Here is a 55722-nt window from a genome sequence, read left to right on the forward strand (position 1 = left end):
TGGACATGGTGCAGCTGTCGCATCTGGCCACCCGCTATCCCAGCCAGCTGTCCGGCGGCCAGCGCCAACGCGTGGCCCTGGCGCGTGCGCTGGCCATCGAGCCCAAGGTGCTGCTGCTGGATGAACCGTTCGGCGCCCTGGACGCCAAGGTGCGCAAGGATTTGCGCAAATGGCTGCGCCATCTGCACGACGACATGAACATCACCTCCATCTTCGTGACCCACGACCAGGAGGAGGCGCTGGAACTGGCCGACCGGGTCGTGGTCATGAACCATGGCCAGATCATCCAGGTGGGCACCCCGACCGAGGTGTATGACACCCCGGCCGACAGCTTCGTCTTCGACTTCCTGGGCGGGGTGAACCGCCTGAACGGTATCGTCGACAAGGGCGTGGCCCGGCTGGACGGCCACCCCGTGCGGGTGGATGGCGAGGTGGGACCCGAAGGCCCCGCCCTCATCTATGTCCGCCCTCACCAGGTGGAACTGGGCGTGGCGCCGGCCGATGGCGTGCCCGAGGGCAAGTGGAGCGCGCGGGTCAGCATGGTGCATGCCGCCGGCCCCGTGGCTCGGGTGGAACTGGACCTGTCCGGCCGCGCGCTGGAAGCGCAGCTGTCCCGCGACCGCCTGAGCGATCTGGCGCTGCAGGTCGGTAGCTGGTGTACTGTGGACTTCCGCCATGCCCGGGTGTTTCCCGCCAGGGCCTGACGGTTCACACGAAAGACTTCAGGGCGTTCGGATCATGGATGGGCAGACGGTTGATCTCTCGGCGGTGATGCGCGACATCGGGCAGCGGGCACGTGTCGCCAGCGCCAGTCTCGCCGTGACCACGCCGGAGCAGCGCGTCGCCGGACTGCGCGCCGCGGCCAGCGCCTTGCGCGCGGACGCCGCCACCATCCTGGACGCCAACGCCCGCGACATGGCGGCCGGCCAGGCCAAGGGACTGACCCCCGCGCTGCTGGACCGCCTGCGCCTGGACGAGGGCCGGCTGGAGGCCATCGCCAAGGGGCTGGAGGATGTGGCCGACCTGCCCGATCCCCTGGGCGCGGTCATGGCCGACTGGACCCGGCCCAACGCCCTGCGCATCCAGCGGGTGCGGGTGCCCCTGGGTGTCATCGGCATCATCTATGAAAGCCGGCCTAATGTGACGGCCGACGCCGGCGGCCTGTGCGTCAAGTCCGGCAACGCCGCCATCCTGCGCGGCGGATCGGAAAGCCTGCATTCCTCCACCACCATCGTGGCCGCCATCCGCCGCGGACTGGTGGAGGGCGGCCTGCCTGCCGACGCCGTGCAGTTGGTTCCCACCACCGACCGTGCCGCCGTGGGCATCCTGCTGACCATGACGGATCATGTCGACGTCATCATCCCCCGGGGCGGCAAGTCGCTGACCGCCCGGGTCGCGGCGGAATCGCGCGTGCCGGTGATCAAGCACCTGGACGGCATCTGTCACGTCTACATCGACCGGGCCGCCGACGCCGCCAAGGCCCGCGCCATCGCCCTGAACGCCAAGATGCGGCGCACCGGCATCTGCGGCGCCATGGAGACGCTGCTGGTCCACCGCGACGTGGCGGGCAGCCAGTTGCCCCCCCTGATCGAGGATCTGATCGGCGCCGGCTGTGAGGTCCGGGGCGACGCCACCGTGCAGAATCTCGACGCGCGCGTCCTGCCGGCCGACGATTCCGATTGGGACACCGAATATCTGGACGCCATCCTGTCGATCAAGGTGGTGGAGGGCGTCGATGAGGCCATCGCGCATATCGAGCGCCATGGCAGCCACCACACCGACAGCATCGTGACCGAGGACTCAGGCACGGCTGAGCGCTTCCTGGCCCGCGTCGACAGCGGCATCGTGCTGTGGAACGCCTCCACCCAGTTCGCCGATGGCGGGGAGTTCGGCTTTGGGGCGGAGATCGGCATTTCCACCGGCAAGCTGCACGCCCGCGGCCCCGTGGGCGCCGAACAGCTGACCAGCTACAAGTACGTCGTGCGCGGCGACGGCCAGACGCGGCCCTAAGCGACCGCCCCTCCCATGCCCACCTCCCCCCATGGCCGCTATTGGATCAGGCCACGGCCGCTGACGGGTTCCTCCTGGGCCGGGCGGCGCGTCGGCATCCTGGGCGGATCCTTCAACCCAGCCCATGCCGGCCACCGCCACGTCAGCCAATGGATGCTGCGCCGCCTGAAGCTTGACCAGGTCTGGTGGCTGGTCAGCCCGCAGAACCCCCTGAAGCAGGCGCGCGGCATGGCCACGCTGGACGCCCGGCTGGATGCCGCCCGCGCCGCGGCCCGGGATCCCCGCATCCTGGTGACCGACATCGAGACGCAGTTGGGCACCCGCTACACCGTCGACACCCTGGCGGCCCTGCGCCGCCGCTATCCCCGCACCCGCTTCGTCTGGATCATGGGCGCGGACAATCTGCAGCAGATTCCGCGCTGGCGGGGATGGACCCAAATCCTCGGTCGCGTTCCGGTTGCCGTGTTTCCGCGCCGCCCCTATTCCTTAAAGGCGCTTGTCGGCAAGGCCGCGCGGCGGTATTCCCGCTACCGGGTTCCTCCGCGGGACGCGGGTGGGCTGCCGGCACGGTCGGCGCCGGCCTGGACCTTCCTGGACGGGCCGCTGCATCCCGCCTCCGCCACTGAAATCCGGCGGAAGGGGTGGTGGGGCGGCCGGTGACAGGGAAGACGGACTGTAAGGACTAATCCCGTAGGTGACGCCGCCCCAGGCGGCTTGCCCGCGGGGGCCATCGGACTATCATCAGGGTGCGGGCCGGCTTTCCGGTCCTGAGCGCCCTTTTTTGCTTAGAGGTAACGATCATTTCCACCATCGCCCATTTCCCGACGCCGACCGCTGGGCGGACGGCGCCCCAGCCGCTTCCGGACATGGCGGCCCCCGATTTCCCCGAACAGCTGCGCGACCTGATCGTCGCCAGCGTGGAGGATGACAAAGCCGAAGGCACCGTGGTGCTCGACCTCAAGGGCAAATCCAGCCTGGCCGACTACATCATCATCACCTCGGGCCGCTCCGCCCGCCAGGTGGACGCCATGGCCGGCCATCTGCTGTCCAAGCTGAAGGAAGTGGGCCTGATCGGCCTGGACGCCGAAGGCACGCCCCAGTGCGACTGGGTACTGATCGACGCCGGCGACGTGCTGGTCCATCTGTTCCGGCCCGAGGTCCGTGCCTTCTACAACCTGGAAAAGATGTGGGGCGTGGAACTGCCGCCCGACTTCGCTGGGTTCGGCGCGCCGGCCGGCGACTTCCTGTCGGTTTAAGTAAGAGCGGCGGCGGGACCGGGCCCATGCGCGTTTGCCTCGTGGCCGTCGGCCGCAGCCGCCCTGGCCCCGCCCGCGATCTGTTCGAGGAGTACAAGGGCCGCATCACCTGGCCCTTCACCCTGCGTGAGGTCGAGTGCCGCAAGCGAGTGGAGGGCGATGAGCTGAAGCGGCTGGAAGCCCAGCTGTTGCTGGAAGCCATCCCCCCCCGGCGCCACCCTGGTGGCGCTGGACGAACGCGGCAAGGCCCTGCCCAGCGAGGCCTTCGCCCGCCAGGTGGGCGCGTGGCGCGACGGCGGTGTCGCCGATCTGGCCTTCGTCATCGGCGGCGCCGACGGCCTGGCCGAGGAAGTGCGCCGCCGCGCCAGCCTGCTCATCGCCTTCGGCCCCATGACCTGGCCGCACATGATGGTGCGCGGCATGCTGGCCGAACAGCTCTACCGCGCCCAGCAGATCCTGGCGGGACACCCCTACCACCGGGTGTGAGGCCCCTCTTCGCGGTGCGTCCCCCTTGCGGTGCGTCAATGCGCGCCCGGTTTCCGCCTGCCATCCTCATCCCGGACACTCGCGTGTGGACGGGGATGGAGGGGACCCATGGCCGTGCTGATCGCCTACTACTCGCTGACCGGGACGACGCGGACCGTGGCCTTGGAGTTGGCCCGCCACCTGGATGCCGATGCCGAAGAAATCCGTTGTGACCGTTATGCCGTCACCTTCAGGGGCTGGTGGCGCGCGGCCGCCGACAGTTGGCGCGGCCGGTTCCCGGGAATCGCCCCGGCCGTCCACGATGTCCGGGATTACGACCTGGTGGTGCTGGCCGGCCCGATTTGGGCCTGGCACCCCTGCCCCCCGCTACGCGCCTATGTGCGGCGGGAGCGGGACGCCCTGCCGAACACCGCCCTGCTGCTGACCCATGGCGGGTCGGCCGGGCAGCCGTCGTTGGACGCGCTGCAGACGCAGTTGGGCCGCCCGCCCCGGGCGCGGCTCACCATCACCGCCGCCGAGATGAAAAGCGGCGTCTATGCCGAGGCCGTGGCCCATTTCGCCCAAACCATAGGCCGGGCGGCCCATCCCGATGCGGACCGGCCCCGCGCCGTTCATGCCGGAGCCTTGTCATGAGCGCCAAGACCCGGATCGTCGATCTGCTGGGGGAACGGGCGCTGGTGGTCCCGGCCCTGATCGCCACCGCGCTGACTGCCAATGAACAGGCGAAATACCTCCTGGCCCTGCTGCAGATGGCGGCGGCCCAGGCGGAAAACCCCCAGATCCCGGCCCCGACGCTGAAGGCGGAACGCGAGGCCTGCGGCATGGAGGACGCCGGCCTGGACCGCGCCATCGCCCTGACGGAAAACGATGGCGGCGGCCAGTATCATATCCCCGGCGCGGCCCGCATCGTGAAGCGGCTGGGCGAGCTGCTGACCACCATGGTCGCGCCCCTGGAAAAGGCGGAACAACCAAACGCCATCGAGTATGCCCAGCGCCTGGCCCGGCTGATCGACACCCTGCCGTCCGGCGAAGGCGACATGCTGGATGCGCCGTCGATCGCCGCGATGACGTCCGGCCAACCCAGGGCCGGTGACGGACTGCATGTGCTGGTGATGGATTTGCACCGGGACATCAACCGCTTGCAGGCCGCCATCGCCAACGAGGACGTGGCGGGCGCCAAGGCCTATGGCCTGGATGATGCCGATCGGGCCATCGTCGCGGCCTTCATGGCCGGCCTGAACCGGACGGCCGCCCTGAAGTTCGATCATCCGGGCCTGGACACGGTGGCGGCCCGCCATGGCGATACGCTGCTGATCCAGAACGACATCGGCACCACCGAGGCCCATGTCCTGGTGGTCAAAGTCACCGGCCACACGGTGGCCGTGACCTACACCGACGTCCACCTGTCCCGCCTGCGCTTCCTGCAGGCGTTGTGCGACGGCACCGACCTGGCCTGGCAGGAGGTGCGAACCCGCGAGGCGGCGGCGCTGGGGGACGACGACCTGTTCTACATGACGCTGGGCACCGCCACGGCGGCCGATGTCCCGGGCGTGTGCGCGCTGCTGCAGCGTCTGGCCTCGCGCATCGTCTTCCTGATCGACTGGAACAAGGCGCGCAAGCGCCTGGGCCTGCTGGTTCCCAACGATACCGCCGTGGATATCCTCACCTGGGCCGCCGCCTATGATTTCGGCCACCGCGCCTTCCTGGCCCTGGGGGGCGAGCGCCTGGTCTATGACGCCCTGGAACAGGCGGTGAAGACCCCGCTGCGCTACGGTGAACCCCTTCATGAGATGATCGGCAAGGACGTGGCGCGCGACTATCTGCGCTTCGTGCTGCAGACGACGTCCACCGGCCTGCTCCAGGGGCAATCCGCCGCCCTGATCCGCGACCGGGTGCGGGCGGAGCTGTTCACCCATTTCCGCACCGCCGATCAGCGGCTGCTGGGCATCTGTGCTGATCATGCCGCGGCGGTGGTGCGCTTGGCCTCGGGCCTGAAAGCGGCGCTGCGCGCGGCCGCCGGGGACAAGGCGGTGATGCTGGAACGGAACGCCATCCACGCGAAGTTATGGGAGAGCCAGGCGGACGAGGCGGTGAAGACCCTCCGAGCCACCGTGCGCCGCCTCACCGGAACGGAGGTGTTCCGCCAGGTGATCGAGCAAGCGGACGACGCCGCCGACCATCTGGAAGAGGCCGCCTTCCAGGCCCGGCTGCTGTTCGACGCCGTGCCGCCCGAAACTCTGCCGGAACCGCTGCTGGACCTGACCGACCTGGCCGTCGAGAGCGCCCAGGCCTATCGCCAGGCGGTGGATCTGGCCCCGCACGTCCAGCGCGGCAACGCCCAGGAGTCGGTGGAGCGCTTCCTTGAGGCGACCGACCGCATCGTCACGGCGGAGCATCAAACGGATGAGCGCCACCGCGCCGTGACCGCCCTGTTGATGGCGACGCCGGACGATTATCGCCGGACGCATCTGCTGAACGGTCTGTCGCAGAGTCTGGAACGGGCCACCGACGCCCTGCAGCGGGCGGGCCTGATCCTGCGCGATCACGTCCTGGCGGACGTGACCTTCGCTTAAGGCGAACCGGTGGAGAAGGAGGGTGCCTGTTGCCACCTTTGCGCTGCGTCAATGCGGCGGGTGAACGGTTAGGCTCGACTGACCTGCCCTCAACCGCCGCCAGGTACCGCCTTCATGGACTCCACAGCACTGCTCAGCCGCTTGGCCGTCGCCCTTGCCATTGGCTTGCTGGTGGGGCTGGAACGGGGATGGCATAGCCGTAGCGGCCAGGAATACCAGCGGGCCGCGGGTCTGCGCACCTTCGCCCTGTCCGGCCTGCTGGGTGGCGTGGCCGGCGCGCTGGCGGGCGCGGGGCAGCCGCAGTTCCTGGGACTGGTGTTCCTGGGCTACGCCGCCACCTTCACCGCCTTCCATTGGCTGGAGACCAAGACCGACACCGCCCCCAACCCGGAGCGCGACCTGGGCGTCACCTCGGTGGTGGCGGGCCTGGTCACCTTCCTGCTGGGGGGCCTGGCCGTGCTGGGGGATGTGCGCGCCGCCATCGCCGCCGGCGTGGCCATGACCGGCCTGCTGGCCCTGCGCGATCCCCTGCACCGCTGGGTGGCGGCGCTGAGCTGGCCGGAGGTGCGGGCCATGCTGACGCTGCTGGCCATGTCCTTCCTGCTGCTGCCCATCCTGCCAGACCGGCCGGTGGACCCATGGGGGGCGCTGAACCCCCATTCCATCTGGCTGCTGGCGGTGATGATCGCCGCCATCTCCTTCGGCGGCTACGTCGCCGTGCGGGCGCTGGGGGATCGTCTGGGAGTGCTGATGGCGGCGGTGGCCGGCGGCCTCGCCTCCTCCACCGCCACCACGCTGACCCTGGCGCGGCTGAGCCGGGCGCATCCGGCGTCGTGCCGCCTGCTGGGTGCCGGCATCCTGCTGGCGGGCACGGTGATGATGGCGCGCGTGGGCACGTTGGTGATGGTGCTGAACCCGGACCTTCTGCGCCCGCTGGGGCCCGCGCTGGCCTGTGCCACCCTGGGGCAGGTGCTGGGGGCCGCCGCCCTGATCGTGCGCAACCGCCAGCATCACATGCCGCACCTGGACATCGCCAACCCGCTGGAGGTGGGCATGGCCCTGAAACTGGCGGCCTTCATCGCCGCCGTGGCCCTGGCCACCCAACTGCTGAGCCGCACCCTGGGCGATACTGGTGTCCTGGTCCTGGCGGCATTGTCGGGCGTGGCCGACGTCGACGCCGTCACCCTGTCCATGGCCCATCTGGGTGGCCATGGCCTCAGCCTGACCATCGCGGCGCAAGGGGTGCTGGTCGTCACCGCCGTCAACACCGTGACCAAGGCCGTCATGGCCGGCTGGGTGGGCACGCCCCGCCTAGGCCTGATCGTCGGCGGCATCAGCGCCCTGGCCCTGGGCGCCGGTGCCCTGGCGATGGGGTGGGCTTGATGGCTGACGGATGGCGCTCGCATTGCGTGCATTCCCGCAGGCCTGTAATCTGACGGGCACGGCCGGTCCATGGCCGCACGCTTGCCTGGGGACCCGATGAAGAAAAAACTGATGGCGCTTGCCGTCCTCGCCGCCGGCATGTGCCCTCCGGCCTGGGGCCAGCAATCAACAGATGACGCCATCCGGGAGGCGAACCAAGCGGGCCACCCTGTTCGGTCCATCAGCCCGATTTTCAGCCAGTTGGTCCTGTTCACCATCCCGGCTGGGTTCAAGACCGTCACCGAGGCCACCAACCAAGGCGCACGCTACATTCGAGAAATGGTCCTGGACGGCGAAACCGTCGACCAATGGTCCCAGATGATCACCATCACCGGCGCCAAGGGCTTGGCCGCGTCACCCAACGTGACCCCGCAGGTGCTCGCCAACCTGATCGCCGGCGGCTTCAAGCGCGCCTGCCCCGACACCTTCGCCACACAGGAATTGGGGGCCTTGACCATCAGTGGCCAGCCGGCCTTCGTCGTCTGGGCCAGTTGCGGGACGGCACCGGCCACCCCCGGCGCGGCGCCCCACAGCGAGGCCGCCGTGATCTTTGGTATCAAGGGCACGGACGACTACTACACGATTCAGTGGGCGGAGCGGGAAGCGGCGTCAAGTCAGCCGCTGGCCTTCGACGGCACCAAGTGGACAGGCCGCGTCGCCAAACTGAACCCGGTGAAGCTGTGCCCCATCGTGCCGGGAGAACGGCCCCCGTATGTCAGTTGCGTGGAGGGAAAATAAGCGCCCGGTTGGCGCCAAGGAATGCCTGGCTTCATCCGGCAGCAATGGACCGTTGAAGAGCCGACTTTCCATGGTCGGCGGCGCCAACAGCGCCGCGTCCACCTCTCCATAGACGGGCCACCAACGCTTTGGAGCAACACCTATGAAGGCAAACTCAAGGACCAGTACAGTCGTCGCGCCATATCCCAAGCGAAGAAGCCAGGTGAGCCAGCGCGTCTGATGTTTTCCAGTTCCTGCCATGTAAGCCCCCACCCGAAAACCGTCTTAGCACCACCGCCCCGCTATTTGCTCCCCCATCACCGGGAGGCGAACAGCGTTCACGAACGTCCATGACGCCAGAGCCCGCCCGCCTAGACAAGGGCGGTGGCCGATGCCATGTTTTGCGGGACCGAGGTGCCCTTATGGGGACGAAAGCGATGACGGTACTGCCCTTTGACCATCTGACCGTCGCGGAGCGTCTAACGCTGATCGACGAGCTTTGGGAGAGCCTTGACCCGCAGGATATTCCCCTGACGGACGCGCAGAAGGCCGAAGTCGACCTGCGCTTGGCAACAGTTGATGAAGACATCAAGCACGGCATTCCGGCGGACGAATTGCTCGCCAAGCTGAAGCAACGTTACGCTTGACATTCACCATAATCTTCACGCCCAAGGCTTCCGAAGAAGTCGACATCACGTCGGACTGGTACCAGGAGGAGGCCCCTCGTGCCAGAGCCCGTTTCGTTGAGGAATTGACAGCGATATTGGAGCGACTGGCCTACGCCCCGCGCCAGTTCCCCATCGTCCACAAGGACGTTCGGCGGGCGGTATTTGATCGCTTTCCCTACTTTTTGGTTTTTCGCATCATGGATGCGGAAGTGCATGTCCTGGCCTGCTTGCACAGCCGTCGCAACCCCAGGCATTGGCGGCGGCGCAGTTGATCCCTACGCCTCCTCCTCGAACACCGGATAGGTCCCGAAGTCGCGGATGGGGCGCAGGACGACGTTGCTGACGACGCGGGCGACCCCCATCTCGGCGTCGTCGATCCAGCTGTCGGTCAGTTCCTGGTAGGCCTCCAGATCCCGGCAGACCAGCTTGGCGATGTAGTCGTAGGGGCCGCTGACCTCGAAGCACTCGATGACCTCCGGCGCCTCGCGCACCCGGCGTTCGAAGGCGCTGGTGCGCTGGCGTCCCTGCTTTTCCAGAGAGATCTGGGCCAAGACGAAGACGCAGGACTGGATGCGGCGCACATCCACCTGGGCCTGGTAGCGGACGATGATGCCCTCGCGCTCCAGCCGGCGCACCCGTTCCAGGCAGGGGCGGGCGGACAGGCCCACCCGTTCTGACAGGGCCTGGTTGGTGACGCGGCCGTCGGCCTGCAACTCCGTCAGGATCTTGATGTCGATGGCGTCGAGCTTGCGCGGCTTCAAGGCGGGGTCCGGTAGGGCGGAGGTGATGGCGCCAGCTTAAGCGCCATCACCTCCACGCCCAAGGGCTTTACTTGGAACTTCTATCCAGCTTGAGAATCAGACAGAAGGCGGAGCCGCCGGACAGGCCGAAGTCGCTGATCGGCGTCTCATGCACGGTATAGCCGCGTTCCGTCAGCATGCCGCGCAGCGCCGGGCTGGCGGTGGCCAGCACGATGTCGCGGCCGATATTCACGGCGTTGACGGCCAGGGTGCAGGCGTCGGGCTCCGGCGCCACGATCAGGTTCTGCGCCCCGAAACGCTCGCGGATGCGGGCGTTGCCCTCGGCCGAGAAGGCGCCGGGGTAGTACAGTACCTCACCCCCGTTCAGCGGGCAGAGGCAGGTGTCCATGTGATAGAAGCGCGGGTCGACCAGCTGCAAAGCCTCGACCTCGACACCGAACAGGTCGCGCACCACGGCGGCGGCGGCCTGGTCGGAGCGCTGGCCGTAGCCCAGCCAGAAGGTGCGACGCACGGGGTCCCAGACGCAGTCGCCCGCCCCTTCCAGCACCACGCCCTCGGGCATGTCATGCACCCCGGCCAGCAGGCCCCGTTCCTTCAGGGCGTCGAAGGTGCGGCGGAACACCGCCGTCTCCCCCTGGCGCTGGGGATGGCGGAAGGTGGCGACCAGGGCCTTGCCGTCCAGCACCACGGCGGCGTTGGCGGTGAACACCATGTCGGGCAGGCCGGCATGGGGCACGGCGAACTCCAGCTCCACGCCCAGGCCGCGCAGGGTGGCCGCCAGCCGTTCCCAGCCGCTGGTCGACCGGGCGCCGAGCACGCCCCCCTCCTCCTTCCACCGGTCGGGGCGCATCCAGGGATTGATGGCGTAGCTGACCTCGAAATGGTCGGGGGCGCACATCAGGATGCGGCCACCGGTGGGGCTGTCGGTGGCGACAGCGGCGGCCAATTGGGTGTCGGGCATGGATGGGGTTCCCCGGATGTTGTTATGGGATGTCAGGCGAACACCGCCAGGGTCTGGGCCAGGCGGTCCACCGCCCAGTCCAGATCCTCCGGCGCGATCATCAGCGGCGGCGCCAGGCGCACCACCGTGTCATGGGTTTCCTTGGACAGCACGCCGCGGCGCATCCACTCCTCCACCACCTGGCGGGCGGTGGCGCGGGCGGGGTCGATCTCCAGCCCCACCCACAGGCCCAGGCCGCGGACGTCGCGGATGAGGGGGCTGCGCAGGGCGTGCAGGCGGTCCATCAGGTGGGTGCCCAGCTCGGCGCTGCGCTGGACCAATCCCTCCTCCTCGATCACCGCCAAGGCTTCCAGGCCCACGGCGGCGGCCAGCGGGTTGCCGCCGAAGGTGGAGCCGTGGCTGCCGGGGTCGAAGACATCGATGACGTCCTGGCGGGCGACGAAGGCGGACACGGGCAGCACGCCGCCGCCCAGCGCCTTGCCCAGGCACAGGCCGTCGGGGCGGATGCCCTCATGCTGATGCGCGAACCAGCGGCCGGTGCGGCCCAGGCCGGACTGGATCTCGTCCAGGATCATCAGGATGCCGGCGCGGTCGCAGGCGGCACGCACACCCTTCAGATATCCGGCCGGCGGCAGGACGATGCCGGCCTCACCCTGGATGGGTTCCAGCAGCACAGCCGCCGTGTTGGGGCCGATGGCGGCGGTCAGGGCGTCCAAGTCGCCGAAGGGCACGATGCGAAAGCCGGGCGTGTAGGGGCCGAATCCCTCGCGGTAGGCCTCTTCGGAGGAGAAGCTGATGATGGTGGTGGTGCGGCCGTGGAAGTTGCCGGCGGCCACGATGATTTCCGCCCGGTTCGGCTCGACGCCCCGGTGGCGATAGGCCCAGCGGCGGGCGGCCTTCACCGCCGTCTCCACCGCCTCCGCCCCGCTGTTCATCGGGCAGGCGCCGTCCAGGCCGGTCAACGCGCACAGCCGTTCCAGGAAGGGGCCCAGCTTTTCGGTGTGGAAGGCGCGGGAGACGACGGCCACCTTGGCCGCCTGCTCGGTCAGCGCCTTCAGGATGCGGGGATGGCCGTGCCCGACATTGACGGCGGAATAGGCGCTCATCATGTCGAGATAGCGCCGGCCGGAATCGTCATGGACCCAGGCGCCCTGGGCGCGGGTGATCACCACGGGCAAAGGCTTGTAGGTGTGGGCGCACCAGCGGTCTTCCAGGGCGATGGCCCGGTTGCCCATTTCGCCGCTCACCTGCTGGTCCATGATCGCCCTCCGCCTCGTTGATCCCGATGGTGGCATGGCGGCGGCAGCCGAAACGGTCGAAGTTGAACGGTATGGCGACAGAACCGGTTGGCCCCGTCCGGTTCCGGCATACCGTTTCTGTTCCCGTGCCCTGCACATCAGGCATGGGGACAGGGACGACGGGTGAACCGTTGCCGACTTATAACGGTTTATCATGGGCGAAATTCGGATGCGCCGCTTGCCTTCGGGCGCGGAAGTCCCGATTTTCAGGGAGTTCGCATCTCCTCCCCCATCAGGATCAGGGAACAGACAGCCATGGCCGCCACCAACAATCTCCCCCCCCGCCCCGTGGTGCTGTGCATCCTGGACGGCTGGGGCTACCGGGAAGAGGTGGCCGACAACGCCGTGGCCCAGGGCGACACCCCCAACTTCAACCGCCTGTGGCAGGACGCCCCCCATGGCCTGCTGTCAGCCAGCGAGGAGGATGTGGGCCTGCCCGCCGGCCAGATGGGCAATTCCGAGGTCGGGCACATGAACCTGGGCGCCGGCCGCGTCGTGTTCCAAGACCTGCCCATGATCGACCGCGCCATCGCCCAGGGCGAGTTCGAGACCAATGAGGCGCTGACCGCGTTCAAGGCCGCGCTGAAGCAGTCCGGCGGCACCGCCCACATCCTGGGCCTGGCCTCACCCGGCGGCGTGCACAGCCACCAGGACCATATGGTGGCCCTGGCCAAGACCCTGGCCAAGGCCGGCATCCCCGTGGCCCTGCACGCCTTCACCGACGGCCGCGACGTGCCGCCGCAGAGCGCCCTGGAGCAGCTGGCCACCATCGAGGCCGGGCTGAAGGATGCCCCCGGCGCCCGCATCGCCACCGTGGACGGCCGCTACTACGCCATGGACCGCGACAAGCGCTGGGACCGGGTGGAGAAGGCCTACCGCGCCCTGGTGTCGGCCGAGGGTGAGACGGCCGCCAGCGCCGAGGCGGCGGTGACGCAGAGCTATGATACCGGCAAGCACGACGAGTTCATCCTGCCCACCGTCATCGGCGGCTACGCCGGCATGAAGGACGGCGACGGCGTGCTGATGGCCAATTTCCGCGCCGACCGCGCGCGGGAGATCCTGGCGGCCCTGGTCGATCCGGAGTTCACGGGGTTCGAGCGCGGCGCGCCCGTGAAGTTCGCCGCCCAACTGGGCATGGTGGAGTATTCCTCCGCCCTGGCCAAGTTCCTGCCGGCCATCTTCCCGCCCAAGGAAATCCGCCACACCCTGGGCGAGATCGTCTCCCAGAAGGGCTTGAAGCAGTTGCGCATCGCCGAGACGGAGAAGTATCCGCACGTCACCTTCTTCTTCAACGGCGGCGAGGAGAAGGTCTATGAGGGGGAGGAGCGCATCCTCATCCCGTCCCCCAAGGTGGCGACCTACGACTTGCAGCCGGAGATGTCGGCCGATGAGCTGACCGACAAGCTGGTGGACGCCGTGGACAGCGGCAAGTTCGACCTGGTGGTGGTCAACTACGCCAACCCGGACATGGTGGGCCATTCCGGCATCCTGGCCGCCGCCATCAAGGCGGTGGAGGCCGTGGACCGCAGCATCGGCCGGCTGGAGGCCGCGGTGAAGCGCCAGAGCGGCACCCTGCTGATCACCGCCGACCACGGCAATTGCGAGCTGATGAAGGATCCGGAGACGGGTGGCCCGCACACCGCCCACACGCTGGACCTGGTGCCAGCCATCCTGGTGAACGCGCCCGCCGACGTGGTGCGCCTGGACCGGGGCAAGCTGGCCGACGTGGCGCCGACGCTGCTGGAGCTGATGGGCCTGGCCCAGCCGGAGGAGATGACCGGCCGCTCCCTGCTGGTCCGTGACGCGGCGCGCGCGGCGGCCGAGTAAACGCAACCCTGGTGATCGCAACCCGAGTGAGCCTCCACAGGGCCCCTTTTGGTGTTTTGACCCTGGCGCTGGTCCTGCTGGCGCCGGGCTGGGCGGCGGCTGAGCACGCCCCGCCCACCGTGCTGACGCCGGTGGCGCAAGCAGGTCAACCGGGCGCGGCGGGCAAGCCCGACCCGCAACGCCAACTGGACAAGGTGGAACGGGACCTGAAGGCCGACCAGGCCCGCAAGGCCGAGCTGGATGCCAAGAACGACGCGCTGGAGCGGGAGCTGGCCGATCTTCGCGCCAAGTCCGTGGCGGTGGCGGAGGATCAGCGCCGCCAGGACGACGCCCTGCGCGTCATCGAGCAGTCCCTGGCCGGGCTGGCGGTGGACGAGAAGGACCAGATGGCCCGCATCGACTCCGACCGTGCCGCCCTGTCGGAGTTGCTGGGCGCTTTGCAACGCCTGTCGCGCCTGCCGCCGGAGGCCATGGTGGCCAGGCCGGAGGCGCCGGGAGAGATGGTGAAAAGCGCCCTGCTGCTGCGGGAAGCCATCCCCCAGCTGAAAAAGCGGGCGGACGCGCTGGCGGCCCAGCTGCGCGACCTGGCCACCCTGCGCCAGAAACTGGCGGACAAGCGGGCCCAGTCCCTGGCCGCCAAGAGCGACCTGGAGAAGCGGGAGGCGGAGCTGCGCGACCTGGTGTCGCGGCGCGAGACCTTGTCCCGGGCCAATGACGCCGAGTTGCAGGACGTGGCCGGCCATATGGCCGTGCTGACGGCCCAGGCCGGCGACCTGCGGGACCTGATGGAAAAGCTGGAGGCCGAGCGCAAGGCCGCCGCCGAGCGCGCCCGCCAGGCGGAGGCGCAGAAGCGCCAGCTGGCGGAGGACGCGCGGCAGAAAAAGGCGCAGGAGCGGCTGGCCGCCATGGGCCGCACGCCCAAGGACGTGCCGGGCGGCCCGGCGCTGGGGGGCATGACCTTACCGGTGGCGGGTCCCGTGGCCCAGCGCTATGGTGAGCAGGACACCGTGGGCACCACCAGCCGCGGCATCCGCATCAGCGCCCGCGCCGGATCGCCGGTGGTGGCGCCGTATGAGGGATCGGTGGTGTTCGCCGGCCCCTTCAAGGGGTACGGGCTCATCTTGATCGTCGAGCACCCCAATGGGTATCATAGCCTCATCGCGGGATTGGGTCGGATCGATACGCGGGTGGGACAACGTGTGTTGACCGGCGAGCCCATGGGCGCCATGGCCAGCGACGGAACCCCCACATTGTATTTCGAGCTGCGACGGGGCGGTCAGCCGATCAATCCCCTGCGCGGCTTCGCGGGCACCGAGGGTAAAGGACAAGGGTGAGATGAAGAAACTGCTGACCTCCGTGGCCGTGGTGGCCCTGGTCTACCTGGCAAGCCCCCTGTCCCGGCCGCTGGACGCCAAGCCGCCGATCAAGGCGGAAACCTACAAGCAGTTGGAACTGTTCACCGAAGCGTTTGAGCGGGTGAAGTCCGACTACGTGGAGGAGGTGCCGGACGACCAGTTGGTCGAGGCCGCGATCAACGGCATGCTGGCCTCGCTGGACCCGCACTCGAACTTCATGAACAAGAAGAATTGGGAGGACATGCAGGTCCAGACCAAGGGCGAGTTCGGCGGCCTGGGCCTGGAGGTCACGGAAGAGAACGGCGTGGTCAAGGTGATCTCGCCCATCGACGACACGCCGGCAAGCCGGGCTGGCGTTCAGCCGGGCGACTACATCACCCACCTGAACGACGAGGCCATCGTCGGCCTGGGCCTGAACGAGGCGGTGGAGAAGATGCGCGGCGCCCCCGGCAGCGACATCAAGGTGACCATCCACCGCAACAACGTGCCGCAGCCCATCAACCTGACCCTGACCCGCGCCGTCATCAAGGTGCAGTCGGTGCGTTGGCGGGTCGAGGGCAATGTCGGCTACATCCGCCTGTCGGGCTTCACCGAGCAGACCCAGGTGGGCCTGGACAAGGCCTTGGCCGGCATCCAGAAGGAACTGGGCGACAAGGTCATCGGCTATGTCCTGGACCTGCGCAACAACCCCGGCGGTCTGCTGGACCAGGCCATCTCGGTCAGCGACACCTTCCTGGAGCGGGGCGAGATCGTCTCCACCCGCGGTCGCCGCCCCGACCAGGGCGAGCGCTATAACGCCAAGGCGGGCGACGCCATCCATGGCCTGCCGCTGGTGGTGCTGATCAACAGCGGTTCGGCCTCCGCGTCCGAAATCGTGGCCGGCGCCCTGCAGGACCACAAGCGCGCCATCCTCATGGGCACGCAGAGCTTCGGCAAGGGGTCGGTCCAGACCATCATGCCCATGCCCGGCGGCAACGCCATGAAACTGACCACCGCGCGTTACTACACCCCTTCCGGCCGCTCCATCCAACAGCTGGGCATCACCCCGGACATCGAGGTGCAGCAGGCCAAGGTGGAAGAGGTGGGCACGCCCGCCGGCATCATCCGCCGGCGCGAGGCCGACCTGCCGCATGCCCTGCGCAACACCGATCCCAACGCCAAGCCGCCGGCCAAGCCCGACGACAAGGGCGATGCCAAGGACAAGACCTCGGACGGCAAGACGCCCGATGCCAAGGGGGCCGACGCCAAGGGTGCCGACAAGGCCAAGGCCGACACCAAGAGCCCAGACCCGAAGGCTGGCGGGAAGGGCCAGGACACGCCCGGCACGCAAGCGCCGCCGGCCGCCACCGGTGAGGCCACGCCCCAGGACTATCAGCTGACGCGGGCGCTGGACCTGCTGCGGGGGCTGTCGCTGTTGCAACAGTCCAAGGCCACCAACTGATGCCCAGAGACTGAGGGGATCCCTTGGCAGCCCTTCCCACCCGCCTGAAGGCCCTTGCCGCGCGCAAGGATAAGCCGGCGAAGGCGGCAAAGAAAAAAACACGGCTGAAGGGCGGCGATGACGACGCCTTCGAGGCGCTGCTGGCCGGCGCGGACGAGGACGCGTCCGCCGACGTGCTGGCGGCACGCCTGGGCGTGCCCAAGCGCGCCGGCCGCGCGGCCGCGGCCAGCCCCATCGGCTCCAGCGACGACGACGGCGACAAGCCCCGCCGCCGGCCGGGCCTGTTCGCCGTGGCGGTGGCCGTGGTGGTGCTGGGCGTGGCCGGCACGGTGGCCTGGCTGGCCGCGACCGCCGATGAGACCGCCGCCGCCCGGCGCAAGGCGGCCACCCTGGCGGAAATTCCCGTGACCCTGCCCCAGGGCGGCGCCCGTCCGGTGGACGCCCCACCGGCAACGGGTGACGGCGCGCCGGCCAAGGCGCCGGACGCCCCGCGTGAGGCCGACCCGGTGGACCTCGCCGTCAAGCTGGCGCCCAGCCGCAATGACGCCTTGCTGGAAAAGACCCGCGCCGGCTATCTGCCGCGCATGCCGGCCAAGGGCCCCGCCCCCTGGCAGGCCTATAGCCGCCCCTTCCCCCAGGACGACAAGCGGCCGCGCATCGCCCTGGTGATGGCCGACCTGGGCTGGTCGCCCAGCGCCCTGGAAAAGGTGCTGGCCCGCATGCCCGCCGCCGTCACCCTGGCCTTCGCCGCCGGCGCCCCCAACCTGCAGGCCGCCGTCGACCAGGCCCGCGCCGACGGGCATGAGGTATTGCTGCAGGTGCCGATGGAGCCGCAGGGCTTCCCCCAGAACGACCCCGGCCCCGGCACCCTGCTGACCAGCCTGTCGGACGACAAGAACCAGGAGCGGCTGGAAACCGCCATGGCCAGCGCCACCGGCTATGTCGGCCTGACCAACCTGACGGGCACCAAGTTCCTGGCCGCCCATGACAGCCTGCAATCCGTGCTGCGCCAGGTGCAGCGCCGGGGCCTGATCTATGTCGACAGCTGGCCCACCGTCGCCAGCCAGGCCACCCGCATCGCCACCCAGCTGGGCCTGCCCCGCGCCCTGTCGGACGCGCAGGTCGACCGGGCGCCCAGTGACGCCGGCGTGGCGGCGCAGCTGGCGGAACTGGAGCGCCTGGCCACGACCAACGGCGTCGCCGTGGGCTTCGCCCAGCCCTATCCCGTGACGCTGGAAGCCATCGCCCGGTGGGCCGTGGGCCTGCGCGATCGCGGCATCGTGCTGGCGCCGGTCACGGCGGTGGTGAACCGGCAGGCGGATCGGTGAGGACCGGGGCGTGAAGAAAGGGGCGCCACCACCCTACGAAGCCTTGAATGCTGCCGTTTTCGGCATATCGACCTTAGTCCTCTGGGGGTTCACCGCCATTGTCGTGGTAGGCCTGAGCGAGCAATGGCAACGCCACCTCGTTGGTGATGGCGTCTATTTCTGCGTGTCACCACCTCTTATCGCCAAATTTTTGCTGCTCATCTCCGTGATGAGCTCCCTGGCGGCTTCCGTCTTGGTCGCCTACTTCCTGTTCCCCTTCCTGCATGGCGACCGGCTGGCTGTACTGCGTCACCGGTTCACCATACGGCTGCTAGGGGCACTGCTCATTGCGTCGGCCCTTTCCACTTTCATGATGGGGTCAGCCACATGCTTAGTTGATGGCGGCTTCCTGTACCGCCGGAGCTTTCTCACACCACAACGGAAATACGCGGTCACGCAGATCACGCACCTCACCCCGGTTTGCGCCACCGCCAGTGGGACGGCATATTTGACCCTGGAAGCGGTGGACGGCGAAACGCTCACCTTGCAGCCCCAACCACTGAGCGGCCTCCCGAGCCATCCATTGCTGAAAGACGCGCGCCTCAGCGGACTAAACTCCGTCCCCGTCGATTGGTCGCGCGTGGCACCTGATTGTCCGGACTGGGCACTTTGGGACTATTTCCCGACGGACGCGCTCACCAAACCGGTGCGCGGCCTCCGTATTCCGCAACAAACCGAGCCATCTACCTCCTTGAGCCAATAGGCGTTTCTATCTGTCATCGGCATCCTGTCCCAGCCCCGACCGGCCATGACGGAGAAAACGATGACCGCCAAGCGCATCCTGATGATCGTCGGCGATTTCGCCGAGGACTATGAGACCATGGTGCCCTTCCAAGCCTTGTCCATGGTGGGCTACCAGGTCGACGCCGTGTCGCCCGGCAAGCGGCCCGGCGACAAGGTCGCGACCGCCATCCACGACTTCGAGGGTCACCAGACCTACACCGAGAAGCGCGGCCACGACTTCACCCTGAACGCCGATTTCGAGGGCGTGAAGGCCGACGACTATGTCGCGCTGGTCATCCCCGGCGGCCGCGCGCCGGAGTTCCTGCGGCTGGACGCCCGGGTGCTGGCGCTGGTGCGCGCCTTCGCGGCGCAGGACAAGGCCATCGCCGCTGTCTGCCACGGCCCGCAGATCCTGGCCGCCGCCGGGGTGCTGTCGGGCCGCAAGGTCTCGGCCTACCCCGCCTGCCGGCCGGAGGTGACGCTGGTGGGGGCTGAGTACGCCGACATCCCGGTGGATGGCGCCGTCACCGATGGCAAGCTGGTGACCGCCCCCGCCTGGCCCGCCCACCCCGCCTGGCTGGCGCAGTTGCTGACGGTGCTGGGTGCTGAAATCAGGATTTGAGCAAAGCGAAGCCCCCGCGCGGCAATCAGCGGCGCGGGGGCTCACCTGGAACGGAACGGGGAAGGCCTTACAGCTTCACCAGCGCCTTGCCCAGGTTCTTGCCCTGCAGCATGCCCAGGAAGGCGGGCACGGCGTTTTCCAGGCCCTCGGTCACGTCCTCGCGGTACCGCACCCGGCCTTCCTTCACCAGGGCGCCCACCTCTTGCAGGAAGGCGTCGTTGCGATGCCAGTGGTCGGAGACGATGAAGCCCTGCACGTGCAGGCGGCGGGTCAGGATGGCCGACAGCAGGGCCGGCACCCGGTCCGGTCCGGCCGGCGGCGCGGTGTCGTTGATGTTGCCGATGCGGCCGCACAGGGGCACGCGGGCGAAGGTGTTCAGCAGGTCGAACACCGCGTCGGTGACCCGGCCGCCGACATTGTCGAAATAGACATCGACGCCGTGGTCGCAAGCGGCGGCCAATTTCTCCTTGAAATCCGCGGCCTTGTAATCGACGCAGGCGTCGAAGCCCAGCTCATCCACCACGAAGGCGCACTTCTCCGCCCCGCCGGCGATACCCACCGCCCGGGCGCCCTTCAGCTTGGCCAACTGGCCGACGACGGAGCCCACGGCACCGGCGGCGGCCGAGACCACCACCGTCTCACCGGCCTTGGGCTGGCCGATGTCATTGAGGCCGACATAGGCCGTCAGGCCCGGCATGCCCAGCACGCCCAGGGCCGTCGTCAGGGGCAGGCCGTCGGTCTCCAGCTTGTGGACCGACTTGGGGCCGGCGACGGCATATTCCTGCCAGCCGGAATTGGACAGAACCAGATCGCCGGCCTGGAAACCGGGAACGTTGCTTTCCACCACCTCGGCGATGGTGCCACCGACCATCAGGCCACCCACCTCGATGGGCGGGGTGTAGGATTTGGCGGCGCTCATGCGGGCGCGCATGTAGGGGTCGAGAGACAGCCACCGCGTCTTCAACAGCATCTGGCCGGGCCCCGCCACGGGAATGGACGATTGCTCCATCCCGAAGTTCTGTTCCGTCGGGAGCCCCTCGGGGCGCGAGGCCAGAACAATCCTGCGGTTCAGCGGCATGTCTTTCCTCATTCCTTCAGAAGGGGCATCACCCTCTGCCGGGCGGCCCCGTTATCGATTCGTGCTCGGAGGTCTGGTCCGGGGCGCAAACCTTAGCCCAGGGCCCAGCGCGCCGTGAAATGCCGTTGGCGCAACCCCCGACCCCACAACCGGACGCGCGGCGTCGCAATCCGCGGCTGTCCTCGCGGGGGCCAAGACGGGATGGGCAGGGCCACGGACGCACAAAAAAGCCCGGCCGCGTCGGGGCGGACCGGGGCTTCTTCATGCCTGCGGAAACACATCCAAGCGGATGAGGATCAGTCCGGCTTGCGGGTCAGGGTGGTGAGGGAGACCAGCTGCTGCTGCAGTTCGTCCAGCCGCTTTTGCAGCTCATCGAACTGGCCACCGCCGGAGGCCGCCGGCCTGGTCTTGGGCGCCTCGCCCGCGTCCGCCTTGGCGGCGTCGGCCCCAGCCAGGGGCGAGAACATCCGCATGGCCCGTTCGAACATGGCCATGTTCTGCTTGCCCACTTCCTCCAGGGAGCCGAACGGGAAAATCCCGCCCAGGGTCCCCTGGAAGTAATCCCGCATCTTCTCGTGATTACGGGTGAACGACTGCATGCTGTATTCCAGGTACTTCGGCACCATCCACTGCATGTTGTCGCCATAGAGGCTGATCAACTGCCGCAGGAAACCGATGGGCAGAAGATTCTGCCCGCCCTTGGACTCTTCTTCCACGATGATCTGGGTCAGCACCGACCGCGTGATATCGTCACCCGTCTTGGCGTCGTAGACGACGAAGTCGGTCCCGTCCTTCACCATCTGGCACAGATGGTCGAGGGTCACGTACGAGCTGGTCGCGGTGTTGTAAAGACGCCGATTGGCGTACTTCTTGATCGTGATCGGCGCGGGCTTGGTATCTTCTTTGTCGACCATAGGCGGCGATTCCCGGCGATGTTTATCACCCATGAGGAGGGTGCACCGCACATAGCTAATCCATGCAGTGCGGAACGCGCAAGCATCCTGCCAAGGACCAATGCCGGTAATGTGATCCGTCACCGCTTTGCCACCCCGTAGCAGGGGGTGTAGATTGGCCGCCATGCCCCGCAAATCCAACGCGCCACCGCCTGATTCCGACAGCCCCGCCGACGCGGCCGCCCCGCCACCCGGCGATCCGCCCAGCCTGGACACGTTGGCCCGCCGCTATCTGGATCTCTGGCAGGACCAATGGGCCGCGGTGGCCGCCGACCCCGATATGACCGGCGCCTTCGCCCGCCTGGTCCGCGCGCTGGGCCAAACCGCCTGGCCATCCGGCAACCCGTTCGCCGCCGGAACGGGTGGCACCACCGCGAGCGGCGTGAATCCTGGGGTCGCGGCCTGGATGGGCGCCCCCTTCTTCTCGCCCGCCACCTTCCCCTGGGGGCCCTATGCCAACACGCAAACCAGCACCGGAGGCGGCGCCCCGGCAACCGGACCCGGCGCCGACACCGCCCCGGAAACGCCGCCAGGGTCCCCGGCCGCTGGCGACCCACCTGACGGCGGCGATGGCCGTCTTGCTGAACTCGCGGGCCGGATTGCCGCTCTTGAACGGCAGCTCGCCGATCTGGCGCAAGGAATTGGAACCCAGGCGCAGCCAACTGCACGCCGACCTCGCGGGCGTCGACCCGGAAGCCCTGGCCGCGGCGGTGGATCGTGAAACCCGGCGCCGACTCGACACGCTGCTGACCGGCCTGGAACGCTACCGCCACAGTCCCTACCAGCGCGACGTCACCGACCCGCCGCCGCTATGGACCGAGGGCGGCAGCCGCCTGCTGGATTATGGCTTGCCGGGCGCGAAAGGCCCGGTGCTGCTATTCGTGCCCTCACTGGTCAATCGCGGCTATGTGCTGGACCTGTCGGCGCGCAAGAGCCTGGTGCGCTGGCTGGCGACGAAGGGGTTCCGGCCCTTCCTGCTGGATTGGGGCACGGTGGGGGCGGTGGAACGCGGCTATGGCCTGACCGACTACGTCGCCGGGCGCCTGGCCCGCGCGGTGGACGCGGTGCATGCCCTTAGCGGCCATGCCCCCGCCCTGGTGGGCTATTGCATGGGCGGCACGCTGGCCGCCGCCGCCGCCGTGCTGCGGCCCGAGGCGCTCTCCGCCCTGGTGCTGCTGGCCGCACCCTGGGATTTCCATGTGGACGACCCGGCCGCCGCCCTGCGCACCGCCGCCGTCCTGCCCCTGATGGAACCGGCGCTGACCTGGCTGGGTGAGCTGCCGGTGGACATGATCCAGTTCCTGTTCGCCGGCCTGGACCCGCTGCTGGCCTTGCGCAAGTTCAGCCGCTATGCCGGCCTGGACCCGCAGAGCCAGGACGCGCAGGACTTCGTGGCGCTGGAGGACTGGCTGAACGACGGCGTGCCCCTGGCCGCCGGCGTGGCGCGCGAATGCCTGGGTGGATGGTACGGCCGCAACGACCCCGCCGCCGGGACCTGGCGGGTGGATGGCCGGATCATGGCCCCCGCCACCCTGCGCCTGCCCGCCCTGGCCATCATCCCGGCCCGCGACCGCATCGTGCCGCCCGGTGCCGCCCGCGCCCTGATCGACGCCATCCCCGGGGGCGACCGGCTGGAACCGCGCCTTGGCCATATCGGCATGGTGGTCAGCGCCGGCGCCCCGCAGGAGGTGTGGACGCCCCTGGCCGACTGGCTGACGGCCCGCCTGGCCTAAGCGTCCTTACGGTGGTCGTAACGATAGGGTCCGCCCTTCTCCACGGCCGCGCGATAGGCGGGGCGGGCCTGGATGCGGGTCAGGAACCCGGCCAGGTGGGGGAAGCTCTGGCGGGCCTCCGGCGCCATCAGCGCCGCTTCCACCGGAAAGCTCATCTGGATGTCGGCGGCGGTGAAGGTGTCGCCCAGGAACCAGGGGGCCTTGGCCAGTTCCGCGTCCATGTAGCCGAAATGATTGGCCGTCTCGCTGGCGATCCGGGGCTTCAGGGGCGCTGCGGCGTCGCCCAGCCGGCTGGTGTAGAGCCCCAGCAGCAGGGGCAGCATGGCGGAGCCCTCGGCATAGTGCAGCCAATGCAGATAGCGCGCCTCCGCCACCCGGTCGCCCGCCGGCGGGGCCAGCCGGCCCTGCCCGTAGGTCCGCACCAGATACTCGATGATGGCGCCCGATTCCGCCAGCACCAGCCCGCCATCCTCGACCACTGGCGACTTGCCCAGGGGATGGATGGCCCGCAGCGTCGGCGGCGCCAGCTGGGTGGCGGGGTCGCGCTCATAGCGCAGGACCTGGTAGGGCAGCTCCAACTCCTCCAGCGCCCACAGCACGCGCTGGGAACGGGAGTTGTTCAGGTGATGGACGATGATCATGGGGGCGCCCTCCGGCTTTTCTCGAATTTTGGCCTAGACTTCAGTACGGCGATGTCAGAGCGCCAGATCAGTGGCCAGCCTCACCGCCAGGGCCTCCGCCTCCCCGGCGCCGTAGGCCCGCTCATGCCCCGAGCCCCAGATGGGCCCGGGCCAGGCGGCGTCGCCCTGGGTGCGGGCCACGATGTGGACATGCAGTTGCGGCACCAGGTTGCCGATGGCGGCCACGTTCAGCTTGTGGGGCGCGAACGCCGCCTCCAGAACGCGGGACGCCTGGCTGATCTCCACCATCAGCTGTGCCTGGTCGGCCGCCTCCAGCCGGTGGATCTCGACCGCGCCGGCACGACGCGGCACCAGGATCAGCCAGGGCCAGCAGGCGTTCCTCGACAGCAGGGCCCGGCAGAGCGGCAGGTCGCCCACGACGACGGTGTCGGCGGCCAGGCGCGGGTGCAGCACGAATTCAGCGGCACTTGTCATCTTGGGGAAATCCGTCCTATGGCAATGCGTTGGCTCGGGGGACGCCGGTGTCCGCAATACCGCTGGACGCCGCCGTTGGGATGGCTATGTACTACTGCCCGGTACCGCCCGTCCAAGCGGATCGATCCGATCGGTCCCTGGGTTCGAGCGGGGGGGGGGGCCGAGCGGGGGCCTGGGCGGGGGGCCCAAGGCGGCAGCCGTTGGGGGAAGCGGCGCCACCGCCTCCATAAAATTGCCCCATAGTCATGGCACTGGGTTCTTGCCGGTGGCGTGATTCGTTTGGTTCAAGGGGGTTTCCCCGGGGCGGGGAACATCCTTGGTTGGTTGTTCGTTCCGGTTCGCTTTTCGTCTTCACCGTTACCGTTATCCCATCCAGGGGCAGGGGCCGTTCACGATGCGTAAGATTTTGAGGATGCAGAAATCCGCCGTGGCGGTCCTGCTTCTTCTGGTGCTGGGCAACATCGGCGCCTGGGCGATCGTCAATCGCCCGGCCAGCGAACGCCCCTGGGCCGGCACCATCGCCGGGGTGGCCTTCGCGCCCTTCCAGGCCAACCAGAGCCCGCAGAACGGCGATTCCCCCTCGGCCGACGACATCCGCCGCGACCTGGACGTGGTGGCGCCGCATGTGCAGTCCATCCGGACGTACCAGGTGGGCAACGGCATTGACCAAGTGGCCCCCATCGCCCTGGAGCGCTATCCCAACCTGACCGTCACCCAGGGCGCCTATCTGTCGAAGGACATGGCCGCCAATGAAACGGAACTGGCGGGCCTGGTGCGCGTCGCCCGCGCCAACGCCAACGTGAAGCGGGTCATGGTCGGCAACGAGGTGCTGTTCCGCGACGATTTCAGCGTCACCCAGCTGATCGACTACATCCAGCGGGTGAAGCGCCAGGTGAACGTGCCGGTGTCGACGGCCGAGCCGTCCTACGTCTGGATCGACCATCCGGAACTGGCGGACGCCTGCGACTTCATCACCATCCACCTGCTGCCCTACTGGAACAAGGTGTCGGTGGACCGCGCGGTGGAGGACGCCATGGCGGCCTACCGCCAGGTGCAGGAGCGCTTCCCCAACAAGCACATCCTGATCGGCGAGACCGGCTGGCCGTCCGACGGCGCCTATCGCGGCGCGGCCGAGGCCGGCCTGGTGAACGAGGCCAAGTACATCCGCAGCTTCCTGAACATCGCGGGCCAGCAGCGCCTGGACTTCTACATCATGGAAGCCTTCGACCAGCCGTGGAAGCGGTCGCTGGGCGGCACGGCGGAAACCAGCTGGGGCATCTGGGACGCCCACCGCGACCAGAAGTTCCCCATGGTGGGCGGCATCCTGGAGGTGCCGTCGTGGCGGGTGCTGTGCGCCATCGCCACCGGCCTGGCCTTCCTCCCCATGTTCTTCTTCGTGCTGAGCCGCGACGACCTGAAATGGCGCGGCCAACTGTTCTACGGCTTCCTGATCCAGACCGTGGCCTCGGTCCTGGTGTGGACGGGCACGCAGGCCCTGACCGTGGGCATGGGCACCCTGTCCTTCACCGCCTTCATGGTGCTGATCTTCGCCCAGTTGATCCTGTTCGCCGTCATGCTGATCGACGGGCTGGAACTGACCGAAGTGGTGTGGACCCAGCGCTGGAAGCGGCGCTACACCCCGGTGCGCGAGCCGCTGGGCGACTACACCCCCAAGGTCTCCATCCACGTGCCTTGCTACAACGAACCGGCGCACATGGTGATCGAGACGCTGGATGCGCTGGCGGCCATGGACTACCCCAATTTCGAAGTCCTGGTGATCGACAACAACACCAAGGATGAGGCGGTGTGGCGCCCGCTGGAGGAATACTGCGCCAAGCTGGGGCCGCGGTTCCGCTTTTTCCACCTGCCGCGCTGGCCCGGCTTCAAGGGCGGCGCCCTGAATTTCGGCCTGTGCGTCACCGCCCCGGATGTGGAGGTGGTGGGCGTCATCGACAGCGACTACCAGGTCACGCCGGACTGGCTGTCGGCCACCATTCCCTATTTCAAGCGACCCGAAGTCGGCTTCGTCCAGTCGCCGCAGGACTACCGCGACTGGTCGGACGACGCCTTCAAGTCGATGATCAACTGGGAATACCAGGGCTTTTTCCACATCGGCATGATCCAGCGGAACGAACGCAACGCCATCATCCAGCACGGCACCATGACCCTGGTGCGCAAGAGCGCGCTGGATGGCGTGGGCCGCTGGGCCGAATGGTGCATCTGCGAGGATTCGGAGCTGGGCCTGCGCCTGTTCGAGGAGAAGCTGGAGGCGGTCTACATGCCTGACAGCTTCGGCCAGGGCCTGGTCCCGGACAGCTTCGCCGGCTACAAGACCCAGCGCTTCCGCTGGGCCTATGGCGCCGTGCAGATCCTGAAGCGCCACTGGCGGGAGATGATGCCGGGCGGCACCAAGCTGACCGCCGGCCAGAAATACCACTTCGTCACCGGCTGGCTGCCCTGGTTCGCCGATGCCGCCCACATGGGCTTCGTCATCGGCGGCATCATCTGGTCGCTGGGCCTGCTGCTGCTGCCGCAGTGGATCGAGTTCCCGCCCACCGTCTTCATCCTGCCCACCCTCAGCGTCTTCTTCTTCAAGGTGCTGTGCGGCCTGTGGCTGTATGGCGAGCGGGTGAGGTGCCGCTTCATCGACAAGCTGGGCGCCGCCGTCGCCGGCATGGCGCTGACCCACACCGTGGGCCGCGCCGTGTGGGTGGGTCTGTTCACCAGCGGCCGCCCCTTCGTGCGCACGCCGAAGTGCGAGGACCAGCCCGCCCTGATCCAGGGCTTCCTGCACGCGCGGGAGGAGGTGGGGCTGATGCTGGGCCTGTGGCTGGCGGCCGGCGCCATCGCCCTGCTGAAGGGCGGCGACAACCGCGACGCCTATGTCTGGGCGACCATGCTGGTGGTCCAGTCCTTCCCCTACATCGCGGCCCTGTTCATCAGCACCCTGAACGCCCTGCCCAAGAGCGGCGGGACGGAAGCGTCGACCGCTCCGGCGGAATGAGCGGTCCCGCTTTGGGCCTATGACCGGCCCCCCTGGGGCCAGACCCGGCTTGGCGAGGGAAATGGCGGACCCGCCGGATGCGGGTCCGCTGTTTTCACTGGACCAGGGTCACGGCTTTTGCACCATCAACTCGCATAAACTGGCCACGGATGGGTCCACATTGTCGACGTACAGCACGCTCGGCCAAAGCTTCTTATTTTTCTCCATGATACGGCCCACCGCTTCCCCCAGATGGCCGTTGGCTTCACGTGCCAGATCCAAAATGCTTTGAGGCAGATGGGTGGCACTGAGCGCCGCCTGCCCATCACTCTGCGTCAATGTCCAGGATAAGACATACATGTCGCCACCGTGATTGGCCGGGTCGTCCATCTTGGCGAACTGGTCGGCCTCCATTTTCCAATATTCATTGGTGCTTGAGTACTCATCATATACACACAGGTCGACATTAGGGGATATGAAGTCGGGATCATATTTGTCATATGGGTAGTCATGATATCGGAATATTCCGGTTTCCGGACTGCGAATGTCTGAAGGTAATCCATCTATTACTACCAATATTTTTGCTTTGTCCTTATTTCCGCAAGCCATGATCTCATCATATCTAAATGTGCCAATCCTCCTATCGCTTCTATTAGTCACCAACAGATCTCCAAGATTATTTCTCAGGAAATCTGCAAATTTTCTTTTATCTGCCGGGTCCCAACCAAATCCTGTTACCGTTGAAGGAGAATTATTATGGCGCTTTGCCTTGGCATAGTGTGAGAACTTCAATATAATCAGCTCGTTCCTGTGATTCTTATCATTGGAAAATTTTTGTATATCGTGAATTATACTATTCATGTCCTGGCCGAAACACCCTTGAATGCCGACGACCGGCACCTCTGAGAAATGGCCCGTCAGATATACGGCCGAAGACTCCGCCCCCTTACCTGGCTCCACAGAAACGATAGGCCGAAGATCGAAATAGCGACATCCAGCGCTCAATTGTCCGGCCATGCCCAAGACCTGCGTTCTCGTATTTACCGCATTCGTCGTCGATGTACAGTCAATGCTATCTGACATGCCAGCATCATGCGCGCCAGGAATTACAATTTCTTTTAATGTTTTATTATGAATGTAATTATAGTTTTTTGTCATCCAGCCATCTTCTGGAGCAATCTGAGTTGTTTTGTACACACTGAAATAAGTATAATAGTTTCTGAAATTATTTGATTGAGTCTCTTCTTTCGCCAGCTTCCCATTTTCCTGAACAATTTGGGTGAAAAATTTCTTATTACTATCCGCCGTCTGTGCCATTAAATAGGTCACCCCATCAATGGTCACAGCGGTCGCAGTTTGATAATGGTCGCCAAATCGGCCATTATCGGATTCATTCCGCACCAACGATCCATCGCTCAGCATTTCCTGCAAGAACCAATAGTTTTTACTGGCGGTTTGCCCCCAGACAAAAACGCGGCCACTGGCAAGCTTCACGGGAATGACCGGGTTATAGATGCTACTCCATGTGCTCGAGTAACTTTCATCCGCAGCAAGAGAGCCGTCGGATTTCACCGGTTGCGTAAAGAATCTCTTTGTGGTCGAGGAAAAACCGCACAAATACACCCGGCCATCAGCGAAAATAACTGAAAATACAGAAGAGTACTGAGCTTTCCATCTTCCCTTTTGTATAGCACCTGGCAAAATCCTTCCATCTTCATCTAATTTACGAATTTCATAATCGTTGTCTCTTCCGTGAAATAAGATAAAGTTATGACCCGATACTTGATATTGCGCGCAGACGTACCATGCGTGCGCTGTTTTTTCACGATAAACTTCCTGACCGGGAACACCATTAGCTAAAATTTTCTGGATGAAAACGGTGCCGTGAAGGCCGCCAACACCACAGACATATTGAGTTCCATTTATAGAAAAACTGTCAAATCCAACCCAATCATTGCTCCACTGACCAACCCATAGCTCGTCTGGCCCCAGTTTCGTTTTATTGTCCATCGCCTGCGTGAAAGCGCGGGGCGCGGCCCTGCTGTAACCGAACAAAACATGATCAGGGAATGACATGGGAGCCTCCTCGATTGAGCGGTACAATCGTGCATCTGTCGGCACGTGTCGCAAAAATAGTTTATTTTGCATAATAATCAATTTAAATTTGTATGGTTCTTTTTCTATAAGCTTTTTCGCGTATTTCTATGTTGTCAAGACAACCATCTTTCCCGGCCGAGGGGCCTTGCGCGCGAGGCATGAAGCGGGCCTATGGCTGGCGCCCCTGGAGCCATCACCTGCGAAAAGTCGCGGGGACAACCTGCCGTCCCGTCCCGCTTCCGGCACAATTCCGTGACCGCGCGGCCGAATCGTGACTCGGCCGCCTCCGCCGCGCTATGGTGGAGCGGGTTCGGCGCTACGGGAGCCGACGACAAAGCCGCCAACAGGGGAGGCACCAACAGGGGAGGCAATGGTGAAGACCCACGCGCTTTCATCCCAGCCAGCCGACACCACGACGACCGAGGGCGAGGCGGACGTCCAGGCCGTGCTGGCCGCCAATCGCCGATTTTTCCAGGCCTTCGCCGACCGCGACGTCGCGGGCATGGAGGCGCTCTGGTCCCCGGATGGCGATGTGCGCTGTGTCCACCCGGGCTGGCCGGCGCTGCAGGGGCGGGACCAGGTGATGCGCAGCTGGCGCGAGCTGCTGGGGAACCCCCGGTCGCCCGGTGTGCGCCATCAGGCCGAACGCGCCACCGTGTGCGGCGATGTCGGCTGGGTGGTGTGCGAGGAATTCGTGGCCAACACCGCCCTTGTCGTCACCAACCTGTTCGTCCGGACCGCCGGCGAGTGGCGCATGGTGCACCACCAGGCCACGCCCATCTCCTCATCCGCGGCGTTCGAGGACGCCAGCGGGTTCGCGGACGAGGACGGCCTGCCCCCCACGCTGCACTGATCGCGGCGCCGCCCAATCCATTGGTCCTGTCTTCCCCGCTCGCGGCCTGCCCACGCGTCGCGTGAAACACCGGCGGGGTATTACTAGCGGTACGAGATTCTGATTCGTGCGGCTGTAGCCCGCGACTGCGGGCGCCGGAGCTTTCCGGGGAGTGTAGCGGACTGGAGAGCGAGGAAGCCAAGCGACCGGATGGTCGCGCCCGGCGATTGAGGGACGGCATTTGACCGGTCACGATCAAATGCCGTTGGTATAACCGTATCCATTGCGGAGCGACCGCTTTCCCGTATTGTTAGCGATAACAATACGGGAAAGGGAGAGGACCCCCATGCGGCGTTGGCTGCGCATCGCGACTTTAGCGCCCACCCTGCTGGCCGCCACGGCGGCGCTGGCGGCCCCCCCGCCCCCGGCCGCCACGCCCCCCATGGGCTGGAACAGCTGGGACGCCTACGGCTTCACCATCGACGAGGCCGACGTCAAGGCCAACGCCAGCGTCCTGGCCACGCTGAAGCCCTATGGCTGGACCTACGCCGTCGTCGATGAGGGCTGGTACATGGCCGATCCCTTCGGCAAGACGCTGGCGGAACGGCGCTACCTGCTGGACGCCAACGGTCTGCTGATCCCGGTGCCGGCGCGCTTCCCTTCCGCCGCCGGCGGCCAGGGATTCAAGCCGCTGGCGGATTGGCTCCATGCCCAGGGGCTGAAGTTCGGCCTGCACATCGTGCGCGGCATCCCCAAGCAAGCGGTCGATTCCGACCTGCCGGTGGCGGGGTCACCCTTCCATGCCGCCGATGTGGCGGACAAGACCGACACCTGCCCTTGGGACGATGGCAATTATGGGGTGCGCGACACCCCGGCGGGCCAGGCCTACTATGATTCCATGATGGCGCTGTTCGCCGCCTGGGGCCTGGATTTCCTGAAGGTCGACTGCATCGCCGACCATCCCTACAAGGCCAGTGAAATCCGGCAGATCAGCACGGCCATCGCCAAAACCGGCCGGCCCATCGTGCTGAGCCTGTCACCCGGCCCCACCAACCTGGCGCACGCGGACGAGGTGCGGCGGCTGAGCCAGATGTGGCGCATTTCCAACGACGTCTGGGACGGATGGACCTTCCCCCACGCGAAGCCGACCGACGATTTCCCCTATGGCATCCGCGACATCTTCGATCGCCTGCCGGGCTGGGCGCCCCACACCGGCGGCGGCCATTGGGCCGATGCCGACATGCTGCCCCTCGGTACCCTGGCGCCCCATCCCGGCTGGGGTGAGCCGCGCCAGTCGCGCCTGACGCCGGACGAGGCCCGCACCCAGGTCACCCTGTGGGCCATCGCCCGTTCGCCCCTGATCCTGGGTGCCAACCTGACCAAGCTGGACGAGGCCACGCGGGCGCTGATCACCAACCGGGATGTCATCGCCGTGAATCAGACGGCGGAGGAAAGCCACCCGGTGACGGACCTGCCCGCCGGGTTCGCGAATGCCCGCGTCTGGCTGGCGACGGGCAGCGGGCGGCACTACCTGGCGGTGTTCAACCTGGATGACAAGCCGACGGCGCTGACGGCCCCCTGGACCCAGCTGGGTCTGACCGCAGGTCCCCATGCCGCCCATGACCTGTGGGATGGCCACGAGCTGGCGCCGGCGCCCGGCCTGGAGGTCACGCTGCCGGCGCATGGCAGCGTGCTTTATGAGGTGAGGTGATCCCGGGCAGGTGCCGCGCCTATTCCCGGCGCAGCACCTTGTCCGCCAGCACGCTGGCCCACCAGCGGGTCATGAAGGTCTTCTTGAAGGCCGGCGGGTCGTAGACATCGTCCACCCAGCGATAGAAGGCGTCCACCCCGGGTTCGATGTCCCGGTCCTTGGCATAGGCCAGGAAGGTCTCGAAGAAATGGTCCAGGATGCCGGTCTTGGCATGGCGCAAATGGCCGTACTTGGGGCTGAGCTGGCCCAGCGCCGTCCGTAGCGGCACGCCCTCATGGACGAACAGGTACAGCACGCTCATGAAGCCGACACGGTCGGAGCCGGCCTTGCAATGCATCAGCACCGGGTATTGGGCATCGCGCCAAATCTCCCGCGCCTGATGCAGGATGTGCTTCTTGGGCGCGTCGCGGGAATTGACGGCGAAGTTGACGAGGGTGACGCCGTGGCGGGCGCAGGCCTCATCCTCCAGCACCCAGGAGCCGCAATTGTCGCGCCGGCCGCGCAGGTTGATGATGGTGCGCACGCCCAGGCGCGCGGCCTGGGCAACGTGGCGCGGCGTGGGCTGGCTGGAGCGATAGAGCCGCGGCGAAATCTTGAACATGTTCTTGTAGATCATGCGGATGAACGCATGGTCCTTGAAGAAGCTGTTCACATAGCGCCTCACGCCCCCGATCCGGGTGGGCGGCACGGGCGCCTGGGGCGCTGCGGGCGGGGGGGAAGTGGGCGGCGCCCCGGGGCCGGCCGCCGGTATCTGATCCACCGTCACGGCCTCCAGCCGATAGTCCGTCATCGCGTACACTAGTCCTAAGCAAAGGCATGAAACCGCCGGCCCGCCGACCAGACGGCCGCATGCCCACGAACCCTATATAGGGTGTTTGTTCGCCGGGAGCGAGAGGGCCCGCGCGCATGGGCGCTTAAAGCACGGGGCCCAAGCGTGTGGGAAATAGGGCGGCCTGAGGCGCGCGTGGACGGGATTCAGCGGCCGACGGGCCGCGCCCGGCCTGTGTCCAGGCGATCCAGCCGGTCGAAGAAGGGCGCGACCACCGACCGGTCCTCCTTGGTTTCCTGGTCCAAGGCGGCGCGGTCATGTTCCGTCCAGCGCACCAACGTCGCCATCTCCTGCCGGTCGAACGCGTTGAGGCTGGCGGTGGACGCCAGCTTCTGGGCCGTGGCCCCCTTTTCCACCGGATCCTCAGCGGCGCGCGCGGCCTGGCGGGCCGCGAGCACCCGCTGAGTCATCTGACGCCAGCGCCGCTCATCGAACCCGTATCGCGCAAGCAGGGCTTTACCATCCGAATCCGGATGGGCCAGCAGGACGAAAGCCGGTTGCCCGCCGCCCGGCGTGGACGCGACAAGGGCCTCGGCCGCGGTGACGTACCGACCGACCTCTCCCGCGTCCAAACGCTCGTGCGCCAACATCGGCGCGGATACCATCAAAACCACCAACGCGGCAGCGAAACGCATCGTTTGCCCCCAAACGTTCGCGCGCCAAAATGTGATCAAATCTTATAGCGGGCACGCAATGGCATTTCCAGCGGAAAGGCCTGTTAACAGCAGAGTAAAGTTGACGAATTGTGGCGGACGTATGGCCGCCGAACGCGCCCCCCCACCACTCTTCCGGAGAGCGCGCACGGACAGGCCTGCGGCGCGAGCGCGCATGCCCCTTGAATGATGCCATGCCGTGTCCTAGGGTCCCGTCGCACCCATGGGTTTCATTTAGGATAGACGCAGCCCCGTGTCCCGATTCACCGCCCGTCTGCTTGCCGCCGGCACCGCTCTGGTCCTGGCCGGTACCGCCATTGCCCAGACCACGCCCCAATCGGGCCAACCCCAGGCGGACCAACCCTCCGGGACCCAGCCGCCAGCCGGTGGATCTGATGGCGGTGGCCTGATCCTGCCGGGTGCCATCACCTCGGGCTCCAGCGTGGCGGCCCCCCAGCAGGCGCCGGCGGCCAGCCCCGCCACAGGCCCGGCGGCCGGCCCCAGCGCCGCGCCGCGCCAGGCGCCCGTCCAGGGCCCGGCCGCCAGCTCCGCCGCCCCCGCGGCGCCGTCCAAGGTGGGCACGGTCACCGGCACCTGGCAGGTGGCCCCGCAGGTCTATTCCGACGGCAGCTTCAAGCTGTGCGAGGCGCAGGCCAGCTTCGACAATGGCCTGGCGCTGGTCTTCCTGGCCCTGCCTGTGCCCGCGGCGGAGCAGCAGGCGAAGAAGCTGCCGCCCAAGATCATCAACCTGGTGATCGGCGTGCCCGGCGCCAACATGCAACCCGGCCCCGGCCCCGCCATCAAGCTGAGGCTGGACGGCAAGCTGGAACAGGCCCGCGGTTCGCAGGTGATCCAGCCCAACGCCATCATGACCGGCTTCGACCCGGCCGACGCCAACTTCACCAAGGCGCTGGCCACGGCGAACAAGCTGGAGGTGGCCAGCCCCAATGACACCGCCACCTTCGTGCTGAAGGGCGGCACCAAGGCGTTCAAGGACCTGAACGCCTGTATCGACCAGGCTGTGGCCGGCAAACTGCAACTGCCCGCCCCGCCGCCCGCCATCCCGCCGGCCTTCGCCGCCCTGCTGATCGATGCCGGGCTGAAGGACGCGCACCCCCTGCCGGTGGACAAGATGTCGCCGCAGGAACGTCCCGGCGATTTCGCCTGGGCCATCCAGAAGGATGTCATCGGCTCACTGCGCTCGGTGGGCCTGAAGCCCGAGGCCGGTGACCTGGAGAAGGTGACGCAGAACTACCTGGACAGCCTGTCCAAGGCCTGTCAGGGCACCTACACCCCGACCAAGGGCAAGCTGGAAAAGCTGCTGCAGATCGACATGCAGACCGGCTCCGCCAACTGCAAGACGGACAAGGGTGAGTTCTACGCCAACCTGATCCTGTACCTGACCAAGGACAGGCAGCTGTTCATCATCTCGCACGAGGCGCCGATCGCGTCCAAGGCCGTGGCCGACAACGCCGGCAACGCCATCGCCGGCGTGCTGCGCAAGAAGGCGAACGAGCCGCCGCCGGCCGAGGGCGCCCAGCAGCCAGCCCAGGGCCCCCGCCCCGCCGCCGGACCACGCAAGCAGCAGTAAGCAGCCATCTTATCAGGCTGTAACGACGGGAGGGGCCAACACCCCTCCCGTTTTTGTTTTGCCTACACCACTTCCTTGACCAGCTTGGACAGGAAGGCGTCGGCGAAGGCGTGGCGGTTGGCGGCGGCGATGACGAAGGCATCCTCCCCCGCCACGACGTTCTCGCGGTAGTAGGGTTCCAGCCAGTCGTACTCGTCCAGGATGACCAGGCCGTTGACGCCCACGCCGGCGGCCTGGGCATGCGCCCGGGCGGAGCGCGGGTCGATGCCGCCATTGTTGAAGCCGTTGCTGACCAGATCGATGGTCCGCCGGTCGGGGGTGTAGGGGCAGGCGTCCAGCTGATGCACCGCCTGGACGATGCAGTCACCCAACGCGGTGTTTCCGCCCATGGCGACACCGGGGGCGGCATCAATCCGGTCGGCCAGGGCCAGGGCGTCCTGGGTGGTGGACAGCAAGGTCCAGGGAACCAGCGTGGTCAGGGTGCCGGGCCCGGAGAACAGGGCCAGCTGCACCGCCACCTTGGCCTTGGGACCCGCGACCAGCGCCTGATGCACCGCCTTGTCGCGGAAGGCCGCGGCATGGCCGCGCAACTGGAAGTCCAGCATGACCTGGGAAATGCTGGCCGAGCTGTCGACCGCCATCACCAGCGCCAAATCCACCGGCGTGCCGCCGGGCCGCGCCCAGGCCCCACCCGGCATGGCGGGCGCCGCCAGCGACGCCGCCATGCCGGCCAGCAACGCGCGCCGCGTGGGGGTGCGCCGCACTTGGGCCCCCGTGCTCACATCTTGTCCCATCTGGTCCAGGTCCCAAGGAGAAGGTGCAGGCACACCCGTCGAGGATCAGGCCTTGCCGCCGCCCCGCGCCCAGGTGACAACCTTGCGCATGACGGTGGGCAGGGCCTGGTCATGGAAATCGGCGGGGGCGCACCATACGCCTTCCACCGCCGTCCCCTCATCGTCCAGGTGGCCGCGAACGACGGTAAGTTCCAGGTGAAAGTGGGTGAATGTATGGCGGACGATGCCGGGCAGACGCTGCCAGTCGGCCGCCGCCGGCGCCCAGCGCAGGGCCCGGCTGTAGGCGAGCTCCGCCCCCGGTTCCCAGGCGCTGGACGGCACCTCCATCATGCCGCCCAGCAGGCCCGATTCGGGCCGGCGGCGCAGCAGCACCTGGCCCTTGGCGTTGGTCAGCCAGAAGGCGACACCCCGGCGGGTGGGCTTGGCCGCCTTTTCCGCCTTGATCGGCAGCAGCTCCGCCAAGCCGTCGCGCCGGCCCCGGCAGGACGCCATCCATGGGCACAGCACACAGCGCGGCGCCCGGGGGCCGCATAGGGTGGCGCCCAGATCGAACAGCGCCTGAGTGTAGTCGCCCGGCCGCTTCGGGGGCACCAAGGCGGCGGCCAGGGCCTTCAGCGTCGGCTTGGATCCCGGCAGCGGGTCGGTCACGGCGTGGATGCGGGCCATCACCCGTTCGACGTTGCCGTCCATGGCGGTGGCCGGCCGGTCGAAGGCGATGGCGGCGATGGCGGCGGCGGTATAGGCGCCGATGCCGGGCAGATCCAGCAACGCCGCCTCATCCGCCGGGAAGCGGCCTCCGTGCCGGTCCACCACCGCCTTGGCGCAGGCGTGCAGGTTGCGGGCACGGGCGTAATAGCCAAGGCCGGCCCATTCCTTCAGCACCGCGTCCAACTCCACCGCCGCCAGGTCGGCCACGGTGGGCCAACGCGCCAGGAAGCGCTGGAAATAGGGGCCGACGGTGGCCACCGTCGTCTGCTGCAGCATGATTTCCGACAGCCAGACATGGTAAGGATCGGCCTTGGTCCCCGGGGCGGCGCGCCACGGCAGGTGGCGGCGATGGGCATCGTACCAGGCCAGCAGGTCGGCCGGCGCCGGCGCCGGCAGATCGGCGCCTGATGTCGTGGATGCGGCTGCGACGATCATTGTCTGGTCAAGGCCCCTTGCGGCATGGTTGAACTGTCCCGGGCGCCCGCGCCCGGTCGCCGGGCATCGCCGTCCCAAGCGGATACGCCCGCCCCGCAACTGTTTCAAGGTCGACAGCGCCCCATGCCCGGCCCCCGCCCCATCGGCCGCCACCTGAACGCCATCGCCGGCAAGGCGCTGGGCCCCCATGGCCCCGCCTTCGCCACGCTGCTGGCCGAATGGGACGCCATCGTCGGCCCCCGCCTGGCCAGCGTGGCCCTGCCGCTGAAACTGCAATTCCCCAAGGGCCGGCAGGACGACGCCGTGCTGCACCTGGGCGTGGCCGGGCCGGCCGCCCTGTTCATCCAGCACGAGGAACCACAGATTCTGCAACGGCTGAACGGCTTCTTCGGCTTTCGCGCCGTCGCCCGGCTCAAGCTGTTCCAGGCGCCGCCGGCCACCAACCGCCGCAATCGCGACCGGCCGGCGCCCGTGCCGCGCCGCCTGTCGGCGGGGGAGGCGGCGGCACTGGAAAACCAGACGGGCGGCGTGGCGGACGAAGGCCTGCGCGAGGCGCTGGCCAGCCTGGGGCGCGCCATCATGGCGACAGAAAGGCCTGGCCCCCTGAACCCCGCGCGTCCCCCGCCCGCCCCCGCGGGCGGCCCGAAGCGATAGCCCTTGGAGGCGGCTTGCCGGGCCCCGGCGCCGCCCCCTATAGTCACTACAGTTGGTATCGGAGGAACTAAGGTGAACCTACATCTGCGTAATTCGCTGGCCGCCGCCGTGGTGGCCGCCGGGGCCATGACCGGGCTGCTGACGGCCGGCGGCGCGTCCGCCCAGACGGCACCGGCCCCCGCCGCCGTCACCATCGACGTCGCCGCGGCCACATCGCCCCGCGTCCTGGGCAACCCCAAGGCGCCCATCGTGGTTGAGGAATACGCCTCGTTCACCTGCCCGCATTGCGCCCATTTCGAGGAGGCCTTCCTGCCGCAGCTGAAGGCCGACTTCATCGACACCGGCCAGGTGCAGCTGGTGTTCCATGACTTCCCCCTGGACCAGTTGGCCTTCGCCGCCGAAATGGCCGCCCGCTGCCTGCCGGCCGACCGCTACACGGCGGCCAAGGGCCTGATCTTCAAGAACCAGCAGACCTGGGAACACGCCGACGATCCGCTGAAGGCCCTGCAGCAGACCCTGCGCCTGGGCGGCATGACCGACGCGCTGTTCACCGCCTGCCTCAGCAACCGCCCGCTGCAGGACTTCATCACCCAGAGCCGGCTGGACGCTTCGCAGAAGCTGGGCGTGGACGGCACGCCGACCTTCTTCGTGAAGAAGGGCGACACCACCGTGGAAAAGATCGACAACCTGCGTGAATACAGCCAGTTGGTGGACGCGCTGGTGAAGGCCGGCGCCAAGCGGCCGGCCGGCAAGTAAGGCGTTTGTCACCCTGGTGGGGCCGCCTGGCGCGGCGGGCGGCCCCACCAGGCATCCATGAGCGGACGGCCGACAGGATGATGGAGGGGATGATGGGGCGGCGTGACGTGCACAAAAGGGTCTTGGGCCTGGGGGCGGCGCTGTTGTCCCTGTCTGTCGTCCTGCCCGCGTCCCACGCCTTCGCCCAGGCGGCGACGCTGGGGGGCCCCGCCCCCGGCGGCGTGACCATCGACGTGGCCGCCGCCACCGCCCCCCGCACGCTGGGCAAGCCCGACGCGCCGGTGGTGATCGAGGAGTTCGCCTCCCTCTCCTGCCCGCACTGCGCCCATTTCGAGGAAACGATGCTGCCCCGCCTGAAGGCGGAGTTCATCGACGCGGGCCAAGTGCTGTTCGTCTTCCATGACACGCCCACCAACCGTGTGGGCTATATGGCCCACCTGGCCACCCGCTGCCTGCCGGCGGCCCGCTACAATGACGCCCGCAGCCTGCTGTTCAGCACCCAGGCGCAATGGCTGGGCGCCAAGGATCCGGAGACGGGCCTGAAGGACATGATGGCCATGGTGGGCCTGCCCGGCCCCGCCTATGACGCCTGCACCAGCAGCCGGCCGCTGCAGGACTACGTGGCGAAAAGCAGCCAGGAAGCGACCGAGCAGAACATCGAGAAGACGCCCACCGTCATCATCCGCAAGGGTGGCAAGGAAGTGGCGCGCATCGCCGGCCCCGACAGCTACGACAGCCTGGCCGCCGCCCTGGTCAAGGCCGGTGCCAAGCCGCCCGCCAAGAAGCCCCCCGTCAATTAAGAAGTAAGTTCCCCCGTGCAATTCACCAAGCTCCGCATCTCCGGCTTCAAGTCCTTCGTGGACCCCACCGAGCTCGTCATCGAGCCCGGGATGACCGGCATCGTCGGCCCCAACGGTTGCGGCAAGTCCAACCTGGTGGAAGCGTTGCGCTGGGCCATGGGCGAGACCTCGGCCAAGAAGATGCGCGGCGAGGATATGGACGACGTCATCTTCGGCGGCACGGCCACCCGGCCGGCCCGCAACCTGTGCGAAGTCGTCCTGCACCTGGACAGCCCCAACCTGACGGCCGGCACGCCAGGGGTGAAGCCCGACTCGGTCCAGGCGGAGATGGAGATCAGCCGCAAGCTGGAGCGGGGCGCCGGCTCCGACTACCGGATCAACGGCCGGCCGGCACGCGCCCGCGACGTGCAGCTGCTGCTGGCCGACAACGCCTCGGGCGCCCATTCCCCGGCGCTGGTCAGCCAGGGCCGCGTCGGCGCCCTGATCAACGCCAAGCCGGGCGACCGCCGCCAGCTGCTGGAGGAGGCGGCCGGCATCACCGGCCTGCATTCCCGCCGGCATGAGGCGGAACTGAAGCTGAAGGCGGCGGAAACCAACCTGACGCGCCTGGACGACGTGGTCGTCACCATGGACGCGCAGTTGCAGAACCTGCGCAAGCAAGCCCGGCAGGCCGCTCGCTACCGCAGCATCTCCGACCATATCCGCCGGGCCGAGGCCTTGCTGCTGCACCTGCGCTGGAGCACGGCCACCGCCCAGGTGGCCCTGGCGCGCGGCGGCTTCGACAAGGCGGAGGAGGCGGTGCGCGGCCTGATGCTGGCCGTCACCCAAGCCACCACCAAACGCACCGACCTGGCCGCCAGCCTGCCGCCCAAGCGCCAGGCGGAAGCGGAGGCGGCGGCGGCCCTGCAGCGCCTGCTGGTGGCACGCGAGCAGCTGGACGCGGAAGAGCGCCGCGCCACCGAGGCGCTGGCCACCCTGCAACGCCGCCTGGCCCAGATCGAGGGCGACCTTGCCCGCGAAAAGGACTTGGCCGCCGACGCCGACCGGGCGCTGGCCCGGCTGGCGGAAGAGCGCCAGGCCATCGCCGCCGCGCAGGCCGACGAGACGGAGCAGGAGGAGATCGCCCGGGCGCGCCTGGAGGAGATCCGCGACGCCGTGGCGAACCTGGACGCCGAACTGGCCACCGCCACCGAACGCCTGGCCGCCGACGAAGCCAAGCGCGCCCAGATCCAGCGCCAGGCCCAGGATTTGGACCAACGGCTGGCCACCCTCCGCCGTCGCATCGAGGAACACCAGGCCCAGAAGGCGGAGTTGGAGCGCCAGCGGGCCGCCCGTGACGATCTGGGCGAAGCCGAGGAGGCGATCGGCCTGGCCGAGGAGCGACTGGACCTGGCCAAAGGGACGGCGGAGGAAGCGGAAACCGCCAAGGCCGAGGCCGAACGGGCCGCGCACGCCGCCCGCGCGCTGGGCACGCAGGAGCAGGCGACCGCCCGCGACGCCCTGCAACGCGCCGAGGGCGACCGCGCCCGCCTGACGGCGGAGGCGGACGCCATCACCCGCTTGCTGAAAGCCGGGGCCGGCGACCTGTTTCCGCCCCTGGTGGACGCCCTGACCGTGGCCAAGGGCTATGAGCAGGCCCTGGCCGCAGCACTGGGCGATGCCCTGACCGCCCCCTTGGACGAGGCGGCATCGGTCCATTGGCGCGCCTTTCCCGCCCTGGCGACCGTGGCCCCCCTGCCCGCCGGTGCCGAGCCGCTGGCGGCCAAGGTGAAGGCGCCGGCGGCGCTGGACCGTTGTCTGGCCCATGTCGGCATCGTCGCCGACAGCGCCACCGGGGCCCAGTTGGCGCCTGGCCTGGCGCCGGGGCAGATCCTGGTGACCCGCGATGGCGCCGCCTGGCGCTGGGACGGCCACTGCATCGCCGCTGGCGCCCCCACCGCCGCCGCCGAACGCCTGCGCCAGCGCAACCGCCTGACAGAACTGGCGCAGGAAATCGCCGAGGCCGACGCCGTGGTGGCCGAGGCGCGCGCCGCGCACGAGGCGGTGAAGGACGCGGCGGAGGAGCGCGTAAGCCTGGCGCTCCGCGCCGTGGACCAGGCGGCGGGCCGGGATCGCGCCGCCCGCGACGCCGTCAGCGCCGCCTTCCGCGCCGTGGCCGACGCCCGCGGCGCCCATGCCCGCGTGGCCCAGGCCGCCGCGGCGCTGGCCAGCCGCCTGGCCGCCCTGGCCGAGAGCCTGGACCAGATGGCGGCCGACCAGGAGGATTTGCAGGAACGCTGGGCCGAGGCCCGCGCCACCCTGGAGGAACTGCCGCCCCCCGGCGAGGGGCGGGAACAGATCGCGGAGGCCCGGCTGCGCCTGGTGGAGGCGCGCGGCACCCAGGCGGAGGCGCAGAACGCCCTGGACCGGCTGCAGCGCGAGGCGGAGGACCGCCGCCGCCGGCTGGACGGCATCGTCCACGAGGAAACCTCCTGGCGCCAGCGCCGCGATGGCACCGGCGGCCGCCTGGCGGAATTGACGGAGCGCGCCGATGAGACCCGCGAGGAACAGGAGCGCCTGGCCGAACGCCCGGCCGAGATCGAGCAGGAGCGCCTGACCCTTGTCGACCTGATCCATGAGGCGCAGCGGGTGCGCACCCGCGCCGGCGACGATCTGGCGGCGGCGGAAGGCGAGCTGACCACGGCGGAGCGTACCCTGAAGGAGGCCGAGAACGGCCTGGCCGACGCCCGCGAAGCCCGCGCCCATGCCGAGGCCGCCGTGGGTGCCGCCCATCAGCACCTGGACACGGTGAAGGAGCGCATCGCCGAGCGCCTGGATTGCCCGCCGGAGCAGGCGCTGGCCCTGGCCGGCCTGGATGAGGGCGAGCCCCTGCCCGAGGCCCACGCCGTGGAACAGCGCCTGGGCCGGCTGGAGGCGGAACGCGACAACATGGGCCCGGTCAACCTGCGCGCCGAACAGGAGGTGCAGGAGCTGGATGAACAGATCGGCGTGATGAAGACGGAGCGGGAGGATCTGGTGTCCGCCATCGCCCGCCTGCGCCAGGGCATCTCCGGCCTGAACAAGGAGGCGCGGGAGCGTCTGCTGGCCGCTTTCCACAAGGTGGATGGCCATTTCCAGGAGATGTTCACCCAGCTGTTCGGCGGCGGCCGCGCCCAGCTGAAGCTGACCGACACCGAGGATCCACTGGACGCCGGCCTGGAAATCTACGCCAGCCCGCCGGGCAAGAAGCTGCAGATCCTGTCGCTGCTGTCCGGTGGCGAGCAGGCGCTGACCGCCATCGCCCTGCTGTTCGCCGTGTTCCTGTGCAACCCGGCCCCCATCTGCGTGCTGGACGAGGTGGACGCGCCGCTGGACGAGGCCAATGTCGGGCGTTTCTGCGACTTGGTGGAAGAGATGGCGCGGGCGGGCCATACCCGCTTCCTCATCATCAGCCATCACCGCCTGACCATGTCGCGCATGGATCGGCTGTTCGGCGTCACCATGGCGGAACGCGGCGTATCGCAGCTGGTGTCGGTGGACCTCTCCACCGCCGAGGAATTGCAGGCGGCGGAATAGGCCGCTTCCGCCGCCGCCCCCGCGACAACTGGCGCGTTAACCGCTTCAGGCCGGCCCTGGCGGTCAAGCCCGCGCTGCACTATCTTAAGGGGGAAGGACCCGGGGCAGGGTCCCGGCGGTTGGGGCTTGTTCAATCCGGCGGCAACAGCCGAACCGGAAGCGTGAGGGAGACTGAAATGCGGTACCGTTCCTTGGCACTCGCGGCGATCGGCCTGTTGGCTGTGGCCGGTTGCGCCACCAACCCCGACGCCGACCAGGCGGCGTATGCCCAGCGCGCCCTGATCGGCATGCCGAAGCAGACCCTGCTGTCCTGCGCCGGTGTGCCCACCCGCCAGACGGCGGTCGACAACCTGGAATATTACACCTATTCCAGCGACAGCCTGCAAACCCGCATGGGCCCGTCCTACTGGGGCGGCTTTGGCGGCGGCCCTTGGCATCGCGGCTACTGGGGCGGCGCCGATTGGGGCGGCAGCACCGAGGTTTCTTCCCGCAACTGCAGCGCCACCTTCACCCTGAAGAATGGCACCGTGCAGCAGCTGGTCTACGGCAGCTCCACCGACGGCCCGGCCGCCCGGCTGGCGCAGTGCTACGCCATCGTGCAGAACTGCCTGCCGCTGGTGCCGCATCCGGGTCCGGCGCCCACGGCCGCCGCCACCGGCGTGGGCGACCACGCGCGCTGACATCCACGGTCTTCCGCCAGATCGTTGCCAACCCGGAAAGATCTTTGATTTCAGGGGGGGCAATCGTCTTGCCGCAGCGCTGATCTCCTGACCTATGCTTAAGGCCCGGCCCCGCGCCGGGCCGATGCTCGTTTGCACCATTGCGGACGCGGCGCAACATGACGTTTGATAGGTCCCGGAAGGAGGGGCCACCAGTCGTGGCCCGCTTCCGAAGGGGGCGGTTACCGGCCGATAGAAGCCGGCGCTGGTTTCCTTGGCAATGATCCACTGGGCACGCGGGAGACCGGCCCTGGGAAGGCCGGCTGTCGGGCAAAAACCCATACCTGCGGTCCCCGTGATGAACGGGAGAAGCGCCTATGCATGTTTCCGGCATCCTGAAGACGAAAGACGGCAGCGCCATCATCAGCGCCAAACCGGATGACACCATCGAAACGGTGGTGGCCCTGCTGGCCGCCCACCGCATTGGCGCCGTGCTGGCGCTGGAACCCGACGGCGGCGTGGCCGGCATCATTTCGGAACGCGACATCGTGCGCGGATTGGCCACCCATGGCCCCGCCGTGCTGAACCAACATGTATCCGACCTGATGACCCGCAAGGTCCTGGGCTGCGCGCCGGACGACAGCGTCTCCTCCATCATGACGCGGATGACGGAAGGCCGCTTCCGCCACATGCCGGTGATCGACAAGGGCAAGCTGGTCGGCTTCATCAGCATCGGCGACGTGGTGAAGTTCCGCCTGGCGGAAGCCACCCATGAGGTGGAGAGCATGCGGGTCTACGTGGCCGGCGGCTTCTGACGCGGCGGGGTCATCGGCCGAAGCGTGGGAAAGCGCCACCACCCTGCGGACAGCCGCGGGCGGCGGGCAAGCGTTCGGGCCCGGGCCGGGACTAGCCTTGCGCCGGCCTGGGTTTCCGAAAGAGGCAAGCGGGCCGCTGTGTGACGACCGTCGCAGCGGCCCGTTCGTCATTTCGGAACCCTGCCCGCGCGGCCGGCCCCAAGGCGGAGGCACCACCCCGATAGGGGGCAGCGCCGCCGTCCCCGTCCCCCAGCGAAAGCCGCCCCCATGACCGCGACCGATCCCGCCCAGAACCATCCCGGCGCCATCGACCTTTACGCCTGGCCCACCCCCAACGGCTATAAGATCTCCATCGCGCTGGAGGAGATGGGGCTGCCCTACACGGTGCATCCGGTGGACATCGGCGGCGGCGATCAGTTCAAGCCCGACTTCCTGGCCATCAGTCCCAACAACCGCATGCCGGCGATCGTCGACCCGCACGGTCCCAATGGGCAGCCGCTGTCCCTGTTCGAGTCCGGCGCCATCCTGATCTATCTGGCGGAAAAGACCGGGCAATTCCGCCCCGCCGATCCCGCCGCCTGGTATGGCCACGTCCAGTGGCTGATGTGGCAGATGGGCGGCGTTGGCCCCATGTTCGGCCAGGCCGGCCACTTCCGTCACTACGCGCCCGAACGCATCCAGTACGGTATCGACCGCTACACCAACGAAGGCCGTCGCCTGATCCGGGTGGCCAACACCCAGTTGGCCAAGACGGAGTATCTGGCGGGCGACTATGGCATCGCCGACATGGCGACGTTCCCCTGGCTGCGCCTGCACGACCGCTATGACATCGACCTGGCCGACTTCCCCCATGTGAAGCGCTGGATCGACGCCGTGGCCGCCCGCCCCGCCGTTCAGCGCGGCCTGCTCCTGCTGGCGGACAAGGTCCGGCCGGCCAGCCAGGCCATGGACGACAAGGCGCGCGAGAACCTGTTCGGCGCCAGGCAACGCTGAGAGACCCCACCCCATCCTGCCCCCCCGTATCGGGGCTTCCGCATGGCGGCGCCTTGACCATGGCGGCCGGGAAGCCATCTACCTTCCCGCCGTCGCTCATCCGGATCGATGGCGGGAGTTGGGGGCGAGTGGGGCGTGATGTTCCTGCAACGGTTTTGGGGACGGTTTTGGGGACGGCTTTGTCGGGTGCGGCGAGCGCGTCGAGTCGCGCCATGGGCGGGTGCCGCACTGCTGGGCGTGGGCCTCACCGGGGCGGGACTGCCCGCCAGGGCCGCCACGGTCGGCCGCCCGGAAGGCGCGACCTTCAGCGGCAAGCTGATCGCCACCGGCGGCGTCACCCAGGTGGAGGGGGCGGCCGGAGGCGGCCTGACGCCCTGGGCCGTCATCGGCGGTGGCGGCACGCGGGAGGAGGTGGGCGCCACCGCCTTCTTCACCGCCGTGCGCACCCACGATTACGGCATGGACGCCTACGGCGCCCTGATCGGCCTGTGGGATCGGGTGGAGCTGTCCATCGCCCAGGACCGCTTCGACACCCAGGCCATCGGCGGCGCCCTGGGGCTGGGTAAGGGCTACGCCTTCACCAGCACGGTCGCCGGCCTGAAGGTGCGGATGGCGGGCGACGCGGTCTATGACCAGGATAGCTGGATGCCCCAGGTGGCCTTGGGCGCCCAGTACAAGTCCAACAACCGCGGCGCCCTGGTGAAGGCGCTGGGCGCCCGCGACGATCAGGGTGTCGACCTTTATGCCAGCGCCACCAAGCTCCTGCTGGCGCAAAGCCTGCTGTTGAGCGGCACACTGCGCCTGACCAAGGCCAACCAGACGGGCTTGCTGGGCTTCGGCGGCGGCGATGACGACTATCATGCGGAACTGGAGGGCAGCGCCGCCTTGCTGCTGGACCGCCATCTGGTGGCGGGCGTGGAGTATCGCATGAAGCCCAACACCCTGGCCCGCGCCAATCCCGGGCTGGCGCCGGAGGACGACTGGTATGACGCCTTCGTCGCCTGGCTGCCGACCCGGAACCTGGCCGTCACCCTGGCGTATGTGAACCTGGGCCGGGTGGTGACACCCACACGGCAGAACGCCGTCTACCTGTCCCTGCAGGCGGGGTTCTGACGCCATGGCCCGCCTGACGATCCCCACATTGCTTTTGGCCGCCATCCTGGCCGGCCCGCTGGCTGGCTGCGCCGCCGGCCCCTCCCCCGACCTGTATCAGACCTTCGGCGGCCAGCCGGGGGTCGTGGCCCTGGTGGACGACCTCATGGACGGGATGATGCGCAATCCCGACCTCCATCCCTATTTCGTCAACGCCAACCGCCGGCACATCAAGGCCGAGCTGGCGGCCCAGTTTTGCGTCACCTTGGGCGGCCCCTGCGTTTACAAGGGCATGGACATGAAGATGGCCCATGCCCGTTACGGCATCGGCGACCATGAATTCAACGCCTTGGTGGAGGAATTGCAGGAGGCCATGGACAGACGCGGGATCCCCTACGCCGCGCAGAACCGCCTCCTGGCCATGCTGGCACCCTACCGGAACGACATGGTCCATCCCGCCCCACCGCCCCGCGCCCGGCCCCCCCTGACCATCGCGCCCAACGCCGTGCGTGTGCCGGAAGGGGTGCCGGAGGGGGCGTCCACGACCAAGGAAACGCCACCCGCACCGTGACTCCGCCCACATATGCGGCAATTGCCCAAGCGGGCGGCAGCCCCCACCGTTCGGCCAATCGCCAGCCGAAATCCACTCACCGATGGATAGATAGGCTAGCGCTAGCCCCTGGTGGTGGTTTAGCATCTATCCATAGCAGGGTCGCCCCCTGACAGCTCTTGCCGGACGTCTCGGCGGCAAGTCTCAGAAGCGGCCAGGACCCGCCGATCGGTCCCATCTAACCAGGGCCGGTGCGGCCAAAAAGATGTATTCCCCACCTTGGCATTAACGATTTGGTGAGGGCTTGTCCCCCACCCTGCCCGAAGGGAATACTTATAATGACACCGTCAACGCGCCGGTCGCGGGGCATACCCTGGGCTTAGGCCGTTTGGCGGAGGGACGCGTGGTGTCAGGCGCCGCCGGTCGGGCCTGGGGAAAAGCGGAAGGGCGCGCATGGCCTTCGGGCCGGCCCTGTTGGAACAGATGGTACGGCCAGGGCCCGATCGGGCTGGACGGTCGCACCCAACACCGCATGATCACTGAAAAAATCAAGGGACCGCCCTTATTCCGTCACGGTCGCCGACCAATATCTTAATCAAGTCCGAGGCATTCGGGTTTTAGGGAGACAAGGCAACGACAGGTGACGCCGCAGGCCACGCGCCAAGCCCATCCTTGAGGATGTGGTCGATCTGGTACGGAACTTGCCTCCCTGTGTATCGTTGCGAGGTAGTACCCCGTTCGAACGGGGTTTTAGGTAAGAGCCGTCGCGGCCCCCGTCAGCCCGGGACCGCCGTTCGAGTTGCCTGATAGGCCTGATCCTTCTGAAAGGGTGAGCCCATGCCGAAGTCGACCGATCTGTTCACGACCTTCGCCCAAAGCTACGAGGCGCGCCGCGAAGTGGCGATGTCGTTGCAGGAATACCTTGAGGGGTGCCGCGACGACCCGATGATGTTCGCCAGCGCGCCCGAGCGTCTGCTGGCCGCCATCGGCGAGCCGGAGGTGGTGGACACCGCCAAGGACAGCCGTCTGTCCCGCGTTTTCATGAACCGCACCATCAAGATCTATCCCGCCTTCGCCGAGTTCTACGGCATGGAGGAGACGATCGAGCGCATCGTCGGCTTCTTCCGACATGCCGCCCAGGGTCTGGAGGAACGCAAGCAGATCCTGTACCTGCTGGGCCCGGTGGGCGGCGGCAAATCCTCGCTGGCGGAGCGTCTGAAGGCCCTGATGGAGGACCAGCCCATCTATGTGCTGAAGGCCGGCGACCAGCTGAGCCCGGTGTTCGAAAGCCCGCTGGGGCTGTTCGACCCCGGCACCATGGGCGACGCGCTGGAGGAGCGCTACGGCATCCCCCGGCGCCGGCTGACCGGCCTGGTCAGCCCCTGGGCCATCAAACGCCTGGACGAGTTCGCGGGGGACATCACCCGCTTCAAGGTGGTGAAGGTGCGCCCCTCGCGCCTGCGCCAGATCGCCGTCTCCAAGACGGAGCCGGGTGACGAGAACAACCAGGACATCTCCTCCCTGGTCGGCAAGGTCGATATCCGCAAGCTGGAGATGTTCCAGCAGAACGATCCCGACGCCTACAGCTACTCCGGCGGCCTCAACCGGGCGAACCAGGGCTTGCTTGAATTCGTCGAGATGTTCAAGGCCCCCATCAAGATGCTGCATCCCCTGCTGACCGCGACGCAGGAGGGCAACTACATCGGCACGGAGAACATCGGCGCCCTGCCCTTCACCGGCATCATCATGGCCCACTCCAACGAGTCCGAGTGGCAGAGCTTCAAGAACAACAAGAACAACGAGGCCTTCATCGACCGCATCTGCGTGGTCAAGGTCCCCTACAGCCTGCGCGTGACGGAAGAGCAGCGCATCTATGAGAAGCTGATCGGCGGGTCCGAACTGGCCAAGTCGCCTTGCGCCCCCGGCACCATGGAGATGCTGGCCCGCTTCACCGTCCTGTCGCGCCTGCGCGAGCATGAGAACTCCAACCTGTTCTCCAAGATGCGGGTCTATGACGGCGAAAGCCTGAAGGAAACGGACCCCAAGGCCCGTACCTTGCAGGAATACAAGGACGCCGCCGGCGTGGACGAGGGCATGAACGGCATCTCCACCCGCTTCGCCTTCAAGGTGCTGGCCAGCACCTTCAATTACGACACCGTGGAGGTGGCGGCCGATCCGGTGCACCTGATGTACGTGCTGGAACAGGCCATCCGGCGGGAGCAATTCCCGGACGAGACGGAAAAGCGCTACATCGAATTCATCAAGGCCGAGCTGGCGCCGCGGTATGCGGAGTTCATCGGCTATGAAATCCAAAAGGCCTACCTCGAGTCCTACCACGATTATGGCCAGAACCTGTTCGACCGGTACGTCGACTATGCCGACGCCTGGATTGAGGATCAGGACTTCAAGGATCCCGATACCGGCCAGTTGATGAACCGGGACCTGCTGAACCAGGAGCTGACCAAGATCGAGAAGCCGGCGGGCATCGCCAACCCCAAGGACTTCCGCAACGAGGTGGTGAAGTTCGTGCTGCGGGCGCGGGCGGCCAACGCCGGCCGCAATCCCAGCTGGACCTCTTATGAAAAGCTGCGCCTGGTCATAGAACGGCGTATGTTCAGCCAGGTGGAAGAGTTGCTGCCGGTGATCAGCTTCGGCAGCAAGAAGGACGGCGAGACGGAGAAGAAGCATCACGAATTCGTCGAGCGCATGGTGGATCGCGGCTATACCGAGCGTCAGGTGCGCCGGTTGGTCGAGTGGTACATGCGGGTGAAGCAGGCGGGCTGATGCGGCCCGGACCCGGCCTCACCGGCCGGGTCCACCCGCGATTTCCCCCCGCGCTTGCACGCGGAACAGACACCACCCCCTCCCGGCTTGTCACCGGTGGCGCTCCCCCGAACCGGTCCCCGTAATGGGCGCCGGTCCGCTGGTGTCGCCGCCGGGGTCACCCCCGGGACTGGGGCACGGGGGAGTAAGGCATGTCGATGATCATTGTCGATCGCCGCAGTAATCCCAAGGGCAAGAGCCTTGCCAACCGCCAGCGATTCATCCGCCGCGCCAAGGAGCAAATCCTGCGCGCCGTGAATGGCGCGTCCAGCAGCCGCCGTATCAAGGATGTCGAGAGCGGCGCCGATATCGCCATTCCGACCGGGGGCATCGCCGAACCCACCTTCCGACGGTCGGCCCAGGGGGGTATCCGCGACCATGTCGTCCCCGGCAACAAGGAATTCATGGAGGGCGACACCATCGCCAAGCCGCCGGGGGGCGCGGGCGGCGGGCGGGGCAATGAAGGCAGTGCCGACGGCGGTGGCGAGGATGAGTTCCGCTTCGTCCTGACGCGGGAGGAGTTCATGGACCTCTTCATGGAGGACCTGGAACTGCCCGACCTGGCCAAGCGCAAGCTGAAGGCGGCGGACGCCGTGCTGTGGCAGCGGGCCGGATATTCCGTCTCGGGCTCGCCCACCAACCTCAACCTGGTGCGCACCATGCGCAACAGCCTGTCCCGCCGCATCGCCCTGAAACGTCCGAAGTCGGACGAGATGCTGGCGCTGGAGGCCGAGATCGCGGAGCTGGAAGCCCATCCGGGCCAGGACCCGGACCGGCTGATGGCGCTGCGCGGCCTGCTGGAACGCCAGGTGTTGCGGGCCAAGCGCATCCCCTACATCGACCCCATCGATGTCCGCTACAACCGCTTCACCGCCATCCCCAAGCCGGCGGCCCAGGCGGTGATGTTCTGCCTGATGGACGTGTCGGGCTCCATGACCGAGCACATGAAGGACCTGGCCAAGCGCTTCTTCATGCTGCTCTATCTTTTCCTCACCCGCCGCTACAAGCAGGTGGAGGTGGTGTTCATCCGCCACACCCATGAGGCGGAGGAGGTGGACGAGGACACCTTCTTCCATTCCACCGAGACCGGCGGCACCATGGTGTCGACCGCCTTGGAGGAGATGAAGCGCATCATCAAGGAGCGCTATCCCGTCTCCGACTGGAACATCTACGGCGCCCAGGCGTCGGACGGCGACAACACCACCAGCGATGGCGGGCGCACCGCCGCCCTGCTGCAGAACGACTTGCTGCCCGCCTGCCAGTACTACGCCTATGTCGAGGTGGGATCCGACCCCGACGCCATGCCCGCCGGCTTCGCCACCCACGCCCGCGAAACCGACCTGTGGCGCACCTACAAGCAGGTCACCGGCACCGAGACGCCGTTCGTCATGAAGAAGGTCCGCCACCGGCGGGAAATCTATCCGGTATTCCGTGAGCTGTTCGCCCGCGACGGCGCGAAACAGACGGAGGAGGCCACGCCTTGACACCAGCCACCGCTGACCGCCTGAAGAAGCCTGCCCATAAAGCCGAGCCTGGGGAAAAGGCGCCGCCGCCGGATGACAGCCGGCTGCTCTATACCGGGGCCGACTGGGATTACGACACCATCAAGCGGTGCCACGACGCCATCCAGGACATCGCGCTGAACGAGCTGGGCCTGGACGTCTATCCCAACCAGATCGAGGTCATCACCTCCGAGCAGATGCTGGACGCCTACGCCTCCATCGGAATGCCCCTGCTCTACCGGCACTGGTCCTTCGGCAAGCATTTCGCCCGGGACGAGGCCATGTACCGCCGCGGCATGCGCGGCTTGGCCTATGAGATCGTCATCAATTCCAGCCCCTGCATCAGCTACATCATGGAGGAGAACTCCATCACCATGCAGGCGCTGGTCATCGCCCACGCGGCGTTCGGCCATAACCACTTCTTCAAGAACAACTACCTGTTCCAGCAGTGGACGGACGCCGAAGGCATCCTGGGCTATCTGGACTTCGCCAAATCCTATATCGCCCGGTGCGAGGAGCGGTACGGCCAGCAACTGGTGGAACGCACCCTGGATGCCGCGCACGCCCTGATGAACCAAGGCATCCACCGCTACCCCCGCCGCCGCCTGGATCTGCAGTCCGAGGCCCGGCGGGAGCAGGAGCGGCACGAAATGCAGCGTCAGCTGTACAACGATCTCTGGCGCACGGTGCCGGCCAAGAAGGGCCAGAAGGCGCCATCGGACGAGGAGCGGCGCCGGGCCCTGCTGGACCTGCCGGAGGAGAACATCCTCTATTTCCTGGAGAAGAAAGCGCCGCGCCTAGCCAACTGGCAGCGCGAGGTGCTGCGCATCGTCCGCCACGTGGCGCAGTACTTCTCCCCCCAGCGCCAGACCAAGGTGATGAACGAGGGCTGCGCCACCTACACGCACTATCGCATCATGACCCGGCTGCATGAGACCGGGCGCATCAGCGATGGCGCCTACCTGGAGTTCCTGCACTCCCACACCGCGGTGGTGTTCCAGCCGGCGTTCGACGACCCGCGCTATTCCGGCATCAACCCCTATGCTCTGGGGTTCGCCATGATGCAGGACATCGAGCGCATCGCCACCAACCCGACGGAGGAGGACCGCGCCTGGTTCCCCGGCTACGCCGGCAGCGGCGACGCCATGGCGGCGTTGCGCGACGCCTGGGCCAACTACCGCGATGAAAGCTTCATCCTGCAGTATCTGAGCCCGCACCTGATGCGCAAGATGCGGCTGTTCCACCTGCATGACGACAGCGACGAGTCGGTCTATCGCGTCAACGCCATCCATGACGAACGCGGCTACCGCCGTGTGCGCCAGCAGTTGGCGGCGCAATACGATTTCTCGTCCCTCGATCCCGACATCCAGATCGCCGACGTGGACCTGGCCGGCGACCGCCGCCTGATCCTGGAACACCGCGTGCAGAACGGCGTGCTGCTGGCGGAGGAGGATGCGAAGTCCGTGCTGCAGCACGTCGCCAACCTGTGGGGGTACGACGTGATGCTGGTGGAGAACGACAATGACGGGAAAACCCTGCGCAAGCTGACGGTCCCCGCCCGGACGGTGCTGCTGGCGGAGTGACCATCCCTCCCTCGTGACGGAAAGCGGGCTGGAACCGGCGTGGTTCCGGCCCGTTTCATGTCGGCCCCTTCATGTCGGCCCCCCCCCGGGGCGATGGCGCGCCGGCCACCGATTTGTCATATCGCAGATGCGAAATCGCCCTGGTTATGCCATGCTGCATCGCGATATTATCTGGGTAACCCCAATGGGGTGCAGATCGCCAACCTCTCGAGAGAGCCAACCCCGATGTCGACCCTGGAACTGGATCCCGCCTTCGTCGCCGCTTGCGAAGCGCACGGGCTGGACCCGCAGAAGACCAACATGTTCCTGCTGGAATGCGCCGTTCAGGGGCGTGAGCCTTCGAAGGTCTCCATGTTCGAGCTGGACCGCCAGCCGTCGGACCTGTGGGCCAAGGTGCGCAAATTGAATCGCGCCGCCTGACACAAGCGGACAGCGTCGTCGAAAAAGCCGCCGGGCCCAGGCCCGCGCGGCTTTTTTCATGGCCGGGGCCAGACGGCCACCGCCGCCGCCACCCTGGACAGCACGCCGGCCCAATCGCCCGGCATCTCCTGCCGGAACTGGCGCAAGGTCGGGTACCAAGGGCTGTCGTCCCGGCCTCGCAACCAGCGCCAGTCACTGTCGAAGCGGTTCAACAGCCAGACCGGACGACCCAACGCGCCCGCCAGATGGACGATCGATGTGTCGACGCTGATCACCAGGTCCAGCGACTGGATCAACGCCGCGGTGTCGGCGAAGTCCGAGACCGCGCCCATACGGTCGATGACGCCATCCGGCAGGCCGCCGGCGGCGTCCGGATCCTTTTGCAGGCTGTGGAAGGTCACCCCTGGGCAGGCGGCCACCAAAGCCTCGACCTGGGTCCGCGTCAGCGAGCGGCGGCGGTCCGGCTTGTAGGTGGGGTTTCCGGCCCAGGCCAGCCCCACACGTGGACCAGGCCCCGTATCCACCGGGGCCGCCGCCGGGGCGGTGAGATAGGGCACGTCGGCCGGCACGGTCTCCAGCCGCGTATCCAGCGCCAGCGGCAGGGTCATCAGGGGACAATGCAGGTCGAATTCCGGGAGCGGGGTCCCCCGGGCGATGATCTCGACCTCTGCCGCCGCCGTCAGGGCCGGCGAATCCCGCAGCAGGCGCAGCAAGGCCTGCGGCACCTCGACCACCACCCGGCGACAGCGGGCCGCCGCCAGGGGAATGTATCGGCAGAACTGCAGGGTGTCGCCGAAGCCCTGTTCGGCATGCAGTAACAGGGTGGCCTGCGGCACCGGCTCGCCCCGCCAGGTCTTCTGCGGGAAAGGCCGCCGGTGGGGGCGAAAGTCGGGGCTGGCCCAGCGCCACTCATAGAGGGCCCAGCCTCGGGCGTAATCGCCCAGCCCCAGCCAGGCCAGGCTCAGATTGTACCGCGCCTCGGCATAGCGGGGGTCGACCGCCAGCGCCGCCTGATAGCCGGCGATGGCGCCATCCATGTCGCCCAGCGCCTTGCAGGCGCTGCCCAGGTTGTTATGCGCCTCCACCAACCGGGGGTTGAGGGTCAACGCGGCACGGTAAAGGGCGACGGCGTCGGCCGTCCGCCCCTGCTCCAGCAGCACGTTGCCCAGATTGTAGAGGGCCTCGGGATAGGCCGGCTTCAGCGCCAGGGCCTGGCGGTACGCCGCCTCCGCCCCCACCAAGTCCTCCCGCTGGCGCAGCACATTGCCGAGGTTGCTGTGCGCCTCGGCGAAGCTGGGGCGCAGGGCCAGGGCATGGCGGTATTCGGCCTCCGCCTCCTCCCAGCGGCCATGGTGGCGCAGCACGTTGCCCAGGTTGCTGTGGGCGTCGGCGTTGTCGGGGCGCAGCGTGATGGCGCGGCGATAGGCCGCCTCCGCCTCCTCCATCCGGCCCAGCTTGGCCAACGCGATACCCAGGTTGCCATGCATCGCGCTGTCATCCGGCTTCAGCGCCAGGGCCTCGCCGATCAGCTCGGCGGCGATGGCGGACTGTCCCCGCGCCTGCGCCACCAACCCAAGCACGTGCAGGAAGGCGGGCTGGCGCGGGTCCAGGCCCAGGGCCCGCCGGCAGGCGGCCTCGACCCCGGCCAGGTCGCCCGCATGAAAGCCGGCCACCACCTGGTTGTAATCGACGGTGCTGATCTTCGGGCCCTCTCCTAACGCGCCTGGGATTACACGGTCATGCCGGGGAAACCGGGCGGCCCGCCCTCACGGTTCCCCCCAGTAATTGCCGAAGGTCCAAACATGGCCTTCCAGGTCACGGGCGACATATTCGCGGGCGCCATAGCCGGTGTCGTGCAGGTCGGTCAGGATTTCCGCCCCGGCGGCGCGGGCCTGGGCGCAGTGGGCGTCCACATCGCTGAGGGCCACGCACACGCCCTGGTTCAGACCGTTCAGCACCAGGGGGCTGTGCATGCCGTAACGGTCGACGGGATTGTCCGGGCCCAGCATGAGCAGATCGTCGCCCAACCTCAGCTGGGCATGGACTACACGGCCGCGCTCATCCTTGGCCACGAAATGCCGCGTGAGACCAAAGGCGGCGCATAGCCAATCGACGGCGGCCGCTGGGTCCTCATAGCGCAGCAAGGGAAAGAATTTAGGCGAACGGCGCACAGTATCAGGCATTGGGGTCATGTAACCGCCCTTGGGGGTGCAGGACGGACACCGATCCTGCGGCAAGGCGAATGGTAGCCTGACGTCAGCAGCCGCCGGAACAATACCCAAGGTTAACTGTACGACAGCAATAAGCCCGCCCCCTTTCAGGGGCGGGCTTATTGCAATTGTGATGAGGTCTTGAATTAAACCCGTATACCGCACCAAGCGCTTGCGCACGGGATTACCGTTGCGCGCGGCGCCGTTAAGGAGTGATCAAGCCGGACGAGCGATTAGTATGGCTTAGCTTCACGCGTTGCCGCGCTTCCACATGCCACCTATTGACGTGCTGGTCTAGCACGGCTCTTCAG

Annotated in this window: 48 protein-coding genes, 1 rRNA gene and 1 pseudogene (1 of these 50 running past the window's edge); 35 read left to right on the forward strand and 15 right to left on the reverse strand. The window is 67.6% G+C overall.

From position 1 onward, the window contains the following. The 11 genes and pseudogenes from FHS74_RS26285 to FHS74_RS26335 all read left to right on the forward strand — a co-directional run. On the forward strand, positions 1–704 hold the 3' portion of the coding sequence (locus FHS74_RS26285) for a sulfate/molybdate ABC transporter ATP-binding protein (RefSeq protein WP_184807227.1). The gene continues 361 nt to the left of window position 1, outside the view; 704 of the gene's 1065 nt are visible here — the last part of the coding sequence; its start codon lies beyond the left edge, outside the window; it ends in the stop codon at positions 702–704. A 34-nt stretch (positions 705–738) separates the two neighbouring features. Next, complete coding sequence (locus tag FHS74_RS26290; RefSeq protein WP_184807228.1) at positions 739–2010, forward strand: glutamate-5-semialdehyde dehydrogenase; 1272 nt, start codon at positions 739–741, stop codon at positions 2008–2010. Between the two features lie 15 nt (positions 2011–2025). Continuing rightward, positions 2026–2670 (forward strand): nicotinate-nucleotide adenylyltransferase, encoded by a 645-nt coding sequence (locus tag FHS74_RS26295; RefSeq protein WP_184807229.1) that lies wholly within the window; start codon positions 2026–2028, stop codon positions 2668–2670. Between the two features lie 206 nt (positions 2671–2876). Further along, positions 2877–3266 carry a ribosome silencing factor gene (gene rsfS / locus FHS74_RS26300; RefSeq protein WP_184807230.1) on the forward strand — a complete coding sequence of 130 codons (390 nt, stop codon included), beginning with the start codon at positions 2877–2879 and terminating at the stop codon, positions 3264–3266. A gap of 26 nt (positions 3267–3292) precedes the next feature. After that, a pseudogene (gene rlmH, locus FHS74_RS30165) lies at positions 3293–3752 on the forward strand (23S rRNA (pseudouridine(1915)-N(3))-methyltransferase RlmH). A 108-nt stretch (positions 3753–3860) separates the two neighbouring features. Further along, a complete protein-coding gene (locus FHS74_RS26310; protein WP_184807231.1) occupies positions 3861–4385 on the forward strand; it encodes a flavodoxin family protein in 525 nt (174 codons plus the stop codon). Then, positions 4382–6325: a DUF47 family protein gene (locus FHS74_RS26315; protein WP_184807232.1), complete on the forward strand. Its 1944-nt coding sequence runs from the start codon at positions 4382–4384 to the stop codon at positions 6323–6325. Before FHS74_RS26310 ends, FHS74_RS26315 begins: the two co-directional genes overlap by 4 nt. A gap of 114 nt (positions 6326–6439) precedes the next feature. Further along, a complete protein-coding gene (locus FHS74_RS26320) occupies positions 6440–7708 on the forward strand; it encodes an MgtC/SapB family protein (RefSeq protein ID WP_184807233.1) in 1269 nt (422 codons plus the stop codon). 111 nt (positions 7709–7819) lie between these two features. After that, complete coding sequence (locus FHS74_RS26325) at positions 7820–8485, forward strand: hypothetical protein (RefSeq protein WP_184807234.1); 666 nt, start codon at positions 7820–7822, stop codon at positions 8483–8485. Positions 8486–8901: 416 nt separating this feature from the next. Further along, the gene (locus FHS74_RS26330; RefSeq protein ID WP_184807235.1) at positions 8902–9111 is read left to right on the forward strand and encodes an addiction module protein; all 210 of its coding nucleotides are present in this window, start codon (positions 8902–8904) and stop codon (positions 9109–9111) included. Next, on the forward strand, positions 9108–9404 hold the full coding sequence (locus FHS74_RS26335; protein ID WP_184807236.1) for a type II toxin-antitoxin system RelE/ParE family toxin: 297 nt from the start codon (positions 9108–9110) through the stop codon (positions 9402–9404). The genes FHS74_RS26330 and FHS74_RS26335 overlap by 4 nt, the downstream gene beginning before the upstream one ends. Before the next feature lie 3 nt (positions 9405–9407). Here the strand turns inward: FHS74_RS26335 and FHS74_RS26340 are convergent, their stop codons facing one another. From FHS74_RS26340 to rocD, 3 genes are all read right to left on the reverse strand, one after another. Next, positions 9408–9893 carry an Lrp/AsnC family transcriptional regulator gene (locus tag FHS74_RS26340; RefSeq protein ID WP_184807237.1) on the reverse strand — a complete coding sequence of 162 codons (486 nt, stop codon included), beginning with the start codon at positions 9891–9893 and terminating at the stop codon, positions 9408–9410. A gap of 67 nt (positions 9894–9960) precedes the next feature. Next, positions 9961–10854, reverse strand: a complete 894-nt coding sequence (locus FHS74_RS26345; RefSeq protein WP_184807238.1) for a dimethylarginine dimethylaminohydrolase family protein — start codon at positions 10852–10854, stop codon at positions 9961–9963. 32 nt (positions 10855–10886) lie between these two features. Beyond that, positions 10887–12113 carry an ornithine--oxo-acid transaminase gene (rocD, locus tag FHS74_RS26350; protein ID WP_184807239.1) on the reverse strand — a complete coding sequence of 409 codons (1227 nt, stop codon included), beginning with the start codon at positions 12111–12113 and terminating at the stop codon, positions 10887–10889. Between the two features lie 294 nt (positions 12114–12407). Between rocD and gpmI the strand changes: the two genes are divergently transcribed. Genes gpmI through FHS74_RS26380 form a run of 6 tightly spaced genes read left to right on the forward strand, consistent with a single transcriptional unit; the run spans position 12408 to position 19487 of the window. After that, positions 12408–13979 (forward strand): 2,3-bisphosphoglycerate-independent phosphoglycerate mutase, encoded by a 1572-nt coding sequence (gene gpmI, locus FHS74_RS26355; RefSeq protein WP_184807240.1) that lies wholly within the window; start codon positions 12408–12410, stop codon positions 13977–13979. A 56-nt stretch (positions 13980–14035) separates the two neighbouring features. Beyond that, positions 14036–15313: a murein hydrolase activator EnvC family protein gene (locus tag FHS74_RS26360; protein ID WP_246463384.1), complete on the forward strand. Its 1278-nt coding sequence runs from the start codon at positions 14036–14038 to the stop codon at positions 15311–15313. Between the two features lies 1 nt (position 15314). Next, positions 15315–16775, forward strand: a complete 1461-nt coding sequence (locus tag FHS74_RS26365) for a S41 family peptidase (protein ID WP_184807241.1) — start codon at positions 15315–15317, stop codon at positions 16773–16775. Positions 16776–16798: 23 nt separating this feature from the next. Next, positions 16799–18103 (forward strand): divergent polysaccharide deacetylase family protein, encoded by a 1305-nt coding sequence (locus FHS74_RS26370; RefSeq protein ID WP_184807242.1) that lies wholly within the window; start codon positions 16799–16801, stop codon positions 18101–18103. Between the two features lie 10 nt (positions 18104–18113). Continuing rightward, positions 18114–18845: a hypothetical protein gene (locus FHS74_RS26375; RefSeq protein ID WP_184807243.1), complete on the forward strand. Its 732-nt coding sequence runs from the start codon at positions 18114–18116 to the stop codon at positions 18843–18845. A 60-nt stretch (positions 18846–18905) separates the two neighbouring features. Then, complete coding sequence (locus FHS74_RS26380) at positions 18906–19487, forward strand: DJ-1/PfpI family protein (protein ID WP_184807244.1); 582 nt, start codon at positions 18906–18908, stop codon at positions 19485–19487. A 67-nt stretch (positions 19488–19554) separates the two neighbouring features. On the opposite strand, the gene FHS74_RS26385 is transcribed toward FHS74_RS26380, so the two are convergent. Continuing rightward, complete coding sequence (locus FHS74_RS26385; protein WP_184807245.1) at positions 19555–20565, reverse strand: NADP-dependent oxidoreductase; 1011 nt, start codon at positions 20563–20565, stop codon at positions 19555–19557. A gap of 296 nt (positions 20566–20861) precedes the next feature. Next, complete coding sequence (gene phaR / locus FHS74_RS26390) at positions 20862–21479, reverse strand: polyhydroxyalkanoate synthesis repressor PhaR (protein ID WP_184807246.1); 618 nt, start codon at positions 21477–21479, stop codon at positions 20862–20864. 491 nt (positions 21480–21970) lie between these two features. Here phaR and FHS74_RS26395 point away from each other — a divergent pair, with 491 nt between their 5' ends. Beyond that, a complete protein-coding gene (locus tag FHS74_RS26395) occupies positions 21971–23251 on the forward strand; it encodes an alpha/beta fold hydrolase (RefSeq protein ID WP_184807247.1) in 1281 nt (426 codons plus the stop codon). Here the strand turns inward: FHS74_RS26395 and FHS74_RS26400 are convergent. Continuing rightward, positions 23248–23892 (reverse strand): glutathione S-transferase family protein, encoded by a 645-nt coding sequence (locus tag FHS74_RS26400; RefSeq protein WP_184807248.1) that lies wholly within the window; start codon positions 23890–23892, stop codon positions 23248–23250. The two genes, FHS74_RS26395 and FHS74_RS26400, sit on opposite strands and share 4 nt — an antisense overlap. A gap of 54 nt (positions 23893–23946) precedes the next feature. Next, positions 23947–24366 (reverse strand): HIT domain-containing protein, encoded by a 420-nt coding sequence (locus FHS74_RS26405; RefSeq protein ID WP_184807249.1) that lies wholly within the window; start codon positions 24364–24366, stop codon positions 23947–23949. Positions 24367–24760: 394 nt separating this feature from the next. Here FHS74_RS26405 and FHS74_RS26410 point away from each other — a divergent pair, with 394 nt between their 5' ends. Beyond that, positions 24761–27370: a glycosyltransferase gene (locus tag FHS74_RS26410; protein ID WP_184807250.1), complete on the forward strand. Its 2610-nt coding sequence runs from the start codon at positions 24761–24763 to the stop codon at positions 27368–27370. A gap of 108 nt (positions 27371–27478) precedes the next feature. Here the strand turns inward: FHS74_RS26410 and FHS74_RS26415 are convergent, their stop codons facing one another. Next, positions 27479–29425 (reverse strand): PI-PLC domain-containing protein, encoded by a 1947-nt coding sequence (locus FHS74_RS26415; protein ID WP_184807251.1) that lies wholly within the window; start codon positions 29423–29425, stop codon positions 27479–27481. A 391-nt stretch (positions 29426–29816) separates the two neighbouring features. On the opposite strand from FHS74_RS26415, the gene FHS74_RS26420 reads away from it, so the two are divergent. Beyond that, positions 29817–30299, forward strand: coding sequence for a nuclear transport factor 2 family protein (locus tag FHS74_RS26420; protein WP_184807252.1), 483 nt, complete (start codon positions 29817–29819; stop codon positions 30297–30299). 325 nt (positions 30300–30624) lie between these two features. Then, a complete protein-coding gene (locus FHS74_RS26425) occupies positions 30625–31989 on the forward strand; it encodes a glycoside hydrolase family 27 protein (RefSeq protein WP_211106568.1) in 1365 nt (454 codons plus the stop codon). Positions 31990–32008: 19 nt separating this feature from the next. Here the strand turns inward: FHS74_RS26425 and FHS74_RS26430 are convergent, their stop codons facing one another. Together FHS74_RS26430 and FHS74_RS26435 are read right to left on the reverse strand one after the other, a co-directional pair. Continuing rightward, the gene (locus FHS74_RS26430; RefSeq protein WP_184807253.1) at positions 32009–32779 is read right to left on the reverse strand and encodes a protein tyrosine phosphatase family protein; all 771 of its coding nucleotides are present in this window, start codon (positions 32777–32779) and stop codon (positions 32009–32011) included. A gap of 185 nt (positions 32780–32964) precedes the next feature. Continuing rightward, the gene (locus FHS74_RS26435; protein WP_211106569.1) at positions 32965–33408 is read right to left on the reverse strand and encodes a hypothetical protein; all 444 of its coding nucleotides are present in this window, start codon (positions 33406–33408) and stop codon (positions 32965–32967) included. 316 nt (positions 33409–33724) lie between these two features. Between FHS74_RS26435 and FHS74_RS26440 the strand changes: the two genes are divergently transcribed. Beyond that, positions 33725–35062 (forward strand): hypothetical protein, encoded by a 1338-nt coding sequence (locus tag FHS74_RS26440; RefSeq protein WP_184807255.1) that lies wholly within the window; start codon positions 33725–33727, stop codon positions 35060–35062. 62 nt (positions 35063–35124) lie between these two features. Here the strand turns inward: FHS74_RS26440 and FHS74_RS26445 are convergent, their stop codons facing one another. Together FHS74_RS26445 and mutY are read right to left on the reverse strand one after the other, a co-directional pair. Beyond that, positions 35125–35856, reverse strand: coding sequence for a DUF1194 domain-containing protein (locus tag FHS74_RS26445; protein ID WP_184807256.1), 732 nt, complete (start codon positions 35854–35856; stop codon positions 35125–35127). Between the two features lie 45 nt (positions 35857–35901). Next, entirely contained in the window at positions 35902–36999 is a 1098-nt protein-coding gene (gene mutY, locus FHS74_RS26450) for an A/G-specific adenine glycosylase (protein WP_184807257.1), read from the reverse strand. 123 nt (positions 37000–37122) lie between these two features. On the opposite strand from mutY, the gene FHS74_RS26455 reads away from it, so the two are divergent. The 13 genes from FHS74_RS26455 to FHS74_RS26515 all read left to right on the forward strand — a co-directional run bounded on the left by FHS74_RS26455 (position 37123) and on the right by FHS74_RS26515 (position 53201). After that, positions 37123–37653, forward strand: coding sequence for a DUF721 domain-containing protein (locus tag FHS74_RS26455; protein WP_184807258.1), 531 nt, complete (start codon positions 37123–37125; stop codon positions 37651–37653). 72 nt (positions 37654–37725) lie between these two features. Continuing rightward, positions 37726–38409 carry a thioredoxin domain-containing protein gene (locus FHS74_RS26460; protein WP_184807259.1) on the forward strand — a complete coding sequence of 228 codons (684 nt, stop codon included), beginning with the start codon at positions 37726–37728 and terminating at the stop codon, positions 38407–38409. A 107-nt stretch (positions 38410–38516) separates the two neighbouring features. Continuing rightward, the gene (locus FHS74_RS26465) at positions 38517–39209 is read left to right on the forward strand and encodes a thioredoxin domain-containing protein (RefSeq protein ID WP_184807260.1); all 693 of its coding nucleotides are present in this window, start codon (positions 38517–38519) and stop codon (positions 39207–39209) included. A gap of 15 nt (positions 39210–39224) precedes the next feature. Further along, positions 39225–42764 carry a chromosome segregation protein SMC gene (smc, locus tag FHS74_RS26470; protein ID WP_184807261.1) on the forward strand — a complete coding sequence of 1180 codons (3540 nt, stop codon included), beginning with the start codon at positions 39225–39227 and terminating at the stop codon, positions 42762–42764. Between the two features lie 176 nt (positions 42765–42940). Beyond that, positions 42941–43444 carry a hypothetical protein gene (locus tag FHS74_RS26475; protein ID WP_184807262.1) on the forward strand — a complete coding sequence of 168 codons (504 nt, stop codon included), beginning with the start codon at positions 42941–42943 and terminating at the stop codon, positions 43442–43444. Between the two features lie 356 nt (positions 43445–43800). After that, positions 43801–44238 carry a CBS domain-containing protein gene (locus FHS74_RS26480; protein ID WP_184807263.1) on the forward strand — a complete coding sequence of 146 codons (438 nt, stop codon included), beginning with the start codon at positions 43801–43803 and terminating at the stop codon, positions 44236–44238. Between the two features lie 267 nt (positions 44239–44505). After that, on the forward strand, positions 44506–45231 hold the full coding sequence (locus FHS74_RS26485; protein ID WP_184807264.1) for a glutathione S-transferase N-terminal domain-containing protein: 726 nt from the start codon (positions 44506–44508) through the stop codon (positions 45229–45231). Positions 45232–45417: 186 nt separating this feature from the next. Then, positions 45418–46344, forward strand: coding sequence for a DUF3034 family protein (locus FHS74_RS26490; protein ID WP_211106570.1), 927 nt, complete (start codon positions 45418–45420; stop codon positions 46342–46344). Positions 46345–46348: 4 nt separating this feature from the next. Then, complete coding sequence (locus FHS74_RS26495) at positions 46349–46894, forward strand: group I truncated hemoglobin (protein WP_184807265.1); 546 nt, start codon at positions 46349–46351, stop codon at positions 46892–46894. 816 nt (positions 46895–47710) lie between these two features. Beyond that, entirely contained in the window at positions 47711–49657 is a 1947-nt protein-coding gene (locus FHS74_RS26500; protein ID WP_184807266.1) for a PrkA family serine protein kinase, read from the forward strand. 197 nt (positions 49658–49854) lie between these two features. After that, entirely contained in the window at positions 49855–51180 is a 1326-nt protein-coding gene (locus FHS74_RS26505; protein WP_184807280.1) for a YeaH/YhbH family protein, read from the forward strand. Between the two features lie 83 nt (positions 51181–51263). Beyond that, positions 51264–52781, forward strand: a complete 1518-nt coding sequence (locus FHS74_RS26510) for a SpoVR family protein (protein ID WP_184807281.1) — start codon at positions 51264–51266, stop codon at positions 52779–52781. A gap of 225 nt (positions 52782–53006) precedes the next feature. Further along, positions 53007–53201: a hypothetical protein gene (locus FHS74_RS26515; protein WP_040842430.1), complete on the forward strand. Its 195-nt coding sequence runs from the start codon at positions 53007–53009 to the stop codon at positions 53199–53201. A 56-nt stretch (positions 53202–53257) separates the two neighbouring features. Here FHS74_RS26515 and FHS74_RS31040 read toward each other — a convergent pair whose 3' ends face one another. From FHS74_RS31040 to FHS74_RS26530, 3 genes are all read right to left on the reverse strand, one after another. Further along, positions 53258–54874, reverse strand: a complete 1617-nt coding sequence (locus FHS74_RS31040; protein WP_184807267.1) for a tetratricopeptide repeat protein — start codon at positions 54872–54874, stop codon at positions 53258–53260. Positions 54875–54967: 93 nt separating this feature from the next. Next, the gene (locus FHS74_RS26525; protein ID WP_184807282.1) at positions 54968–55384 is read right to left on the reverse strand and encodes a VOC family protein; all 417 of its coding nucleotides are present in this window, start codon (positions 55382–55384) and stop codon (positions 54968–54970) included. Between the two features lie 239 nt (positions 55385–55623). Continuing rightward, a 23S ribosomal RNA gene (locus tag FHS74_RS26530) occupies positions 55624–55722 on the reverse strand; the annotation flags it as partial.

The sequence above is a fragment of the Nitrospirillum iridis genome, assembly GCF_014205765.1.
In the GTDB taxonomy this organism is placed as follows: Bacteria; Pseudomonadota; Alphaproteobacteria; order Azospirillales; family Azospirillaceae; genus Nitrospirillum; species Nitrospirillum iridis.

Excerpts from the sequence above, each read along its gene's own strand:
- gpmI (WP_184807240.1), top strand. The coding sequence starts at position 12,408 with ATGGCCGCCACCAACAATCTCCCCCCCCGCCCCGTGGTGCTGTGCATC.
- rocD (WP_184807239.1), bottom strand. The coding sequence starts at position 12,113 with ATGGACCAGCAGGTGAGCGGCGAAATGGGCAACCGGGCCATCGCCCTG.
- FHS74_RS26435 (WP_211106569.1), bottom strand. The coding sequence starts at position 33,408 with ATGTTGGCGCACGAGCGTTTGGACGCGGGAGAGGTCGGTCGGTACGTC.
- FHS74_RS26385 (WP_184807245.1), bottom strand. The coding sequence starts at position 20,565 with ATGCCGCTGAACCGCAGGATTGTTCTGGCCTCGCGCCCCGAGGGGCTC.
- FHS74_RS26500 (WP_184807266.1), top strand. The coding sequence starts at position 47,711 with ATGCCGAAGTCGACCGATCTGTTCACGACCTTCGCCCAAAGCTACGAG.
- FHS74_RS26310 (WP_184807231.1), top strand. The coding sequence starts at position 3,861 with ATGGCCGTGCTGATCGCCTACTACTCGCTGACCGGGACGACGCGGACC.
- FHS74_RS26495 (WP_184807265.1), top strand. The coding sequence starts at position 46,349 with ATGGCCCGCCTGACGATCCCCACATTGCTTTTGGCCGCCATCCTGGCC.
- FHS74_RS26430 (WP_184807253.1), bottom strand. The coding sequence starts at position 32,779 with ATGACGGACTATCGGCTGGAGGCCGTGACGGTGGATCAGATACCGGCG.
- FHS74_RS26485 (WP_184807264.1), top strand. The coding sequence starts at position 44,506 with ATGACCGCGACCGATCCCGCCCAGAACCATCCCGGCGCCATCGACCTT.
- FHS74_RS26515 (WP_040842430.1), top strand. The coding sequence starts at position 53,007 with ATGTCGACCCTGGAACTGGATCCCGCCTTCGTCGCCGCTTGCGAAGCG.
- FHS74_RS26410 (WP_184807250.1), top strand. The coding sequence starts at position 24,761 with ATGCGTAAGATTTTGAGGATGCAGAAATCCGCCGTGGCGGTCCTGCTT.
- mutY (WP_184807257.1), bottom strand. The coding sequence starts at position 36,999 with ATGATCGTCGCAGCCGCATCCACGACATCAGGCGCCGATCTGCCGGCG.
- FHS74_RS26380 (WP_184807244.1), top strand. The coding sequence starts at position 18,906 with ATGACCGCCAAGCGCATCCTGATGATCGTCGGCGATTTCGCCGAGGAC.
- FHS74_RS26505 (WP_184807280.1), top strand. The coding sequence starts at position 49,855 with ATGATCATTGTCGATCGCCGCAGTAATCCCAAGGGCAAGAGCCTTGCC.
- FHS74_RS26365 (WP_184807241.1), top strand. The coding sequence starts at position 15,315 with ATGAAGAAACTGCTGACCTCCGTGGCCGTGGTGGCCCTGGTCTACCTG.
- FHS74_RS26330 (WP_184807235.1), top strand. The coding sequence starts at position 8,902 with ATGACGGTACTGCCCTTTGACCATCTGACCGTCGCGGAGCGTCTAACG.
- FHS74_RS26525 (WP_184807282.1), bottom strand. The coding sequence starts at position 55,384 with ATGCCTGATACTGTGCGCCGTTCGCCTAAATTCTTTCCCTTGCTGCGC.
- FHS74_RS26320 (WP_184807233.1), top strand. The coding sequence starts at position 6,440 with ATGGACTCCACAGCACTGCTCAGCCGCTTGGCCGTCGCCCTTGCCATT.
- FHS74_RS26295 (WP_184807229.1), top strand. The coding sequence starts at position 2,026 with ATGCCCACCTCCCCCCATGGCCGCTATTGGATCAGGCCACGGCCGCTG.
- FHS74_RS26425 (WP_211106568.1), top strand. The coding sequence starts at position 30,625 with ATGCGGCGTTGGCTGCGCATCGCGACTTTAGCGCCCACCCTGCTGGCC.
- FHS74_RS26345 (WP_184807238.1), bottom strand. The coding sequence starts at position 10,854 with ATGCCCGACACCCAATTGGCCGCCGCTGTCGCCACCGACAGCCCCACC.
- FHS74_RS26400 (WP_184807248.1), bottom strand. The coding sequence starts at position 23,892 with ATGATCATCGTCCATCACCTGAACAACTCCCGTTCCCAGCGCGTGCTG.
- FHS74_RS26455 (WP_184807258.1), top strand. The coding sequence starts at position 37,123 with ATGCCCGGCCCCCGCCCCATCGGCCGCCACCTGAACGCCATCGCCGGC.
- FHS74_RS26290 (WP_184807228.1), top strand. The coding sequence starts at position 739 with ATGGATGGGCAGACGGTTGATCTCTCGGCGGTGATGCGCGACATCGGG.
- FHS74_RS26395 (WP_184807247.1), top strand. The coding sequence starts at position 21,971 with ATGCCAACACGCAAACCAGCACCGGAGGCGGCGCCCCGGCAACCGGAC.
- rsfS (WP_184807230.1), top strand. The coding sequence starts at position 2,877 with ATGGCGGCCCCCGATTTCCCCGAACAGCTGCGCGACCTGATCGTCGCC.
- FHS74_RS26315 (WP_184807232.1), top strand. The coding sequence starts at position 4,382 with ATGAGCGCCAAGACCCGGATCGTCGATCTGCTGGGGGAACGGGCGCTG.
- FHS74_RS26420 (WP_184807252.1), top strand. The coding sequence starts at position 29,817 with ATGGTGAAGACCCACGCGCTTTCATCCCAGCCAGCCGACACCACGACG.
- FHS74_RS26325 (WP_184807234.1), top strand. The coding sequence starts at position 7,820 with ATGGCGCTTGCCGTCCTCGCCGCCGGCATGTGCCCTCCGGCCTGGGGC.
- phaR (WP_184807246.1), bottom strand. The coding sequence starts at position 21,479 with ATGGTCGACAAAGAAGATACCAAGCCCGCGCCGATCACGATCAAGAAG.
- FHS74_RS26415 (WP_184807251.1), bottom strand. The coding sequence starts at position 29,425 with ATGTCATTCCCTGATCATGTTTTGTTCGGTTACAGCAGGGCCGCGCCC.
- FHS74_RS26445 (WP_184807256.1), bottom strand. The coding sequence starts at position 35,856 with ATGGGACAAGATGTGAGCACGGGGGCCCAAGTGCGGCGCACCCCCACG.
- FHS74_RS26480 (WP_184807263.1), top strand. The coding sequence starts at position 43,801 with ATGCATGTTTCCGGCATCCTGAAGACGAAAGACGGCAGCGCCATCATC.
- FHS74_RS26405 (WP_184807249.1), bottom strand. The coding sequence starts at position 24,366 with ATGACAAGTGCCGCTGAATTCGTGCTGCACCCGCGCCTGGCCGCCGAC.
- FHS74_RS26475 (WP_184807262.1), top strand. The coding sequence starts at position 42,941 with ATGCGGTACCGTTCCTTGGCACTCGCGGCGATCGGCCTGTTGGCTGTG.